Consider the following 57,514-nt stretch of genomic DNA (forward strand, 5'->3'; position numbering starts at 1 on the left):
CCCGGCTTCGGCGCCAGCGCCGAGGTGGCAGGCCGCACCATCCATGTCGGCGCAGACCGGCTGATGGCGCGACTGAAGCTCGACGTCTCTGTCTTTGCCGAGCAGGCGGCCCGTCTTGGCTCGGAAGGCAAGAGCCCGCTCTATGCGGCAGTCGACGGCAAATTGGCGGCGATCATCGCCGTTGCCGACCCGATCAAGGAGACCACGCCGCAGGCGATCCGCATGCTGCACGATCTCGGCCTGAAGGTCGCGATGATCACCGGCGACAACCGTCGCACGGCGGAAGCCATCGCCGCCAAGCTCGGCATCGATGAGGTCATCGCGGAAGTCCTGCCGGACGGCAAGGTCGCGGCGCTGAAGACCCTGAAGGCCAGCGGTCGCGCGGTTGCCTTCGTCGGCGACGGCATCAACGATGCACCGGCGCTGGCCGAAGCCGATGTCGGGCTTGCGATCGGCACGGGCACGGATGTCGCCATCGAAAGCGCCGATCTGGTGCTGATGTCCGGCGATCTCCTGGGTGTCCCGAATGCCATCGCACTGTCCAAGGCGACAATCCGCAACATCAAGGAGAACCTCTTCTGGGCCTTCGCCTACAATGCGGTGCTGATCCCGGTTGCCGCCGGGGCGCTCTATCCGGCCTATGAGCTCCTGCTGTCGCCGATCTTCGCAGCCGGCGCCATGGCGCTCTCCAGCGTCTTCGTGCTCGGCAACGCCTTGCGCCTCAGGGCATTTCGCCCGGTGGTCGCAGCACGCGCAGCATAAAAAGACATTCTCCCCGGTCTCCTGCCGCCGCGTGGCGGGAGCCGGGGAGAGCCCCTATATTCGAAGGGCCTTATATTCGAAGGGAATGGCCGCAAGGCGGTAGCAAGGATGAAATCATGAATATCGGTGAAGCCTCACGCGCCTCTGGCGTTTCGACGAAAATGATCCGCTATTACGAGACGATCGGTCTTATTCCACCGGCCGACCGCAGCGAGGCCGGCTACCGCAACTATGGCGAAAACGACATCCATACGCTGCGCTTCATCCGCCGCTCACGGGATCTCGGCTTCACCGTCGAGCAAATGGCCGACCTTCTGGCGCTTTGGCGCGACCGGTCGCGCGCCAGCGGCGAGGTCAAGAAGATTGCGCTCGAACATGTGGAGATCCTGGAGCGCAAGGCAGAGGAACTGAAGGCGATGAGCCGGACGCTGAAATATCTGGCCGCCCATTGCAACGGCGACGGACGCCCGGAATGTCCCATTCTCGATGACCTCGCCGACGCCGGAAATACGCCGGGCAAGGCGACGGAGCCCGCCCGCTTCGGCACGGCCGGCATCGATCCGGTTCGCAACCGGCGGCATGGATGACACGGATACATCTGGCCGGGTCTCACGCATTCGTGACGCGGCTGAGCGCCAGCAGCATTGACAGGAATCAACTGCGTTTCTACGGATCGATCATGGAAAAGGTGCGAATCATATATCTGCGTTTGCGGATTGCGCTGAAGCTGGCGATCGCTTTGTCGCTGGCCCTGCTGCCCTTTTCCACCGCTTCCGGCATGATGCATGTGGCCACGCATGGCTCGATGCAGATCGAGGCGTTCGCCAATCCGGCGCAAGTTGCGAGCGAGCACTGCCCGAGCCTCGACAAGGGCAAGGTGAAACCGAGCCAGGAAAACGGCAAGGCCGACAAGAAGGATTGCTGCAAGACCTTCTGCGCCGCCGTGGCGGTGCTTGGCGATGCTGACGAGAGCCATCCCGCCTTCCCACGCTCGGTCCGCAATTTCGGGCCGCACCCGCAGCTCACTCCGGGTGAGCTCGACGACCTTCATCGCCCCCCAAGAGCCTGACTTCGCGAATCCGTGACCGCGACTGCACGTTTCCCTTGATCCTGGCGGATTTAAGGGGCTGAACCTGCAGTAATTCAAAGTGTTACAGCGACCTTTGCGTGCCGAGTGAGGTGCACGGAGCTGTAGCGCGGTCCGCGACGAGGCCCGCCCGGTCTGCTTCCGGTCGTCGCCGATCTCTGCCCTTCACATTTCAGGTTTGACCATGAAACGTTTGTTTTCCATGGCGCTCCTGCCCATCATCCTGGGCGGATGCGCTGCCACTCTGCCTGCCGAGGTCTCAAGCCTTGGCGATCCTGCTGACAGCTCCAGCGGCATTCGAAGCACGCAGTATCGTAGCCCCATTTCGGGCTACACCCACCGCGAACCGACCGGCCCCAAGGCCTGGGGTCCGCTCAACGACGCGCAGTCGACCGCCAAGGGAGACGCGTCATGAGGCTCCGTCGTTTCAATCTCGCGGCAGCGATCGGAGTGCCGCTCGTGCTTGCCGGCTGCGCCACCAATGCCGAATACTCGGCGAAGGATGCCGGCTTTGCGACCGTGGATGCCAAGGTCTCCACGGCGGCAACCAAGAAAAGCGTCTGGATCCAGAACCGCGAGCAGGCCGACAAGGTCAATGCCGAGGTCAAGGCGCTCCTGAAGCGCAAGACGATCGACGCCGACACCGCCGTTCAGATCGCTCTACTCAACAACAAGGGGCTGCAGGCGGCCTATGCCGACTTGGGCGATGCCTCAGCGGATGCCTGGCAGGCGACGCTCTTCCTCAACCCCACCGTCTCGATCGGTACCACCGGCATCGGCACACCGGAGCTCCAAGCCTACGAAGCTATCGAGGGTCTCGTCACCACCAACATCCTGGCACTCCTGACCCGCGACAAGAATATCGCCGTCGCCGATGCGCGCTTTCGCCAGGCACAGCTCACCGCGGCACTCAGCACCTTGCAGCTTGCCGCCGAAACGCGCCGCGCCTGGATCGAAACAGTCGCCGCATGGGAAACCGTCGGGCAACTCAGCCAAGCACAGGCTGCGGCGGACGCCTCTTCCGAACTGGCGGCGAAACTCGGCGAGACCGGCGCCATGGGCAAGGGCAATCAGGCGCGTGAGCACGTCTTCAACGCGGAACTCGCCGGCCAGGCGGCCGAAGCCCGGCTTGCGGCGCGTCTTGCCAAGGAAAACCTCACACGACTGATGGGCCTCTGGGGCGCCGACGTTGACTACCAGGTCCCGAACCGCTTGCCGAACCTGCCGAAGACGCTCGCCCGCAGGGACAGCATCGAGGCGGAAGCGCTGAAGCGCCGTGTCGACCTGCAGATCGCGCGGCTCGATCTCGAAGCCGTGGCGAAGTCCTACCAGCTGACCGAAGCGACCCGCTACGTGACCGACCTTGAATTGGTCGCCGGCGCCGAAACCGAACGGGAGCGCGAGGATCACGACACCAAGGTTGAGACAACGGGACAATTCGAGCTCGAATTCGTCATCCCGATCTTCGACACCGGAAGCGCGCGCATGCGCAAGGCGGAGCTCGCTCATATGCGGGCGGCGAACTTGCTTGCGGAAAAGGCGGTCAACATCCGCTCCGAGGCGCGCTCGGCCTATGGGGCCTATCGCTCGCGCTACGAGATTGCCCGGCACTATCGCAACAATGTCGTGCCACTGCGAACGAAGATCGAGGAGGAAGCAACGCTCAGCTACAACGGCATGATCACCAGCACCTTCGAACTGCTTGCCGACGTCAGGGCCAAGGTCAATTCGACGGTGCTCGCCGTCAACGCGAAGCGCGATTTCTGGCTGGCCGATGCCGATCTGATGACGGCCATCCACGGCGGCGGATCAGGCGGATCGGCTGGAGCAGCAGCGGCGCCGGCAGCAGCCGAAGCCGGCGGCGCAGGACATTAAGAAGGATCGCATGATGTTCAACAGAAGGCACTTCCTCGGCGCCGGCGCGGCTCTCGTTTCGACCGCCGCCTGGGCGCAGACCTCCAACTCCGGCCTGCCGGAAGCGGCAAGCATGGACAATGCCACGACCCAGAAACCTCTCGTTCCGACGAGCGGACCCGACTATCAGCCGGTCGTCACCCTCAACGGCTGGACGCTGCCGCACCGCATGAACAACGGCGTCAAGGAGTTCCACCTCGTTGCCGAGCCGGTCGAGCGGGAAATGGCGGATGGCATGACCGCCTATCTCTGGGGCTATAACGGCCAGTCGCCGGGTCCGACGATCGAGGCGGTCGAAGGCGACCGCGTCAGGATCTTCGTCACCAACAAGCTGCCGGAGCACACCACTGTCCATTGGCACGGCATGATCCTGCCGTCGGGCATGGATGGCGTCGGCGGCCTGTCGCAGCCGCATATTCCGGCCGGCAAGACCTATGTCTACGAGTTCGACCTCGTGAAGTCCGGCACCTTCATGTACCACCCGCATGCCGACGAGATGGTGCAGATGGCCATGGGCATGATGGGCTTCTTCGTGGTGCACCCAAAGGATCCGCACTTCATGCGCGTCGACCGCGACTTCGTGTTCCTGCTCAACGCCTATGACATTGACCCCGGCACCTATGTTCCGCGCATCATGGAAATGACCGACTTCAACATGTGGTGCTGGAACAGCCGCATTTTCCCGGACATCGATCCGCTGGTCGTTTCCAAGAACGACCGGGTGCGCGTGCGGGTCGGAAACCTCACCATGACCAACCATCCGATCCACATGCACGGCTACGATTTCGAGGTGACCTGCACCGACGGCGGCTGGGTGCGGCCGGAAGCTCGCTGGCCGGAAGTGACGATCGACATTCCCGTCGGCGCCATGCGCGCCTACGAGTTCGACGCCAAGTACGAGGGCGACTGGGCGATCCACTGCCACAAGTCGCACCACACGATGAATGCGATGGGACACGACATCCCGACCTTCATCGGCGCCGACAAGAAATCCGTCGCGGCCAAGATCCGCAAGGTCAAGCCCGACTACATGCCCATGGGTACGGCCGGCATGGCCGATATGGGCGAAATGGAAATGCCGCTCCCCGACAACACGATCCCGATGATGACCGGCTGGGGTCCGCACGGCGCGCTGGAGATGGGCGGCATGTTCTCGGTGGTGAAGGTGCGCGAGGGCATCTCCGCCGGTGATTACAGCGACCCCGGCTGGTACGAAAACCCGCCGGGAACGCAGGCCTTCGAGTGGACCGGCGAACTGCCGGAAGCAACGCGGGCCAAGGATGCCAAGACCGTGATCACGCCGAAACCATGACGGAACGGCAGATCGCAACGAACTATCTCAAATCCACCAGGAAACATACGATGAAGAAGACAGCAACCGCTCTGGCATTCATTGCCGCCTCCGCCCTTTCCTCCCAGGCACTTGCCAGCGGCAGCCATGCCGGCGGCCACGGCGAGGTGTCCATCGGCGAAGCCGGCGACAAGAAAAAGGCGACCCAGACGATCCGCATCACCATGAAGGAAACCGACGACGGCAAGATGATTTTCACCCCGGCCACCATCAAGGTCCGACAGGGTCAGACGGTCCACTTCGCGATCAAGAACGCAGGCGAACTCGCTCACGAATTCGTCCTCGACGACAAGGCGACGATCCAGGAACACAAGGCCACCATGGAGAAGTTTCCCGACATGGAGCACGACGACCCGAACGCCATTCGCCTCGAGCCCGGCAAGTCCGGCGATATCTACTGGACCTTCGCCAATGACGGCACCTTCGAGTTCGCCTGCCTGGTGCCCGGCCACTACGACGCCGGCATGCACGGTCCGCTCGATGTCGTGAAGAAGTAACCAAGAGCAAAAGGAAAGGATGAAACCATGAAATCAGTAGGCACCCTCGTCGCAGCGTTCGCGCTCGCTGTCTCCGCAACGTTTGCCCTCCCCGCCCAGGCGGCGGAGTTCACCAAGGGCGTCGTCAAGAAGATCGACACCAAGACCAAGAAGGTGACGATCGACCACGAGGACCTGAAGAACCTCGACATGCCGGCCATGACCATGGTGTTCCGCGTCGGCGACGATGCCTTGCTGGCAAAACTCAAGGAAGGTGCTGCGATCGAATTCGTGGCCGACCGGGTCAACGGCAAGCTGACCGTGACCGAAATCAAGTAACTGCGACAATGAGCCCGGGTCGACTTCGCGCGGCCCGGGCGCCACAATCCTCTCATCAGGCAGAAACGGGAAAGGAGCGTCCGATGGATGTGTTACGCAGACATTTCGTGGCAGGCACGATTGCGGGCATCACCCTCTTTGCGACAGGCGCCGCGGCGGCAACCGGCACCATGGCCATCTACAAGGATCCGCAATGCGGCTGTTGCGAGCAATGGGCCGAAGCGATGGAGGCCGCCGGCTACAAGGTCGACATCCACGACGAAGCCGATATGTCGGTCATCAAGACGCGCTTCGCAGTGCCGGCCGACATGGAAGGTTGCCACACCGCCGTCATCGACGGCTATATCATCGAGGGGCACGTGCCGCTGGACGCAGTCCGCAAGCTCCTGTCTGAGCGGCCCGATATCGCCGGGCTCGCCGTCCCCGGCATGCCCTCAGGCTCGCTCGGCATGGGCAACGACCCGCAGGCCTCCTACGACGTCTATACGATTGCCAAGGCGGAGGGCGCGCAATCGACGGTCTACTATCAGGTAAGACCGGCGAAATAGGGCGTTGCGGCAGGGCGGCTGCCCAATACAGCATCCGAGGCGCTTGCGCGATGGTGGAGGCGCCTTGGACTTCAAACTGAACTCATTACTTCAATCTGAACTTCATTACATTGTACGCTTGGCCCCTCCATGGGAAATTGGGCAGTGGCAAGTGCGACTGGCCGACCGACGGGTTTCGAGCGAGGCGGAGCGGCTTCGCTGCACCGACGGGATTGCGAGCAAGACCGTTGCGAGCGCACTTGGCGTGCATGAACATAGGCCGCCGACATCAAGAAGCTCAGCGAGAACCACCAAAGGATAATTTATCAAGAACACGCGGGCGGGCTGACAGATCCGCGTTCTATGAGCTTGCAGGGCAACACCCATTGAGGCCGGTCGCTTTTGTTACCCTGTAAAAGCGTGTTCAAGCGTTCCGCACCCGTCAACCCGAGGTCATAGTATGGTAGTGCAGCCGTCGTCAGTTCAGGTTTCAAGGCCATCGAAACGGTCCGGAAATCGTCGAAGCCCACAATGCTGATATCTTCTGGAATCCGCAGCCCCAGAGACAAAGCTGCGATGTAAATTTGGATCGCCATTTCGTCATTGCCGCTCATTATCGCGGTAGGACGGTCCTTCTGCATGAGCATTTCAGTCGCTGCCGCAAAGACGTAGTTGTTTTCTGACCCGACGGGCCCTTCCATGCCAAGTTTGATAGCGAGGTCGCCCTCGGTGAGACCGAATTCCCTGGTTGTCTTGAGGAATGCTTCCAGACGCAGTTCCGCGCCCAGAAGAATTGGATTGAGCCGGATATAGCCGATCTTTCGATGCCCCTTGTCAAGCAGATAGCGGGTAAGATCTTGCGCACCCTGGTAGTCATCAGGCTCGATCGACGGTAACAGTTCGTTCGTCTGAGACCTGCAGTTGATCATCACCGTCGGAATCTGGACATCGCCTGCCTCAGGATCCACGGTGCGACGGTACATTGTGACATAAAGGACCCCATCAATCCGATGGGACTGAAACATTTTCCAGACTTCAGCCTCTCTCTCGATAGAGCCGCCTGTATTTGCCATGAGGATGGTCTTCCCGTTGGCATTTGCCCAATCCTGTATTCCCCGCACAATGTCGACCGAATAGGGTGTGGTAGACACATAGTCTGTGATGATGCCGAAGGTGTTGGAGCGGCTCGAACGAATGAGGCGCGCCGCCATGTTCGGAATATAGCCCAGGTCCCGGATAGCCTTTTCCACACGCTCCCGGGTTTCCTCAGTCACATAAGGCTCACCGTTGATAACTCGTGAAACTGTTTTGTTGGAAACCCCGGCCGCTTTCGCGACGCTGATAATGCTGACCATGTCCCACCAATCTCCTTGCTGGGCACCGTTTTAAACCAGCGACATGACAACGTCGACATATTTTTCTGACAACGTCGACAACGCGCGTTGACAACGTCGTCATAAGGCGACTATGTTCCGGCAAAGCAAGGGCACTAACACAAGCGCCCAGGCAAGCGAGGGAGGAATCGATGAAGAGACTGGTTGGTGCTAGCGCGCTCGCGCTTGTTCTCATGGCGGCCTCTGCCAAGGCCGAGACCATCAATATATTGGTGGAAGGCGGCGGCGAGATGCTGCAGAAGGCTGTCGCCGAAAAGTTCACCGCCGAGACCGGAATAAAGGTGAACTTCACCGTGGTTCCCTACCAGGGCGTCTTTGACAAGTTCTCAGCCGAAATCGCCTCCGGCTCTTCTGCGTTCGATGTCGTTACTATCGATGTCGTTTGGAATGCGAAATTCGCCAGCCACGTCGAAGACATTTCATCTCTTTTTACCGATGCAATTCGAGCGGACTTGCCGCCAGCCTTGCTGGCAGACGCGAAGGTCGGTGACAAAGTGATTGGCATGCCTGCTTGGGCAAATGCCGAGATCGTCTTCTATCGCAAAGATCTCTTCGATAAGCCGGAGGAGAAGGAAGCGTTTCAGGCGAAGTATGGCTACCCCCTCGCTCCTCCCAAGACATGGCAGCAGTGGCGTGAGATCGCGAAATTCTTCACGCGCGACACCGATGGCGATGGCAAGATTGACTTCTGGGGTACCGACACCATCGGCACCTTCTCTGAGGAGTGGATGGCCCATGTGCTGCAGGCGGGTTCACCCGGTGTGATTCTCGATAAGGATGGGCAGGTCATCATTGACAATGACGCGCATCAGAAGGCGCTCGAATTCTATATTGCGTCGCACTGCGTGGATCATTCGGTTCCAGAAAACGTCAACGAAATCGGCTGGGGCGAGGCACAGAACCTGTTCTACCAGGGCAAGACGGCCATGACGAAGTTCTGGGCACACGCCTATAAGATGACGCCTGCAGATTCAAAGGTCAGCGGCAAAGTCGGCGTCGTGCCGATGTTGGCCGGCGACGCCGGAATCGCCGCTATTCCTGGCCCTTGGTACAACGTTGTCCCCTCGACTTCCCAGCACAAGGACGCGGCGAAGAAATTCATCGCTTTCGCGATCGCCAACAATGCGTTGGGCATTGAGGCGCCGCTCGGCCTTGCCGCAACGAATTCCGCCTATCGCAGCTATTCGGGAAAATCGGGGTATGAACACTTCGCCCCACTTCTCGAGACGCTGAGCGCGCCCGCGACACAAGGCCGGCCGATCAACGAGAAATATCAGGAAATCGTCGACGAAGCTGTCTTGCCCGCTGTCCAGGAGGCACTGACTTGCAAGGCGGATGTCGCAGAAGTGCTGAAGGAAGCCAAGGAGACGATTGAGGACATCCTCAATTAATCCGACGTTTACCTCAATGTCGCGGGCGGATGAGATGCCGCCCGCAATATCATCTCTTGGAGACGGACATGTCGGGTGAAGACCGATTTGTGCTCTGCATGCTTGCGCCTGCGGTAGCGATCCTCGGATTGCTGGTCGCTTACCCGGTCGGGCTCCTGATATTCGATTCCTTTTTCAAGGTCGATACGATCACACCGAACATACGCGAGTGGGTCGGGCTGCAGAACTATGTCGACGCGTTAACGTCGAAACGCGTTGCGGAGAGCGCGCTGAGGACCGTTCAGTATTCGGTCTTTGCGTTGTTCTTTGAATTCACTTTCGGTTTCTGTGCTGCGTTATTGTTTTCGGCCATGGCTGGGGAGTCGCGTTGGCACCGTACGATCTTCGCTCTGCCGTTGATGGTCCCACCCATCGTCGCGGGCCTGCTGTGGCGGTTTCTCCTCGTCGGCAATATCGGCATCCTCAACTACGGGCTCGTTCGCTTGGGTCTGATCGACGATCCCAATGAAATTGCCTGGCTCTCCAGCGAGGACATTGTCATCTATTCTGTCTCCTTTGCCGACATCTGGTTGACGACCTCCTTTGTCGCTCTTGTGTCCTATGCCGGGTTGACGAATATCCCAAAGGACCTGCTGGAAGCAGCCCGGATCGACGGGGCGAATGCGCTCAAGCGCTTCTGGCACGTAACCCTGCCGCTCATGCGGCCGGTGATCGCAGTCGTCGTCATCGTACGCGGCGTGGACGCCGCCAAGACTTTCGACCTGATCTGGATACAGACCCAAGGTGGTCCCCGCCATGCCTCGGAAGTGTTCTCGATGAACATCTACCAACGCATGGTTCGTTTCGGCGACCTCGGGGAAGCATCCGCATCCGGTGCCCTCTTCCTTATCGTCATGATGCTCTTGGCTGCCCTCGCCTATTGGAAGATCTGGAGGCCGGTCCATGCATAAGGCTCGCCACCTCAATGTCAGTGGGATATTGATAAACGGGGCGGCTCTCGTGCTCGTGTTGTCGTACGCGCTGCCCTACATGTATCTGCTCATGACCTCCATCAAGCCGGCGGCCGATGTCCAGCAGATCCCGCCGAGCTTCTTTCCGGCCGTTCTATCGTTCGAAAATTTTCGCGAAGTCCTGCGATCGTCGACCCTACCGAGAGCCTTCGTCAACTCTCTCGCTGTGGCGGTGCTGACAACCGCGCTTTCACTGGCAGTGGCCGTTCCCGCCGCCTACGTCGCCACACAGTACCGGCGCAGGATCACGACCCTCTTCCTGCTCTTTGCACTGGTCACGCGCATGGTGCCGTCGGTGTCCTTGGGTGTGCCATTGTTCCAGCTTTTAAAGTCTCTGGGCTTGCTCGATACGGTCCCGGGCCTTGTTCTCGCCCACACCTCGGCCGCCGTGCCGCTGGCGCTATTGCTCATGTCCGCCTTCTTCGAAGGCATGCCGAGGGAGCTCGAAGAAGCAGCTCGCATGGATGGCTGCACGCGTTTCCAGGCCTTTCGAAAGATCGTCCTTCCGGTCATGACGGGTGGGATCGCGGTCACCGCCCTCTTCACCTTCATCACGAGCTGGAACGAGTTCCTCTACGCGTTGCTGCTGACATCAGAGGCTACGAAAACAGCCCCGATCGTCATCGCCGAATACAACTCGGTCTACGGGCTTGCCTGGGGCGCTATGTCCGCGGCCGCGGTGCTCTACTCGCTTCCGGTCATCGTCGTAACGCTCGCACTTCAAAAACAGATCGTCGGCGGCCTGACATTCGGCGCTGTAAAGGGATGAGGGAGACAGAAGCATGGCAGGCATAGAGTTGCGCAATATCAACAAGGTCTACGGCAACCGCTTTCACGCCCTTCACGACCTTAACTTCGATATCAGAGACGGCGAGTTCATGGTGTTTGTGGGCCCGTCGGGGTGTGGGAAGTCGACCGCGCTGCGTATGATCGCCGGCCTGGAGAGTATTTCCAGCGGCGAACTCAGGATCGGCGACAGGGTTGTCAACCATATCGATCCCAAGGATCGCGACATCGCAATGGTGTTTCAGTCCTACGCGCTTTATCCCCATAAGACGGTCCGCGAAAACATAGCCTTTCCTCTGCAGATGGCGAGACTGCCGACGACCGAAATCGACAGTCGCGTTAACGAGGCTGCACGCATTCTCGAGCTGACTGCTTTACTGGACCGCAAACCGGCGCTCCTTTCGGGCGGCCAGCGCCAGCGGGTCGCCATGGGACGGGCGATCGTTCGCAAGCCGGCAGCATTTCTGATGGACGAACCGCTTTCCAATCTCGATGCCAAGCTGCGCGTGCAGATGCGCGGCGAGATCGCCAGCCTGCAACGAAAACTGAATGTCACTACGATTTATGTGACCCACGATCAGGTCGAGGCGATGACGATGGGCGACCGCGTAGCTGTCATGAAAGGCGGCGTGCTCCAGCAAGTCGACACACCGCAAAACCTTTACAATCGCCCAGAAAATGTCTTTGTCGCCGCCTTTATCGGATCGCCCTCGATGAACTTGTACGAGGCCGTTCTGAATGGAAGGACGCTGACTCTGGGCAGCAATAGTTTCGAAATCCCAGACCGGGTTTTCGAATACCGCCCCTCCCTCAACGGTGCGTCTAACCGTCAGGTCATTGTTGGTTTCCGGCCCGAGCACATGAACGACGCCGCGATCCGGTCTTCTTCGGCCGAGATCTCGGCCCCGGTCGCTCTTGTTGAGGCGCTAGGTTCTGAATCCCTGGTGCATCTGAATATCGACGCAGCGTCGGTGAATGCTGGCGACCCGGATGCCGTCGCCGACATCGGCGACGAAAGAGCTGCTGTAGCCCGCTTTTCTCCGAAGAGCACAGTACGCGCAGGTGATATCGCGCGCATCGCCGTCGATGCCGAAGAACTTCACTTCTTTGAACCGGACACCCGCACCAGCATCTGGTGACGCGGAGAAAACCAAGAGTGACTAGCCCGGCTGTCAACACCAATCGCCTGCAACGATTGCGAGCAACAAGCCAATCGAAAACGCGCTGTGGAGCAAGAGATGTCCGCGCAGACATTAAAAATGGTTAGCGAAAACTGTTACGATGTAACGAAGTATCCCGTCGGTAATCCCCATGAGGATATCGGAGCGGTCATCAATAGTATCATTGAGGATATTAAAAGCAGGCAACCGGTTTCCGATCTAAATGATGGCGGAAAACCTGGGGCAGTGATCTATATACCGCCAGGCGATTATCGTCTTGTCACTCAAGTCGTTATAGACGTGAGTTATTTGAAAATCGTGGGCTCTGGACATGGTTTTACGTCTTCGAGCATCCGCTTCAACATACCCGCAAACGAAGTGGCGCACTGGCACGAAGTGTGGCCGGGCGGAAGTCGCATACTCGTGGACACTTCTCCAGAGGCCGCCGACGGCGAGGCTGCTGGAGCCGCGTTTTATGTTAAGCGCACCGGAAATCCTCGTATAAGCTCTGTGGAGTTTGCCGATTTTTGCATCGATGGCCTGCACTTCGTTGACGATAGCTCGGGGAAAAATGATGCAGAAAATACATACAAGAATGGCAAAACGGGAATCTATGTAGGCAGCCCGAATGACTCATTCCGAATAACGGGGATGGGTCTCATCTATCTGGAGCATGGAGTTACTGTTCATGATGCAGATGCGCTCGCGATAGATAACAATTTCATCGCAGAGTGCGGCAACTGCATCGAATTGAAAGGTATGGGACAGGCCTCAAGGATAGCGAATAACTTTGTCGGGGCCGGATATAATGGACATTCCATTTACGCTGAAAACTATGGGGGCATTCTAGTATCCTCAAACAACGTATTCCCTCGGGGAGCTAGCAGTGTCTATTTTTCCGGCGTGGTGCGTTCCTCGATCACAGGAAATAGATTTCATTCCTTTTATCCCGGCATGTTGGTTTTTGCCGCCAATTGTTGCGAGAACTTGGTCTCCTCAAATCACTTCTTGCGAGACCGCGAGCCATGGGCGCCCATGCAGAAGTACGATAACGGATTGGATGATCTGTTCGGGCTTTTGCGGATCGACGGCAGCAACAATTCAATCATCGCCAACCACATTTCGCAAACAATAGATATACAATATATCAAGCCAGCCTCAGCAAAGCCTGTGATAATTAATGTAGTTTCCGGTAACGGCAATTACATAGCCAATAATCACATTGTGGCCACAACCGAAATATCACAAATCAACGACGCACCAAACAGCGCCTGTTTTTCAACACAAGTGGGCGCGTTGCTTTCAACTGATAACTTGAAGGCGCTCGAAGTAACGGCAGTACGGGTGCAAAAAGAGGCGGCCCGGAATACTGTCCTAGATTCAGGCAATGACGAACAGGTTGAGATGGACAGAACGCTGAATGCATTCAGGGGCACTCCAGTTCCTGGGCAATAGTGGCCCGCGCGGCACTGGCCCGAACGTGGGCTTTCGAACAGCTAAACCTCCTCCTGGAAGTAACCGAGGTCGGTTTCAGGCCGGCCCCTTTCTCTAAATTGCGTGTCGATATATGGCTAAAGAGACTGTTTTCTTCGCCTCAGGCGAACGTCTGGAATTCTGGGCCTCCGGACCCGGTGCCGTTACAATCTCGCAGGATGACCAGATTCTGTGGCAAGCGTCAGCTCTTGAATCTCACCCAGCCTATTATTCCTATCACCATCGGGAAGCTGGCACGGTCATCGTCGAATGGGACAGACCAGAGTCGTTCCTCTGGGCCTATTCCTACGACCCGGCGAAGGTCGCTGAGGAAGGCATAAGGCTCTGGGAGTTCAGCGCTGACAAAATATCGCTCCGCGTCGGCAAAGATATCGACACGTGGCTGGAGAGCGATCCCGATCGCCCGCAAATCCATTTTTCTCCCTGCCGACATTGGATGAATGACCCCGTTGGTCTCTGCAAAGTCGGCGAGCTATGGCACCTGTTTTATCAATTCCATCCCATCGGCAGCGACTGGGGACCGATGCATTGGGGACATGCGACCAGCCACGACCTGATCAATTGGCTCCACATGCCGGTCTTTCTGCATCCAGAACAGAACTTATGGCGCCTCGGAGCCACCGGAGGCGCCTTCTCCGGCAACGCATTTCGCGATCGAGATGGAACCTTGATGTTCTTCTACACGGAGCGCCTTCCCGCCTATGACCTCTTCAAAGGCTATCGGGAAGTTCAGAAAATCGCTCGCCCAGATCGTCGGATCATCAAAGCAGAAAGCATCGTGACAGTCCTGGAGGAGCGTCCCAAGGCAGTGGAGCACGATTTTCGCGATCCCAAAGTTTGGTGGGATGAAGTCAACGGCGCCTATCGTATGGTACTCGGCGCCTCCATACACGGCGACCCGGCGGTTCTGCTTTATGGATCCGATAACTTGGTCGACTGGAGCTATTTGGGACCGCTTTTCCGCGCACCTCCATCTTTCCGTCTCGAGGGAGCAAGGGCAGTCGAATGCCCGGACTTCTTCACCGTCGGTGGCAAATGGGTACTGATTATGGGTTTTGTGGGCCATCGCGATCCTGAAAGCGGCCGGCACAACCTCCTTTACGGGCTTGTTGGAGATTTTTTCGACGATCGCTTTGTTCCTCACTCGGACACGCTTCAACTCCTCGACTTCGGGACGGACTTCTATGCAATGCAAAGCTTCTCGGCATCTGGTAGGCAGATAGCACTCGCGTGGCTGTTCAACTGGGAGTTCCGAAAACCAGATGGGTCACCCTATTCGGGGGAGATGTCCGTCCCTCGGGAGCTGTACTTAGATGAACTTAACCGCATATGTATGAGGCCCGCATCTGAGTTTGATGGCAAAGTTGACCGCATCGCTGTACAGCCCATTGAGCCGTTGCTTTTCCCCTTGCCCGATGCGCCGATCGAGGTTCGCCTTGACGGCCCTCTGGAGGGCACCTCAATTTCGGCTACTCAACAAGGTCGGCCTTCTTTCACAATTTGTGTGAAAGATGGAACCATATCTGTGAGCCTGCCCCAGGATGACGGTTCGATCCGATACGAGGGCACATTGCCTCAGGCGTCGGATTTGCGCGTCATCTACGACAGAGGGATTGTGGAGATTTTCGCAGACCACGGAGTGATCTGTGGCACGCGGCGCAGCTATTTGGATTCACAACCTGATAGGCTGGCTATCCGGTCAGGATCATGCGTTAGTGTATGCCGCCTAGCCTCAACCTAGTGCTGGCCCGAAACGCTTTGAAGCAAAGCTGGCGGCAAACTACAGGGCACCCAGCCCACACGGGGGAAGTGATTTCGATCAAAGCAATTCGAGGCGCAGAGATATTTGAGCTCAATCCAGCCCGAGGAAATCGGGCCGCCACCGGCTCGTAGCAGCAACAGGCAGCTGCGACTCGTTTGAGCAAAACCAGTGGCAGCCGGGGCGTCTCATGCCCAGTGCGAGGGTTGGGCGGGCATGCGGCTGGCTTTACATTTCTTTACATTCGCGCGGAACGCTCGAAACGTTCGCCCGCTAGATTTCCCTCACCGCAGCAACTGCTGCGGACTGAAAGGAGACTGGCAATGGAAAATGAGGACAAGACGCTGGCGACCCCGGCCGCGGGTGGACCCGCCCCGAAGCAATGGGGGCGACGCCTCCTGATCGGCGGCCTCGCAGCCGCCGCGGTTATCGGCGGGATCGGTTTTGCGGCCGCGCGCAGCGATTTCGGCTTCGGAATGGGCGGCCACATGATGCACGCATACATGGGAGGCGGCGGCTTTATGGAACACCGGATCGGTTCCGTGCTCGATGAACTTGATGCGACATCCGAGCAGGAAGACAAGCTTTGGAACATCATCGACACGGCGCGCGCTGAGATACGCCCGACTTTCCGAGACTTCCGCGAGACGCGTGACCAGGTTATCGAACTTCTCCGATCGCCGACGATCGACCGCGCCGCGGCTGAAAAACTGCGCAGTGAGCGCATAGCAGCCATCGACGCGGCCTCGCGCAAGATGACGACCGCGCTCATCGATGCCGCCGAGGTGCTGACACCTGAACAGCGCGCCAAGCTCGCCGAGCATTTGAAGGAGCGCGGAGGCCACGGTCGGTGGTAAGACCGGCTCGGCTGCTGCATCTTTCCTTGGAGCCGATTTAAGGACATGAACATGCAGCGATTTGAAGTGCTACGGTGCCACCGCGCCTCTCATGAGGTGCGCGCCTGAAGGCTACGAACGGAGCGAGAAGAGATGGTGGAACGGGTCCTGATCGTTGACGACGATACGCGCCTTTCCGCCATGCTCGCCGACTATCTTTCCGGAAACGGCTATACCGTGCACACGGTGGCGACCGCCACGGCTGCCCTTGCCGACCTCGCCCGCTGTGCACCGGACGTCGTCATTCTCGATGTCATGCTGCCGGACCTTGACGGCTTCGAGGCCTGTCGGCGCATTCGTTCGGTCTCTGACGTGCCTATCCTGATGCTCACCGCCAAAGGCGAAGAGACAGACCGTATCGTTGGGCTGGAGCTCGGCGCCGACGATTATCTGCCCAAACCCTTCAACCCGCGCGAATTGCTGGCGCGGCTGAAGGCGATCCTGCGTCGCCGCCACGGTCGTGCAGCCATTTCGCGGGCCTTTCGCTTCGGACGGCTGGAGATCGATCCGGGGTCCCGCTCGGTCAGGATCGACGGCCATGAATGTGCGTTGACCAGCTACCAGTTCGACTTGCTCGTGGCGCTTGCCGAGAATGCCGGCCGCATTCTGTCGCGCGAGCAATTGATGGACATGGTCAAAGGCGAGGAGCTCGATGCATTCGACCGCTCGATCGACGTCCATGTGTCGCGCATCAGGGCGGCCATCGAGACCGATCCCAAGCATCCAAGGCGCATCATCACGGTGCGCGGCGCCGGTTATGTTTTCGCCCGCTTTCAGGACGATGAGAGATAGGCGATGCGCAGCCGGCTGTTCCTGAAGATCTACCTGACACTGCTGGCGAGCCTTGCGGCGGTCGCCATCGCCAGTGCCGCGTTCGTGTGGCTGGGGCAGGACGAGGATGACTCCAGTTGGCAGAGCCAGCGCGCCCGTTTCGTGGCAACGCTTATCCCGCCCGACATGGACCGGCGGTCGGTCGAGGAGACGCTGGAGCGCTTTTCACGGGGCTTAGGCGCTGACATCGCCGTCTATGATCCGCAAGGCAAGCTGATCGCCAATGCCGGCCGGCCGCTACCACCTGACGCGGTAGACGGATCGTGGACTCATGGCAGAGGCCGGTTCCATGCCATGGTGACCACGTTGCCCGACGGACGCACGGTGGCCGTGCGCATGGCGCCGCCTTTCCGTCCGTCCGGCCGCAATCCGCTCGCCTATCTGGCCTTGATCGCCGGCGTCATCGGGCTTGCAGCCTATCCGGTTGTGCGCCACCTGACCCGTCGACTGGAGCGGCTGCGCGCAGGCGTGGATGCCTGGGGCACCGGCGATTTCGTGGCGCGCGTGCCCGACGATGGCAGCGACGAGGTTGCGGCGGTGGCGAAGAGCTTCAACAGGGCCGCCGATCATGTCGAGCGGCTGATCAAGTCACACCGCGCACTTCTCGCCAATGCCAGCCACGAACTGCGCTCACCGCTCGCGCGCCTGCGGATGGCGATCGACCTCTATGAACAGGCCCCGGACGACAACCGCAAGGAGGAGATCGTCCGCAACCTTGCAGAGCTCGACACCCTGGTCGAGGAGATCCTGCTGGCAAGCCGGCTTGACCACATAGAGAGGCTCGATGCGCTCGAACCCATCGATCTTCTGGCATTGGTCTCGGAAGAAGGCGCGCGCAACGGCGTCGACGTCACCGGCGCCGCCGCGATCGTCAGAGGCGATGCGCGCTTACTCGGCAGGCTCGTGCGCAATCTCATGCAGAACGCGCTGCGCCACGGTCGTCCTCCTGTCACGGCCACCGTTTCGCGGGCAGGCAGCACGGTTGAACTCAGGGTTCGCGATCACGGCCCGGGCATACCGGAGAACGAGAGCACTCGCGTTTTCGAGCCCTTCTACCGCCCCTCGGGACGCGGCGAGGCCTCAGGCGGCTGGGGATTGGGGCTGGCCCTGGTGCGCCAGATCGCCGAGCGCCACGGCGGCGCGGTCCGCTATCAGGCTCCGTCGGACGGGGGCGCCTGCTTCGTCGTATCGCTTCCGGCGCATCAATAACCTAAACGGCACGCCAGGTGCCATTCTCGTCGCGCTGAAGCATCGGCGTTTGGAACACCCCGACGACACGCTGAGGCCAATGGGGTGCAAGCTCGGCGAGCGGTTGGCGCCAGCGCTCGGTCTGCAGCATGGCAGCGCCGATCGCGACCGGTGCGATACCGCAGGCGTCCATCAGCGTGAGTCCTGCAACGATCGACGTGCCGCTGGAGATCACATCGTCGATCAGCGCCACGCGTTTCCCCTTCAGCAGCGGCAGCATGCGCGGATCGACATAGAGCCGCTTCTTCTGGTCGGGCGTGGTGATCGAGGACAGCGGCACCGACAGGTCATCCACGTACCAGAACTTCCGGGACGTCCCGAGCGGCACGTAGCGGCTATGGCCGAGCTTGCGTGCAACGGCGGAGGCAAGCGTCAGACCGAGCGTCGGCAGACCTGCGACGACGTCAGGCTCGAAGGCCGTAAGCTTCGCCGCGAGTTCCGTTGCCAGAGCATCTTCGACGGCAAAACTGGCCTGATTGACGATCAGCGAAGCGAGCGCGTGCTTGCCGTCGGCGAGCGGCCGGATCGGCAACAGGATTTGAGTGTTATCACCGAGTGTCGCCGGGAAGAAATCCCGATAACCCGCCTCAATGTCGAAGCTTTTCGGCGGATAGATATCCTGCCAGAAGTCGTGGGGCTGCATCGGTTTCGTCCTCGTCTGCATGCTTTCGCCCGGAATGAGAGGCGATCAAAAGGGGCCGGCTTGCTGTTCTGATCCCGGCGGTTTTCGTCTATACCGTTTGCGACTTCGATCAAACCGAAAGGGCACCGCGGGCCGAGCAAAGCGCGCGGAATTCACAAGCCCCTTCACCGGATGAAACATGGGAATGCCTGCCGATGCGCCTGCCAGACGGAATAGCCGACGACCTCACCTTCCTCACCGACCTCCGTCGCGATCTGCATGCCCATCCGGAATTGGGTTTCGAGGAGGTGCGCACCAGCGACCTCGTTGCCAAATGGCTTGAAGAGGCAGGCTTAAAGGTTCACCGGGGCCTGGGAAAAACCGGCGTCATCGGCACGCTGCAGGTGGGCAATGGAACGCGGTCGATTGGCCTTCGCGCCGACATGGACGCGCTCGCCATGCCGGAGATCGCCGATCGCCCCTACAAATCCCGGGAGCCCGGCAAGATGCATGCCTGCGGCCATGACGGCCACACGGCGATGCTGCTTGGCGCTGCCCGCCATCTGGCGAAGACGCGCAATTTCTCCGGTACCGTGCACTTCATCTTCCAGCCGGCTGAAGAGGGGCGAGGCGGCGCGAAGCGCATGGTCGAGGATGGGCTCTTCGAGCTCTTCCCCTGCGACGCCATTTACGGCCTGCACAATATGCCCGGCCTCGATCCGGACGAAATGGCCGTCGTCGCGGGCCCCCAGCTTGCCTCATCGGATAGCTGGCGGCTCACCTTCCGCGGCGTCGGCACCCACGGCGCCAAGCCGCATCTCGGTCGCGATCCGGTGACGGCTGCCGGCACCTTCCTCGCCTCGCTGCAATCGATCGTCGGCCGCGTCGTCGATCCGCTGCAGCCGGCCGTCGTCAGCGCCTGTTCCGTGCGCGCCGGCGACCCGAAGGCGCTGAATGTCATTCCCGATGTGGTGGAGATCGGCGGTACCGCGCGCGCTTACACGCCCGAAGTCCGCGACCAGCTCGAAACGGAGATCGGCCGGCTCGCACGCGGCACGGCCGAAATGTACGGAATTTCCGTCGACCATGAATTCGAGCGCCGCATTCCGCCTGTCGTCAACGACGCCGATGCCAGTGCGCGGGCGTTGAAGGCGGCCCAGACGATCTTCGGTGCGAAGACCCGCACGGCGTTCCCGCCCTCGACGGCAGGCGACGACTTCGCCTTCTTTGGGCTCGAAGCGCCCGGCTGCTACGTCTGGCTCGGCAACGGTCCCGCCGTCGATGGCGCGCTCCACCACAACACGGCCTATGATTTCAACGATGCGGCGATCGGGCCGGGCGTTGCCTTCTGGTCGACGCTGGTCGAGCAGGAACTCGCACGCGCCGGATAGCGCGTACCAGGCGAAGAGACGGAAGGCCGTCCGGAAGCGCCCGATCCCAGACGCTTAGATCGTTTTCCTGAAGCGTGAGGCGATCTGCTGCTACGGATTTGCTCCCCGCTTTCACGAGCCGCCCTGGCGGGCAGCTCATGCAGTTCACGCTTCAAGCACTTCCAGAACAGGGCTTTCCATCAGCTTGCCGGTGACGACATCGGCGATGCCGCGGTCGGTCTGGTGCGGTCCTGCGTTGCAAGCGAGCGTCGCACCGAAGCAGGCCTTGAAGACCAGATAAGGCGGTTGCCAGTCGACGATGCGGCCGACGGCCTCCCGGAGTTCGGCAAAGCTTGCGGCGACCTCTTCCAGTGGATCCTCCGAAACCAGTCCGGCGAGCGGCAAGGGCAGGAGCGCGTCGACCTTGCCGCCGGACGCCGCGGCCATGCCGCCGCCGGCAGTGATCACCGCGTTGGCGGCGACCGCCATATCCTCGGCATTGCCGCCGAAGACGGTGAGGTTATGGCTGTCATGCGAGACCGTGGTCGCAAAGGCGCCGCGCCAGTGGCCCCAGCCTGACAGGAGACCGACCCGCGGCCGGCTGTCGGCGCGCCCGTGCCGATGCGCCACTGCGATCATAGTCGTACCTTCGGGCGGAACGACGAAGCCGTCCTCGACTTCGGCAATGGCTTCGGCCCACTGGGTAAAGCGCGGGCGATCGATGATCGCGACGCGCACTTTCACGCCATCCGCGCCAATGCGGAAATCGTTCTCCGAAAGCGGGGCGATCTTCATCGTGCCGTGCAGCCTATCGGCAGCGAGACCGGTCAACGGCTCGATCATCCGGCCGGCACTGGCAATCGTTTTGCCGCTTGCGACGACCGTGCGTGCACGAAATTCGACGAGATCGTCGAAGAGCACGATATCCGCCCGACGCCCTGGCGCGATCACACCGAGGTCGTTTCGGCCCAGCCGAACCGCCCCATTCAGCGTCGCCGCCCGAAGCGCCCATTCAGCGGGCAGCCCATAGCGGGCCAGCCGGCGAACGACGTCGTCGAGGCCGCCGGCCTCGGCGAGATCGTCGGGGAAAACGTCGTCGGTGCAGAGCGTCACCGTTTGGGGAAGATTGCCCAAGTCATTGAGCACCTTGACGAATTCCGGCAGCAAGTGATCGTGCGAGCCGCGCAATTCGATCGACAGACCTGCCCTGAGCTTTTCCCTCAGATCATCGCCCGAAACGAGCTCATGGTCAGAGCTGACGCCTGCCGTGACGAAAGCCTGCAAATCGGCGCCCTCAAGGCCGCGCGCATGACCGTTGACCGGCTTGCGGGCTGCGAGCCCCGCCTGGACGATCGCGCTGATCCGCGCCTCGCCGTCGATGACGCCGCGCATGTTCATCATCTCGGCGATGCCGCCGATTTCCGGCCAGCTCAGGATGTCGGCGATCACGCCGGCATCGAAATCGGCGCCGGCCCGTTCCAGCCCGGGTGCAGACGGCACGCTGGAGGGCGCCAGCAAGACCGTGCGCAGTGGCAGCCCGGCAATGGCATCCGCGGCCCAGCGCACGCCGGCGACGCCGTTGACATTGCCGAACTCGTGCGGATCCCAGACGACGGTCGTGACGCCACGCGGCAGCACCGCGTTGGCGTAATTCGCCGGCGTCACCATCGAGCTTTCGACATGCATATGCGTATCGATCAGGCCCGGGGAAACGAAGGCGCCGCTCGCGTCGATGACGGTCGCCGCATCGCCGCGAGCGGCGGGCTCATGGACGCTCGCAATCAACGCTCCGACAATGCCGATATCGGCCGGGCGAAGCTCGCCCGTCACCACGTCCACCAGCGTCCCGCCCTGTATCAGGACCTCAAACGGTTCGTCGCCGCGCGCTGCTGCCACGGCTCGAGTGCGGAGCGCTGCATCCATCAGGTCTTGAGGCTGCTGTGCGGCACTCATTGCTGCGCCTCCTTCATCAGGGCGCCGAGGATCTGTACTCGGGTCGTTTCCACATGAGCATCGACCGCGTATTCAGCATTGAAGGTCCCATGGCTTTCGCGCGTTTCGACGACGGTGCGCCCGCGCGTGAGCGAGCCGCCGAGCTCGACATCGATACGCGCACTTCGGAAGGAGACAGCCCCCGGATTGACGAAGGCGACGGCGGCGCAAGGGTCATAGATCGCCATGCCCGGCCGGCCGCGGCTGGTGCCGATCGAGATGTATCCGGCAAGCAGATCGGCGATCAGCGCCGCATTGGCGCCGCCGGCCGAACGGATCGGTGCCACGTCGGCCGGGTAGGCGAAGACCTTGCGGCAAAGATCGAGATCGACCATGCGCAGCGGCAAGCCGTGCGCGATTACGATGGCCAGTGCCTCCGGATCGGCGAAGGCGTTGAATTCGGCGGAAGCCGTATGGTTGCCGCTCGTGACACCGCCGCCCATCCAGGTGAGATCGGTGATGCGCGCGGCAAGGTCCGGGCGGGCAAGGCAGAGTGCGGCGAGATTGGTGAGTGGCCCGAGCGCAAGCACCCGCCTCGGCCCAGCCTGCTCCAGCCAGGCGCAAAGCGCTGCGAAGGCGTCGCTCGATGGCAGCACATCGGCTTGCGGCAGCGTCAGCCCGGCGGTTGGCATGCCGGCTTCGCCGAGGATGCGCTCAGCGGTTTCGAGCTTGCCGAGCACCGGCAGGGCGCGCCCTTCATGGATGGGGAAGCTCCAGCCGAAGGCGAGAGTCGCGCTCGCAGCATTGCGCTTCACCTGATCCAGCGGCGTATTGCCGAAGACGAGCGACACGCCATCGATCTCTTCACCGGCATGGAGGACGACAAGCACTGCGGCAATGTCGTCGAAGCCCATGTCCGTATCGATCCAGACACCCATGGACGTCAACCGAACTTCTTGAGGCGGGCGGCCTTGTCGACCGGCAGGTCGAAGGCGATGGCAGTGCCGGTTTCACGCGCTGCGAGCGCGGCATCCTCTTCCGCTTTGATGGCGCCGAGCGGCGTATCGAGCAGATATTCGCGCGTGCTGCCGGAGAAAGAGGCTCCGCGCACGGTGCCCTGGAAAGGACCTGAGCCCAGGGTCACCATGCGCGGACGCCACGCAAGCCCTGCCGTGTCAGGCGGCAGGGATCCGGAAAGTTCGAGTGGGCCGTTGCCGGCCTTGAGCTTGCCGCCCTCTACGGCAAAGATGTTTTCGAAACCGACGAAATCGGCGACGAAACGCGAGATCGGGCGGTTGTAGATGTCCTCGGGCGTGCCGATCTGCTCGATCGCGCCGTTCAGCATGACGACGATGCGGTCCGCCAGCGACAGGGCCTCGCCCTGGTCATGGGTGACGAAGATCATCGTGACGCCGGTTTCCTTTTGCACACGCTGCAGTTCCGTACGCATTTCGAGGCGAAGGCGGGCATCGAGGTTCGACAGCGGCTCGTCGAGCAAGAGCACCTTCGGCTCCATCACCATCGAGCGCGCCAGCGCGACGCGCTGCTGCTGGCCGCCGGAAAGTTCGCCCGGTTTGCGGGCGGAGAATTTCGAAAGGCCGACCGATTTCAGCCCGGTCGTCACCTTGCTCTCGATCTCGTTCGCCGGCAGCTTCTTCAGCCGCAGGCCGAAGGCGACGTTCTCGAACACGGTCAGGTGCGGGAACAGCGCATAGGACTGGAAGACGAGGCCCACCGAGCGCTTGTTCGCGGAAACGCGGGTGATATCGGCGCCGTCGAGCCTGATCGCACCGGAGGCCGGCGAGAGAAGGCCTGCGATCGAGCGCATCGTCGTGGTCTTGCCGCAGCCCGAGGGGCCCAGGAATGCCACCAGCTCGCCCTTGCGGATCGAAAGGTCGAGATCCTTCACCGCAACGGTGTCGCCGTAGGCGAGCGTCAGTTTTTCAAGGCTGAGGAAGGCGGCGTCAGACATAGCGAGAGAATCCCAGGAAGCGTTCGGCAAGGAAGACGATGCCAATGGACATGAAGGCGAGCAGTGCGGAGAGGGCTGCGACCGACGGATCGTAGGTGATCTCCATATAGGAGAGCATGTCGATCGGCAGCGTGCGCACGCCCGGGCCGGAGAGGAAGAGCGACACCGGCACCTGGTTGAAGCTCGTGACGAAGCCGAGGATGAAGGCGGCGAGAATGCCGCTGCGGATATTCGGCATTACCACCCGGAAAAAGGCGCCCGCGCGAGAAGAGCCGAGCAGCACCGCCGCCTCCTCGATATCGGAGCGCAGGTTGTTGAGGCTCGCAGAGACGACACGCACAGCATAGGGCAGAACCAGCGCCGTGTGCGCCAGGAACAGCACGAGCGTGATGTTGAAGCCGAAGGGCACGACGATATAGCGCAGGAGCGCCAGGCCGACGATGATGCCGGGCACGATGATCGGCAGCGAGACGATGGTTCTGACCGTTTCGCCAAAGGGCAGCTTGTAGCGCGAAAGCGCGTAGGACGCGGGTACCCCGAGGACGAGGGCTGCGGCTGTGCCGCCGATCGCAAGCAGCATCGAGATCGCGAAGCTCTCGCGGAAGCTCTCGACCGTGAAGACCTTCGCGACCCATTGCAACGAGAAGCCCTGCGGCGGGAAAGCGAGCGTCTCGCCGCCGGAAAGCGAGGCGGCAACGATGATGAAGAACGGCCCGATCAGGAAGCCGATCACCAGGAAGAGAACGAGAGGCGTAAAGACGCGCGGTTTCATCGCTTGTTCCTCGCGGTGGCAAGCCGTTTCAGGAGAAGATTGGCGGCAAAGCTCATGACGATCAGGATGAAGGCGATGACGCTTGCCGAGACGAAGTCATTGGCGACGGTGACGCGCTGATAGAGCAGCGTTTCGAGCATCAGCACCTTGGAGCCGCCGAGGATCGCCGGCGTGATGTAGGCGGTAAGCGAGCCGGTGAAGACGAGCGTGCCGCCGATCACGAGGCCTTCCTTGGTCAGCGGCAGGATCACCTTGAAGAACACCTGGAACCAGTTGGCGCCGAGAACACGGGCCGCCGGGATTGCATCCTTCGGCATGTTTTCGAGCGCGCTGATCAGCGACAGGATCATCAGCGGCAGGAAGAGCTGCAAGAGGCCGATGAACACGGCGGTCTCTGTAAAGAGGAAACGGATCGGCTCGTCCGAGAGACCGACGAGCTGGAGCGCCTGGTTGACGATGCCGGTGCGGCCGAGGATGACGATCCAGGCATAGGTACGGGCGACCGACGAGATCATCAGCGGCAGCACGACGAGGCCGATCATCTGTCCCTTGCTGCGCGGCGTCAGATTGACGATCGCAAAGGCCGCAGCATAGCCGATGACGGCCGAAACGGCGGTGACCACCAGGCCGAGGCGGAAGGTGCGCAGGAAGACTGTGCGGTTCAATGGATCGGAGAAGAAGTTCGTATAGGCGACAAGCGACCAGCTATCGGCATTGCGAAAGCCTTCCGCCAGCAGGATCACCACCGGTGCGAGAAAGACGATCGCCGCAAAGACCGCCGCCGGCAGAGCGAGCGCCAGGGCTTCGGCGCGGTTCTGGAACATCCTTCTTCCTTTCACGGCATTCTAGGGCGTGTATCCTTACGCCCGTCGCATGAGGTCTCGACCGGCGGTCAGTGCCCGCCGGCGGAGGTAGCATTTTGTCTGGGCTTACTGGCCGACCTGTGCGTTCCATTCCGAGAGCCACGCCTCGCGATTGTCGAGGGCGACGGCGGACGGGATGAGCTTCAGGTTCTTCACGGTCTCTTCGCCGTAAGTGAGGTTTTCAGCGATCTCGGGCGAAACCTTCACGTCCTTGTTGGCCGGGCTGTCGACCAGCTTTTCGGCAAGCGCGGTCTGGATTTCGGTCGAGAGCCAGAAGTCCATGAACTGCAGCGCGAGCTCCTGGTTCTTGCCGCCCTTGGTCAGGACCATCACGTTCATGCCGCCGGTCTGTCCTTCCTTCGGCGTTGCCCACTTGATCGGCAGATCGAGCTTGGTGAAGCCTTCCCAGGAGAAGCGGCCGATCGGTGCCGCCCAGATTTCCTCCTGCTGCATCAGTTGCACGAGCTGCGAGGACTTGACGTAGAAGGTGACGATTTCGTCCTTTTTGGCGCCGACGGCAGCGATCGCATCCTTGAGATCAGGCGTGTTCTTGCCAAGCGCTTCGCCGACCATGTAGAGCGCCGGCGGGCCCTGGTTGGTGGTGACGTTCGGGAAGGCAACGTGGCTGGCATTCTTCTCGTCGAGAAGATCAGCCCAGGAGTTCACCTCCATCTTGTCCGAGCGATAGACGATCGAGGTCGCATAGAAGGTGTAGCCGACGCTCATACCGTCGCCGTTCGGGTCCTTGGCGAGGTCATAGAGCTTGTTGAAGTTCTGGAGCTTCGAGGTGTCGATCTTTTCGATCAGGCCGGCGCGGGAGGCCGAAAGCGCATCGGCCATCGAGACCACCGCCATGTCGACGACCGGGCTTGCCTTGTTGGCTTCCATCTTCGCCAGGCGCTCGACGCTGTTGCCGGTCTCGACGACGAGCTTGCAGCCGCATTTCTGTTCGAACGGCGTATAGACCAGTTCCTTGAAGGCATCCTGGGCAAAGCCATAGACGGAAATGGTCAGCGTCTTTTCCTGAGCAGACGCGGCAGGGGCGGCGACGAGCAAGAGCGCGCTCGAGGCAAGCAGAAACTTTTTCATGGCTGGTGTCCTCCTTCGGTGACGGATGGGGCTGCGGTGGCAGTGGCTTGGATCAGTTGAGGTGGTGCGGCAGCCGATTGTCGGATGACAAGGTGCATCGGCACCTTGGCCTTCTCGGCAGTGACCGGCGCGCCGATTTCAGGATCCGATGGGTCGCGATCGCGGATCGCCTTGACGAGCGCTGCGACGGCGATGGCCGCGATCTCGGTCATGTCCATGCGTGCAGTCGTCAGTGCCGGCGTGATGACCGGCGACCAGATGAGGTCGTCGAAGCCGGTAACGCTCGCCTTCTCCGGCACGTTGATGCCCGCACGCTGCAGTTCGGTCAGCGCCCGAAGCGCATGGAGATCGGAGATGCAGGCAAAGGCGGTGTAGCCTTCCGCCACCTTTTTGGCGAGCCCGAGCGGACAGCCCTTGCCAGCCAGTTTCTCCAGCGGCTCGATCCAGAGCGTATCGGTGTGGAACCCCTCGCCGAAGACCGATCGGATACCGCCGGCGCGGTCGTTCTGCACGTTCGAGGCGGGATTGTTGCCGATGATCAGTACGCGACGGTGCCCAAGCGCCTTCAGGTGCTCGGCAATCTGCTGGCCGCCGCCCCAATGGTCGGCGGCTACCGTGTTGCCCGGCGTCGACGGCGTATCGATGACGGCAACCGGACAACCGACATCGGCGATGCGGGTGCCCCGCCGGGGCACGATGACCAGGCCATCGACGTCGCGATCGATCAACCGCTCGATCGCCTTGGTCTGCGTCGAGACGTCACCGCGCGAGTCCGCGATCAGCACGCCATAGCCGGATGAAGAAGCGGCGAGTTCGATCGCCTGGGCGATCTGCGGGAAGAGCGGATTGGCGATATCGGGGAGAACGAGGCCGATGACGCCGGTGCGGCCGGTGCGCAGCGCCCTGCCCGCCTGGCTCGGCACATAACCGAGCTCGGCAGCCGTCGCGCGGATCTTTTCCACCATTTCGGCGGAGACGCGTCCCTTGCCCGAGAGCGCGTTCGAAACCGTGGCCGCGGACACGCCGAGCGCTCTGGCAATCCTCGTCAGTTTTGGTCCGGAACGCGCCAAGTCAGTGGTTTCCGCCATCGCGTGATTAAACGATTAATCACGCGATATATCAGAATCCCGGAACTGTCGAATCCTTTTGTCGACTCGTTGCATTTTGCAATTTTCGAGGGAATTTCACGTGGACGACAATCCGCCTGCCCTTGTCAGGCAGGCATGCGCGGAATGCTGGCAAGCAGCCGCTGAGAATCCCCTTTCTCCCCAAGCACTTGGTGATTCGCGACTGCATTGATCCAGGACAACTCCTGAGACACCCGTCTTGAGCATAGTGCCGCCGGCCGCAGGGGTGCTGCGGCCGAACGCCCTGACCGGCGATGTTCAACTTCTTCTGGGGGTCCGGAAATCATGCCTACTCGCGCCATTTTGCCATCTGCCGTCTTCTTCGCCGCGCTTGCGGCGCCGCTCGCAATCGCGACGGCGGCAGATCTCTCCGAACCGAGCGCGGTCGCGGCACCGGAACTGCCCCTCGCCAGCGAGCCGAGCCCTTGGATGATCCGCGCCCGCGCACTGGCCGTCCTGCCGGATGACAAAGCCTCGCTCTCGCTGAACGGCACGGCACTTGACGGCGAAAAGGTCGGGGTCAGCAATTCCGTGGTGCCCGAGCTCGACATCACCTATTTCTTCACCGACAACATCGCGGCCGAACTGATCCTCGGCACGACGCCGCACACGGCGCGCGGCAGTGGCTCGATCGCCAGTCTCGGCGAAATCGGCAAGGCGTGGCTGCTGCCGCCGACCCTGACGCTGCAATACCATTTCAACGCAACGGAAACGATCAAGCCCTACATCGGCGCCGGCGTGAACTACACGGTGTTCTACAGCGAAGAGCCGCGCGGCGACTTCTCGAGCTTCAACATGAAGAACACCTTCGGCGTGGCGCTGCAGGCCGGCGTCGACATCAAGCTCGACGAACATTGGGGGCTGAACTTCGACGTCAAGAAACTGTTCCTGGAGCCCGAAGTCAACGCAACACTGCCCGGCGCAGGCGCGGTGAGCGGCAAGGTCAAGCTCGACCCCTGGCTGATCGGCACGGGCATCAGTTACCGCTTCTGATCCTCTCCGGACCGATCAAACAAATCGTTTGCGGCGCCGAGGACGGCGCCGCAGTCATTATGGCGGATCTCAGAGGTGATGGGCCGAAACTGCCCGGGCGAGTTCGCCTGTCAGCCGCCTGCTGCTCGCATGCGATATGTCGCCGAGCGACAGCATGCCGACCATGCGCTTGTTCTGATCGATCACGGGAAGGCGCCGGACCTGTTTCGCCTCCATCAGATGGACGGCGTGCTCGATCGTTTCGCTCGTACGACAATAGACGATATCCCTGGTCATGACGTCGCGCGCCGTCATCGAAGCGGGATCGCGCCCGTTGGCGAAGGCGCGCAAGGCGATGTCGCGGTCCGTGACCATGCCGATCAGGCGGTCGTTTTCGCCGACGGGCAAGGCGCCGATATCCTCATCCCTCATGATGCGCGCGATCGTCTTGAGATCGGTGTCGGGAGAGATCCAGCGAGCCCCGGGATGCATGGCTTCCGATATTCTCATTGTAACCTCCATTGCATGAAAACAGCGGAGCGTAGGCCGACATCGTGGCCATTCATTGATCCAGGGCGATGGGGAATCCCTATTGCAGCTCGAGAAGGAAATAGGTCGTCGGGCCGGAGGGAACATCGTTTGAAAGACGGAAGGTGACGGCGCCCTTCCCGTTCACGACCGGCGGATACACGGTGCCATCGAGACCGATCGGCGAAACGCTCCAGCTCTCGGCACTTCGCGCGAGCGAAAGGTCGGCGTAGCCTGCGCGGATCCGGACCGGCAATCGTCCGAAGTCCTCGATCACCTTCTCCTCGGCGTCGCGAAACGTCATATCGGTGTTCTGGGCATCGGTCGCCAGGATCACGAGGAAACGACGGCCCGCTGCCAGCGACGCGTCCGCGCCGAGCGCCGAGAGCGCGACGAGCCCGTTGCCATCCGCCCTTTCGATGCGCAGCACGCCGAGATCGATCGGCTCGCGCAGTGACGAATAGGCTGCGGCTTCGGTTGCCGCCGTTACCACGCGCAATTGTCCGGCAAAACGGTTCAACAGGATCTCGCCGGTGCTGCTCTGGTAGATGCCGGCATCGATGTTCGTGCCGTTGTCGCGCGGAAGCGCGCCGCTTTGGCGCAGCTTGTCGAGGAGCCCCTCGCTGCTTTGCTGGCGTGGTTGCAGCACGGCAGGCGCTTCGCCGAGGCGCTCCAGGTCTTCCAGACCGATCCGGCCGATCAGCGCGAGGTCCGTCAGGTATTCCGGTTCGCGCGCCTGCATGTCGTCGGAAAGATCCTCTTCGCCACGCATGGCAAACGGGACAGTCAGGTCCGATGTCGCAACGTCACCACGGCGGTAAAGCAGCGCCGCCAGCGTCTCGCCGGCCCGCGCGACCGGATCGAGCGCGATGGCGTAGGGAAGCATCGCCTTCTTGTGGGCGAAAGGTTCGCCATAGGCGAGAACGATCGGGCCGTGACCATGACGGCAGAGCGCGTCCCAGCCTTGCAGTGCCGCGTAGGCCGGCATCGCCAGCCCCGCCTCGTAGCGGTAGCGGTTCCAGAAGAGGTGATCATACTCGCTGATCACGAAGGGCCTGCCGAGCCAGCGCGCCGCCGCGATCATCCTAATATAGTTCACCCCATCGGCGATCGAACTTACCTGTGTGGTTTTGCTGCCCGGCGCATAGCCGCTGACCCAGTCGTGATACGTGTTCATGGTCACGGCATCGAGGCTGCGCCGGCTGAGCGACGCCTGGACCGACGGCCAATTGTTGTAGTTGCTGATCAGACCGCGGTAGCCAAGCCCGCGCAGAACCTCGCTCATGCGCGCGGCCGCTGCCCGTTCCGTTTCGACGAAGAAGGCCTGCAGATCGCGCAGCCGCGGGCTGTGGACATAGCGATCGGCGGGGAGCGCGATCGATCTCGCCTCGATCGTCTCGTCGGAGCGAAGGTTGGGCCACGCCTTGGCCAAGGCGTCGGTGGAGCCATAGCGTTTCGCAAGCCAGTTATTGAACGGCTTCTTGAGCAGCGGATCGTAGGGCGCTTTTCCGGGCCGATCGTGAACGACGGTGTCGAACTCCATCCCGTTCTCGTTGGCGAGGATCACGACCGCCAGGGCATCGTCGCGGATTGGCGCGACGCCCGTATAGGGGTTCACACGCCCAAGGATCGTCTCCTGCATGCGCTTCCAGTGAGCGAACGCCCCGTCATCGACGAACAGTTCGAGCTTGAGGTTTCCTCCATCGTCCCAACGATCGTCAAAGCCGCCATAGGCGCCGCGCAGCGACGAGAGGCCGTCGATCATCCAGTAGATGCCGTTCTTCTTCAGCGCCGCCAGCAGATAGTGGATGCGGTCGAGCGTCTCGGGGTCGTAGTCGAAATCCTTGTCGCGGCCGAACATCAGGCTGGCATCGACGAAATGCAGGCGGGCAAGATTGTAGCCGTGCATCGCCAGTTGTCGGGCGTAGCGGTCGGCCGTGTCGTGATCGGGAAATCCGCCGGAGGCCGGGCTCCAGGCGAGCGAAGCGCAAAGCATCCTTTCGGGTTTATCGGGCGAGCGCGCGAATGCGAGCCCGCCATTGGCGCCGGCGACGAGACGATGCTCGGCGTCGATCATGGTATTCGGCAGGAAAGAGGCGAAATCGAGCGGGCTGCCTTTGCGAACCTCGAGCGAAACTTCGCGCACCGGAAGCCACTGATCGGATGCGTGTACGCACGGGCCGAATGCCAGAAGCATCGCTGCCGCGGCGAACAGGCTTCGCCCGCTCACGCCGGGGCTCCGAGCAACTTGCTCTCGATCGGCGCATCGGGCTTGCGGCGCGCCCTGAAGAAGCCGACGGGCAGCGCCGCCGCATGGAAGAACCAGGCAACGACCGTATAAAGTCCCATGCTAAGTCCCCCCTTGCGCAGGCTCATGAGCCCGACGACGCCGGCAAGGATCGCAAGGACGATGCCGAGAGCGAGGGCCTTGCTGGGCATGACCAGCAGCAGACCAAGCGATGCTGCCCACCAGAGATAGACGAGAGCCCAGAGCTTGAGTTCCGGCAATTCCCGCATGAGCTGCAAGAAATAGGGCTGGCCGATCGAAGCGCGCAGCAACTCGCCGATGCCGAACAAATACTTGCTCTTCCAGCGGCGAACCAGCAGCCGGTAGGAATTCTCCGTATGGCCGAAATGCCGAACGAAGCGCCGGTCGAGGCGATGCAGCTTCCAGCCGGCACTGCGCAACCGGATGCCAAGGTCGAACTCCTCGTAGCCATGGAGATTGCGGTCCGAGAGATAGCCGACCGCCTCGATCGCCGCGCGCCGATAGAGGCCACCGCCGTTCATGCGGTCGATCGCGCCGATGCGGTTCTCCGGCGCATTGCGTGTGACGCGCCGGGCAAATTCGAGATTGGACGTCAGCATCTCCTGCACGTGACCGGTGACGCCTGCGACCTCGGGGTCATCGGCCAGGAACGCCTCCGCCACCTCGAGAAAATCGTCGTCCAGCAGCATGTCGCCATCGAGCAGGCAGATGTGCTCGTGACGGGAATACTGGAAGCCGAGCTGGGGACCGATGCCGCAGCTTGGCCGCGCCGGCGGACTGATCTGGGCGATCACCACAGGGTAGCGCGAGGCGATCTCGATGGTCCGGTCCGAGGAGCCGCTATCGGCGACGATGACCTCGCCGCCAACGGTTTCGAGCGCCTTGAGCGCGCTCTCGATGGTGGCAGCAATGCGCTTTTCTTCATTCAGCGTCTTGATGATGACGGATACTGCCAACTGATCCCCCAATATCAGCAGTGCGTTCGCAACGCGTTCAGGTTGTCGTCGATCCTAGCTGCGATATTTTGCGTTTTGGTTTATCCGCCCCAGCAAAGCGAACAGGTGCGGCCGATAGCGGACGACGAGCCACCCGGACAAGACGCCGCAGGCACCGCCGAGAAGCTTGACGGCAACATCCGTCACGCGCGCGTGGCGATCCGCGGAAATCATCTGCAGGAGTTCAAAGCCGATCGCGGTGGCGAGTACGAGAACCAGCACGCGCCCGATCTGTCTCGGATAGGCGATCGCGAACAACAGTCCCAGCAGGCCGAAAGCGCCGAACCGCTCGAGATGGACGAGATGTCCGATGCGCGGTCGCAATTCGAGCGGCGATATCGTCGAATAGGCGATCACGGTAAAGAGGAGCCATGCGAAAAGGCCGGCAGCGCGTTTGATGTTCATTGTCAGCTTGTCTTCCAGGCGGCGTGCAAAGCACGGCAATCGTCGAACGGTCCACGACGGCGCCCACCTGCTCGTTCGAAAGGCCGGGCGCTGTCGCACTTAATTGGCAGGGATCCGGCGAACGCGAAGGTCGGCCTACCTTGCCAGCAATGCGCTATACACTGCCGCAGTCTTTTGCGCCACGTTTGTCCAACTGTAGGTAGCTTCCGCATGAGTCGCGCGCTCGCGCACGTCGTCGTCGCTGAGCGGTGCGGCAAGCTTTGCGGCGATGCCGGCTGCAAGAGCATCGATGTCGCCCAGCGGAAAATACTCGTCGGGCGCAAGATCCAGTTCCCGGTTGGGAACGATATCGCTTGCCAGCAAGGGAAGGCCGTAGGCCATTGCCTCCAGCAGCGCGATCGGCATCCCCTCATGGCTTGAAGGCAGCACGAACAGGGCGGCATTGGCGAAGAGCTCGGCCAGCCGGTCGCCGGACTGGAAGCCCGTAAGCACCACCCCCGGCACCCCATCGGCGAGGGTCCTCACCTCCCGGACATAGGGTGTCTCAAACTCCGCGCCGCCGGCGATAACGAGCCGGACATCCGTCAATCCACATTTCGCGAAAGCTCTGATGAGATCGAGCTGCCGCTTCTCCGGGACCAATCGTGCGGCAAGCAGGATGTAGCGCCGAGGCGCCAGGCCAAATTCGTGGAGGATGCCGGCATTGCCGGACGGCGGCGTAATCGCGACGCCATTCGGAACCAGCGCCATCGATACACGATGACGCACACGCATCGTCTGAACGATATCCTGTGATATCGCCACGCGCCCATTCGAGAACCGCATGCCGAGGAACTCGCCGAGCTTCAGCGTCCGCCTGGCGAAGGCGCCCCATTTCTGCCGGTCATAGTCGTAACCATGGTGGGTGACGACAACCTTCAGTCCGAAAATGCGCGCAAGCGGCGTCATCAAAGCCGGGCCGATGGCGTGGATATGCAATACGTCCGGCCGCCGCCAGGCGGCAAGACATACGCCGAGAAACGTGTGAACGAGCGCCTCGAGAGCCATGCGGCGTGGCGACCAAAGAGGGATCACCTCCACCCCGTTCCAGGCGTAGCCGCCGCCGTCCTGAAGATAGCGCCGACGCCCGACGACCTCGACATCCCAACCGTGGCCCAGAAGTTTGTCGGCGAGCATTTCGACATGCTTTTCGACACCCCCCTGTACGTTCGGAATACCGCGCAATCCCAACATCATCACGCGCTTGCGCTCGCCTCTGGCGGCAGCGGCTCCATTCTGGGCAGCGATGCCCCGTCGCATTCCAGAGTGAGCCGCGCCGCGCCGCGGCTTCTGCCCGCGTCCCTCGGACAACCCGGATTGTGCGATCTCCTGTGCAATCACCGGCTGCTGGTGATGACATCGCGAGACATCAGAGTTACTGCTCATGCGTCGCCTCGAAGGTTGTCCGCACTCGATTTCACGGCGAAATACTTATCAACCAAGTAAATACTTCATTCACCACTCATATAACTGACTGAAAACCATACGGCGAGCCCACATTACTACAAATTGTGCGCGACGGTTAACGGCGCCGCCCCTCCCCCGCCCCGAGCGATGCATAGAGGTCAAGGGTTCTGTCGCGATAGGCGGCGGCCGAGAATTCGCTGGCGATCCAACGCCGCCCCGCGGCCCCCATGGCAGTACGGTCGGAGACCGTGAGCGCCGCCATGCACGTCAGCACCCGCGCCAGATCGTCAGCGTCACCGGATAGGGCAGTCATCCCGGTCTCTCCTTCGCGGATCATTTCGGGGATGCCGCCGATCGACGCGCCAATTACGGGTCTTCCCAGCGCATAGGCTTCAAGCACGCTGATCGGCGCGTTCTCGTACCATTCGGACGGCAGGACCAGGGCACGTGATTCCCCAATCAGGCGATGCAAGGCCTCGCCGGAGAGATAGCCGGCAAAGGTGACATTGGCTCCGGTCTGTTCGACGAGCCGGCGAAGCATTGCTTCCTCGGGGCCGGTTCCGGCGATCACCACCCGCTGGCGCGACGATGCGGCAGCTCTTATCAAGGTCGCCAACCCCTTCTCTGGTGCCAGGCGTCCGGCGAAGACGAAATAGTCGCTCTCCGTCCATTGGTCGGAGTAGTCGTCGACATCGACAAAATTTGGAATGTGGACCATGCGCTCGCGCGGCCATCCCCACTCGACCAACTTCTCGACGTAGAACTCGCTTGGCACGACGATGCGATCCACCTGGTTGCTGTAGAGGCCGAGCGCGCGGTGGACCAGCGTTTCCGCGAGTACCACGGCACTCAGCGTCAGTTCCCCCTTGATGCAGCGGTGGCGCAGGACGTTGTAGACGTGTCCGCCGCGACAGTCCTCGCAGACGGTGCCGTCGCGCAGCATCTTGTAGGAGGGGCAGGCAAGTTTCAGGTCGTGCGCTGTCATGACGACGGGGATGCCGGCCTGCTTCAGCGTCGAGAAGATCGCCGGCGACAGATGATGGTAGACGTTATGGGCGTGGGCAATCGAGGGCCGGACACTGTGTATCAGCCGGTCGATGTTGCGCTGGGCCTCGCGCGAGTAGATGACGCTTGCGGCCTGCACGACCTTGCGCAACAGATTGGTGCGCCGGCCGTATTCGATCTCGGAGACGAAGTGGTCGGACCAAGGCGAAGGCTCGTTGTCCTCATGCTGCATGGCAAAGGGCACCACGTCCCAGCCAATCTCGCCAAACATCTTCATATGGTCGAAAAACACCGCTTCGGCGCCGCCGCGGCGATAGAAGTAGTTGTTGATAGCGAGCAGCCTGCTATCGCCGTTTCCCTGGCCAGACATGCCGCTCTCCTACCAGCCGAGCCTGTCGAGCGCCTGCTCGACCGGCAGGACCACGCATCCCCTGGAGACCGCGTGCTGAACGAGGTGCTCGAAGGTCTCCGGCGTGCAGCCATAGGGAGTGGGACGCGCGGCGATGTCGTGGGTAAAGAACACGAGCCAGCCCGGCCGAGCGGCCACATCGTCGATCCATCCGGTGAGCGCCCGTGCATCCGCCTCCGGCTGACGGATCTCCACGGCCTTGAGCATCAGGGGGTCGACGGCCGTGCGATTGACGCTTTCGCCGGCCGCGCGGCAGGTGCGATAGCGCCGCCCCAACTCACGGCGCGCCATCGGCCAGGCGGCATTGTAGGGAAACGCGAAGTTCGTCGCAGTCGCCTTGACCCCGCTGCGCTTCAGATAATCGGCATTACGGTCGAGGTCGCGGGCAAGGCCGTCACCGCTCAAGCGCCTGATCTTGGCGTGAGAATAGGTATGGCAGCCGACTTCGTGGCCCCGACCGGCGAGATCGGCGCATCCCTCCGACGAGATCAGCGTGCGATCAACTTCGACACGCCCGGCCAGCCCGCCAGCGATGTAGAACGTACCTCGCACGCCGTGTCGTTCGAGGATCGTCGCCCCGTTATGAAGTGCGCTGTCCGGCACGTCATCGAAGGTGAAGGAAACGAGCGGCACATCGGTCACGACATCGCACGGCTTGGCCGCGAAGCGCCAGATCAACCGGTTGGCGACGCGATCGACAAGGCCGCCGACGGTTTGCAGGAGATCAGACATAGACGGCTCCGGATTTTACCTGCTGCGGGGCCACCGAAAGAACCGCGCGCGACTGGAGGTGCAGGCCGTAGAGGGAAAAGAGGAAAGTGAACCACAGGAGGTTGCCGCCCTCGAAGAACAGGCTCTCGAGACCGGCGTTGAAGATCGTATAGAGCCAGACGCGGATATAAAGCCGGGTGAGATGGGAATGCTCCTCAGCCGGTGCCAGACGCGCGATGTTGCGCAGAGGCAGGACCAGCAGCCAGATCACCGTCAGCAACAGTCCGGGAAAACCCGTCGTCAGAGCGATGTCGAGATAGGAGTTGTGACCGTTTGCGGCCGCCACCGCCCAGGTTTCGATCGAGCCACCGCTATTGACGAGTTCCGACGTCTGCCAGAAACCCTTGAAACCGTAGCCGGTGATCGGTTGCTCGGCGAGCGCCGTAAAGGCGAAGCGCCAGATGTCGGCACGATTGGTGAAGGTTGCATCGATGCCAAGCTCGGTGACGAAATCGCTAAGTGGCTTGAACACCGCGGAGCCGACCGCGAAGAGATTGAACAGGCCGACCCCACCGATGACGATCGGGATGCGCAGGAAGCGGAATCGCTCGAAAATCCAGGCAAGCAGCACGATCGCCGGCAGCATGGCGGTCGAGGTCTTGCCGCCCGTATGGAGCAGGAAGTTGAACGACAGGGCAACGATGGCAAGGCCGGCCAATCGCGACCAGACGTTCATGACGAAGAGGCCGAAGAAAGCCGCAATCACCATGGCCGCGGCGGCGCTGTTCTTGTGGGGGAAATGGCCGCGCCAAAGGCCGGCGTTCATTGGCTCGCGCAGTTCGGAGGCCTGGTGGATCGCAAGCGTCGGCTTGAAGAGAATGCCGTAATAGGCGACCGCCAGCATGAACAGGGTGCCGATGCCGAGCATTTTGGCGAAATGTCGCTCCGAAGCCGGCAGCAGCAAATAGACGCTGGCGGTGATCGTCACCATCACCGCGAGCACGGTTCCCTTGATGCCGAACATCGGATAGGCCGAAATCGCCGAGACGAACAGAAACCAGCAGTAGAGCACCGCCAGCAACGGCCGCGGCTGCAGAATGATACCGCGTAGTGGGTGCGCCAGCCCGTAGGCGAACATGCCCGCGAAGAGTGAAAGCGATACGATCTGGTTCAAGCGATTGGAATTGCCAGCCGAAGGATCCAGCACCCCCGCCCCAGTCAGATCGATGAAGGGCGTGGTCGATATCCAGAAAAACAGGAACGTCGCCATGAAGAGCACGGTCCCGATGCGTGCGCGGAGCAGGTCCGCCGGGCTCTTGTCGCGATAGACGGCGCTCGTCATGCCGTCCCTCTCTCAGGCCGCTGCGGGCCGGCGTCCGCGCAGGAAGCGCCAGAGCCCCCGCGTCAGGGCCAGGCCGATGCCAAGTGCGAGGCCGAAGATTGCGCCGCCCGCGAGCAGGATCAACGTACGCGGCGGCCAGCTCCGCGCGTTCGGCGGCAAGGCGCGCGAGATTACGCGGACATTGGTCGTGTCGATCTGCTGGCGCTCGGTAATCTGCTGAGCCCGCGCCAGATGGGTCTCGTAGATCGCAGCCTTGGCCCGAGCATCTCTCTCGAGATCCCGAAGCTGCACCTGGGCCTCGTTGTCGGAGAAAACATTCGATTTCTCGTCGCTTGCCTTGGCACGCAAGGCGGCAAAAGCCTGCTGCTCGCGATCCATGTCCGCCTTGGCGCGATCGAGGATGCGGCGCGCCTCGTCGGCCAAGGCCCCTTCCAGGGTCGTGCGCTCGGAGCGGGCATTGACGAGGCGCGGATGCCGCTCGCCATAGGTGCGCTGCATCGAGGCGATCTGCTGCTGCAGCACGTTATACTGCTCGCGCAGGTTCGTCATGTTGACCGATTCGAACTCCGAAGCGCTCGCGGTGCGACCCTGCGCAATCGCATCATTCATCTGCCGGTAGCGTGTCTCCGCCTGAATGAAGCGCTGTTGAGCATCGAGAACCTGTGTGTTCAGCTCGTTTGAAAGCTGATTGCTGACGAGTTGGCCGTCGTTGGTGGACTGGAGGCCATTCTTGCGGCGAAAATCCTCGACGGCCCTCTCAGCCTCGGTCACGTTGCGGCGCAATTCGTCGAGACGCGCATTGAGGTTCTGGGCAACGCGACCGGCGCTTTCGGCGGCAGACTGAAACAGCTCCCGCTCAAAGGCTGCGACGATCGCATTGGACAGCGTCACCGCCTTCGCCGCCTCTTCGCTCCAGACCTTCATCACCACGACGAAGGAGCGCTCTTCGCGCCGCGCTTCGACCCGCTCCGATAGCGCCCGCATCGCGGCAAGCTCATTGCCGGCCTGTTGTTCCGCCTTCGTCGAGAAGAGGCCCTTCAGCGAGCCGAAGACTGAGGGTTTCACGAACTCCGGATCCTCGGAGAGGCGCAGTTGGTCGATCACGCGCGACAGCACGTTGCGCGATGTCAGAATGCGAAGCTTGCTTTCCACCTCCAGCAACTGCGCGTCGCGCTGCGGGTTGGAAGTGAAAACGTCGTCGCTGACGACATTCAGGTTGGAGGGATCGACAACGATGTCGGTATAGACGTTGTAGCGCGGCGTCGCCGTCACCGCATAGGCGAGCGCGGCGGCCACACAGAGCATCACGGCGATGACGATCCAGAGGAACCCTTCTCGCAGCCAGCCGATGATATCGTCGACGCCGAGGTTGCCGAGTTCGTTCAGTCCGGGAAGATAACTGTCGCGACGCACCTTCGGCGTTGGCACGACGGCCCTGACCTGGCGCCGCGATGCTTCCGGGGGCTCGTCGGTTAGCGGTCGGGCGCTTGCCGACTCCCCCCGTCCCTGCTCCCTTTCCGGCAAATCAGGCGAGAGCAGATCGAGCAACGAGCCTCTCACGACCGGAGCACCCTGATCGTGCGCCGGACGGCTGAGCCTCCGTTTTTCGGCCTCGTCCGGCCTATACATAAGCATCCCTCACGCACGCCCATCAAAGACGCGAAGATCGTGACCCCGCGAGCCGCCTTCCATCGCAGATTTAGAGTTGTAGGGTGAATATTCCGTTAAACGGCGGGATCGCCGCTTAACGCCGGGAGTCAGAAGTCGGTCAGCAACCGGCTCCAGCTTTCCGACGCCAGTCCGCCGACATAGATATCGTTCCGCTGGGCGGCATCCTCGAGATCCGCGTGTCGCGTCACCATGCAGAAGTAGCCGCGATGGTGGAAGGAGAGCCATCTCTGGCGCGAAATAGCATTCATCAGGAATGGCTGCGCACTGCCGACGGCAAGAGCGTAACCCTCCGCATCAAGCGAATGGAACATTTGTGCAGTGACGTCTAACTCACGGCCCGCCTCGCAGACGATGTTGAGCACCGTCGCCGTCTCACCGGCCCTGCCGAAATAGAGATAGGCGCCGATCACGTACCCGCTCTCGTTCAGGACCTCCCGGCAGAGGAGTTGGCCCAAGGTACTGTTCAGACCGGCGACCGCCATCAGCCAGTCGAATTCGCTCCTCGACCAGACGGGTCTGACGGCAAAGCGCTGGAGCATCGGCTCGGCGCATTCGACAAAGGCCGCGGGATCGATGGCGCGCGTTACGCACCCGGCGACGGCATCCGGCTTCGTCCTGGGTCGGCGCCGGCGCAGAATTCGATCGGCAGCCGCGAGCGGCCCCAAGACAACGCTCGATCGGAGAAGCGGAACCTGTCGGCCGACCGTCAGAGCCCAGGCTTTGAGCGGCCGAAAAGAGCGACGCCAATCGAGGCTCTGTATCGGCAGCACGATCCCCCCGCCGGCCACCCAATGATCCGCACTGACCGGTGACGAATTGTCCGAAAAGCACATATCCTGTTTGGCGGCGCGCATGGCGCGGGCAAGGCAGGCCGCGCCGACTGCGCCAGCCTTGCCTTCGGACATGAAGGCGCACAACAGCTTCGCTACTGTCCGCCGACCGTTGACCGCAAACTCCATCGGAAGCGCCAGGATGGCGCTGCCGATACCGCCGGTCCCATCGTCATAGACGATGCTGCCGTTTTCCGGGGTATAGAGCGGGCTGCCGAAGAAGATCGTCTCGATATACTGCCGAAGCTCTTCGCTTGCTGCTCCTTCGCGCTTGCGAAAGATCCGGGTGAACATGCTGCTGACGACGGGGATATCCCGGGGCTCCATCGCCCGCACGTTGCCCAGGCGGGCCATTTCCCGTGCGAGCGGCCTCGCGGCTTGGATGTTCCCGGCTTCAAGCTTCATGGGCCATCCTCGCCGCCAGGGGCGCGCCGCCGGCCTGTTCCCTATCGCGCCGCACGAAGCGCAGGAAAACGGCCCAGGAAACGATGACCATCGCGATTTCGATGACGTAGAAGGAGATGAACGTTCCGGCCGGCGGTGCGTACCAGGTAGCCCAGGCCGTGAGCGCGGCGCCGAATATGCTGCCGAGCCCCATGACCGAGGCGCGCGCCGGATGGTGGCCAGACGCACCGAGCGCCTCCATCGCCACCGACCACATGGCAAGCGGCACCACGACCCAGCAGAGGATGCGGACGAAGGAAACGAGAGAGACGTAATCCTTGCCGAAGAGATAGGGCAGAACCGGCGCGAGCACGAAGACCGCAATGGCGGCGGCTATGCTGATCGAGGTGGCGGCAAGAAGCACCTTGCGCACGCGCTCGAACGCGTGATGTAGCCCGGCTGCAGTCGCCTTCGCGGAACCCGGATAAATCAACCGGTTCAGTGCCTCGACCGAAAGATAGCTGCTCTCCAGCATGCGCCGCGCGACGCTGTAGCTCGACATCACCTCGGCGCTCGCCATGAGGCTCAGCACCAGAAGGTCGGCATTCTGCCTGACGGCGCGCAGGATGAACGGGATGCTGAAATAAAGCCCCAGCGGCAGTTCTTCGCGCACGATGCCGTAGGTCGGACGCCCCAGCCCCTTGACGGCGCGCCAACATCCGACAGCCACGAGTACATGGCAGATGAACTGCCACACCGCCCAGGCGGCGACCGTGGCCACCCCGAAGACGATGCAGGCGAGCGCCGCGGCAATGGTGCGCGCCACGGCAAAGCCGACGACGACCTTGTTTGCCGAGGCAAAATTAGAATGGGCGAGGAAGATCTGCTCCGCCAGCACGATGATGCGGACGAACACTATGTTGGTGATGAGCATCAGCGTGATGACGGCGACATTGGTTGCCGGATCCGGTGACAAGGTGAAGAAGAATGGCAGCACGGCCGCGCCGAGCAGAACCAGGACCACGCCGCTCACGGCAGTCAGCAGAATGTTGTGCCCGAGCATGCGCGAGTACATGTCGCGATCGCGTGCCACGCGGCGCACCAAGCACTCCATCGCGCCAAGGCCGCACAGATGCACCGCAATGTTGGCAACAGCGGTAATTGCGACGAAAACGCTGAACTCATGTACGCCGAGCCAGCGCGCCAGAATTGCAAACGTCAAGAGCTGGGCGGCGGATCCGATGACGAGACTGCCGCCGGATGCAGCATAGGACATGATCATCGAGAGGAACGGTTTGTGCGCGCGTTCCTTCACACCTTCCGAAGCCATTCCGAACTGCCTTTGACACCAACCCGTCGTTCATTGCGCAAACGCGCACTCAATGACAACGAGCAATCCCCTTTGATCGCTGCGCAAGGTAGCAGGCAGAGATGATTGCGCGGTTAACGCACGCGCCGCGATTGCATTTGAGCTTCGTTTACCCGATTACAATAGTCTGCAGCACTGCGCGTCCATAGATTTATCCAGGAACAATTCGACCGAGGACGCGAGGGGGTGGCCGTGCCGCACAACGACAACCATATCCGACTGCATCGCTTCATGGGCGTGGACCTCGAACTCGCACCCGATGTTCTGGTTCCCCGCGAGGAAACGGAGCTCCTCGGACGAAAAGCAGTGTCTATCCTCGCCGATGGCCCGGCGGCACCGACCGTGATCGACATGTGCTGCGGCTCCGGTAATCTCGCGCTTGGCATCGCCAACGATATCCCCTCTGCCCGCATCTGGGGCGCTGACCTCACGGACAGCACCGTCGCATTGGCGCGCCGCAACGTTGACCGGCTCGCGACAGGTGCACGCGTCTCCATCCGGCAGGGCGATCTCTTCGCCGCCTTCGAGGGCGATAATCTCGAAGGCACTGTCGACATGATCGTCTGCAACCCGCCCTACATCTCGACCGGACGCCTTGAGGGAGACCGGGCGCACCTGCTCGAAAACGAGCCGCGCGAGGCCTTTGACGGCGGCCCCTACGGCATATCCATTCATCAGCGGCTGGTCCGTGACGCCGTTGCCTTTCTGAAGCCGGGCGGCTGGCTGCTGTTCGAGTTCGGCGAGGGCCAGGATCGTCAGGCGGCAGCACTTCTGGCGCGCATCAAGACCTATGAACCGGTGACATTTGCGACCGATCGCGACGGCAAGCCGCGCGTCGCCATCGTCAGGAAAATCGACGACCAGGCCGGAAGCTTACCCAAATGAGCGAAATCCGTTCGCTCGAACGCGCGGACATCCCAGCGATTGCGGGCATGTTCCAGCGGGTGTTCCGCAACGACCAGAGCACACCGCCGCCGGCACTTGCCGATTACATGCAGCAGCTCTACCTCGATGCGCCCGGCTGCGATCCGGAGATACGCCCGCTCGTCCATGTGAACGACAAGGGCGTCATTTCCGGATTTGTCGGCGTCAACGTCCTGCCGATGGTGCTGAACGGCCGCCGGCTGCGCGCGGCAATCTGCGGCTCGCTGATGGTCGAGGAACGCGAGAACGATCCGCTCGCCGGCGCGCGCATTCTCAAGGCCTTTCTGGCCGGCCCGCAGGATCTCTCTTTCAGCGAAACCGCAAGCGACGTCTCGACACAGATGTGGACGCGCCTGCGTGGCGTCGTCCTGCCGCAATACAGTCTCGATTGGGTGCGCGTCATTCAACCCGCTTCCTTCAGCCTGAGTGTCGCGTCAAACCGCATCAAGCCGGCGCGCATTGCGGCACCCTTCGCGCGGGCCGTTGACAACGCCTATCGCAAGCGGATGGCGCCCGGCGAGCAACGCTGGTCCGCCGTGTCTGCCGGTGGCACCAGCCAGGCCGGCTTCACGACTGAGGAAACCGATCGCAACGGCTTTGCCGCCGTGGTCGATCGCTTCATTGCGTCGTTTCCGCTTCGCCCCGAATGGGCCGAAGGGCAGCTCGACCATATTCTCGGCGATGCGGAACAAAAGCCCGAGCAGGGCGAACTCATCTATGCGCTTGTCGCCGCGCGCAGCGGCACGCTCGTTGGCGCGTTCGCCTATTACGCCAGGGCGGGCGAGATCGGGCGGGTACTACAGGTGCTGGCGCTGCCGGGCCAGGCCGGTCCGGTTATCGACTGCCTCGTCGACCACGCCTCCAAGCGCGGGCTTCCGGGCCTCAGGGGGCGGACGCAGCCGGTGCTCATGGAAGCGATGCTCGGACGTCGGATTGCCTTCGTCCACGTCGCCTCGACGGTGCTTCACTCCCGTGACCCGGCAATCGTCCAGGCCTGCCGGGATGGGCAAGGCTTCTTCAACGGCATCGCCGGAGAACACTGGTGCCGGCTGATCGCGGGGCAGTTCGACTGATTACCGCATGTCTCCTTAAATCGACATCGATTTAAGGACGAAGACATGCAGAAGGTCAAAGTTCTACAGCGACCTTTGCGCGTCTGAAAAGACGCGCGGCGTTGTCGGCCCTCGGCTATTGCGATCTTCCGCGAAGCCATCGCAATAACCCGCCCGCGCAATGAGGGTTGCGATCAGCTTTTGATCTCCTCCACCGGCCGCACCAGCTGTGGCCCCAGATGCAGGTAGCGTGTGGCCTTGCGCTTCGCGGCGATATCCGCCCAGACCCGCTCCACCTGCGTGGTCGTCAGGTCTGCCGCCTTGGCGACGGCGTCGATCTCGATGCCGTTGTTGAGCCCGTAAAGGCAGAGATCCATGCGGTCGTATGGCAGTGAGAAATAGAATTCCTCCTGCGTCTGCTCCAGCGAGTAGGTATCGGTCGTCGGCGGCCTGCGTCGGATCTCCTCGGGAATGCCGAGATAGGCCGCAAGCGCGTAAACCTGCGACTTGTAGAGATGGGCGATCGGCTTGACATCGGCTGCCCCGTCACCGTTCTTGACGAAGAACCCCTGGTCGTATTCCAACCGGTTCGGCGTGCCGAGCACGGCGAAATTCAGCCGGTCGGCATGATAATATTCCACCTGCTTGCGCGTGCGCTGCTTCATGTTGGTAGCGGCGACGATGCCGAGGTAGACCGACGGCGGCATGCGGTGCTTCGAGCGCGTGCCGTCGGGGCTTTGCACCACGAGGGAGGAGATGTTGTAGCCTTCGCCTTCGAGCGCATTGGCGATGACGATCTTCGAGGCCCATCCGTCGCCATAGTCCGGGACCAGTTCACGAATAAAGGCATCGCGACGCTCGTAGCAACCCATCGCCTTCAGGGTCGGACCGATATCCTCGATGATCGCTTCGACGCCGAACGTCTCGGCCACGAGGCGACCAAAGCGCAGGCTCTCGGGATCGGAATCGTTTTCCGGCATGAACAGACAGAAGACATTCTTGGCACCGACGGCACGCACGGCGAGCGCCACCGAAACGCTCGAGTCGATTCCACCGGAGAGCCCGAGCACCAGACCGCGCTTCTTCATCGCCCGCAACTGCTCGCGCAGCCCGGCGACGATCTGGTCGGTTTCGGCCGCATGGTCAATTGTCAGCGTCTCCGCCGAAAACGGGCGCGTGCCCTCAGTCGTCAGAATGTTCATTGGGCGGGCTCCATCGTCTCGGCCGCAAGGCGGCGGCTGACCTTACCAGTATCTGTCTTCGGAAGTTCGGTGCGGAATTCGACAATCTTCGGCACCATGAAGTCTTCGAGATGACGGGCGCAATGGCGAATAATGTCCTTGTCCGTCAGGCCGGGATCGGAAAGCACCACCAGTGCCGCAATTGCGTGGCCGAGCACCGGGTCGGCGACACCGACCACCACGGCTTCGGCAATACCGGGATGCGCGTGCAGCACGGTCTCGACTTCCTTGGGCGCGACCTTCTCGCCGCGCGTCTTGATGATGTCGTCCTTGCGGCCGACGAAATAGAGGAAGCCCTCCTCATCGGTCTGGAAGAGGTCGCCGGTGTAGAGCACCTTTTCCCACGGGTTCGGCCCCGGCCGCAGCATGCGCTCGGTCGCTGCATCGTTGCGCCAGTAGCCCTGCATGACGTGGGGACCGCGAATTACGAGTTCACCGGGAACACCAGGCGGTACGCGCTTGCCCTCATCATCGACCACGAAGGCTTCGGTATTCGGTATCGCGATGCCGACCGAGCCCGGCCGGCGGTCGAGTTCCTCCGGCGGCAGGTAGGTGCACCGCTTGCACTCCGTCAGCCCGTACATTGAATAGAGCCGGGCGCTCGGGAAGAGCTCGCGCAGCCGCGCGATATGCGGCGGCGGCAAGGCGGCGGCGGTGTTGGAGAGATAGCGCAGGCTTGGCAGGAAGCCAGGCTCCAGATCACGCATCTGCAGGATCATCGCCGCCATCGTCGGAACCAGCGGGAAGCCGGTAACGCCCTCCTCGCGGATCCGCTCGAAGATCGCATGCGGGAACGCGAAGGATTTTTCGAGCACCAGTGTCGCACCGATGCGGATCGCCATCAGCAACTGGTAGAGGCCGTAGTCGAAGGCAAGCGGCAATACGTTGAGGATGATATCGTCGGGCTCGTTGCGCAGGTAGGTGGTGATCGATTCAGACGCCGCATCGATGTTGCGATGGGTCATCATCACGCCCTTCGGACGGCCGGTCGAGCCCGAGGTGTAGATCAACATCGCGAGGTCCACATCGATGCCGCGATGCGGGACAGGCGTCGCTCCTTCCGTGAGGCAGGTCTCGAAGGAGATCGCGTCAAGCGGCGTCTGACCGTTGGCCGCAGCCGTCGAGGCAACGAAGATGTCCGATTTACCGCTCAGCGCTTGCGCCTCCGCGACGATCGGCATCAGCTTTGCCTGCGTCAGGATTGCGGCCGCCTCACAGTCGGTGATGATATAGGCGAGCTTGTCCGCCTTGGTCGAGGCGTTGATCGGGCTAAATGTCGCGCCGGCCTTCAGGATCGCGAAGATCGAGACAGCCGCTTCCCAGCAATTGTCCATGAAGACCAGCACGCGGTCGTTGCGTTTGACGCCGGCCCGCGCGAGCGCGGCAGCCAGCCTGCCCGACAGATCGTCGAATTCGCCGTAGTTGAGGCGACGGCGATCGGTGACCAGCGCCGTTTTCGCCGCGTGCCTGGCGGCATTGCCAATAAGGAATTGCTCGAACCGCATGGACGCCCCCTCGCGCCTTGATTATGCCGTAGCCGGCGCCCCGACCCGGGCCTCGATGAAGGCCGAAATGCGCGCAACAGAATCGAGGTTCGCGGGCACGATATCGGCGTCGCCCATGGCAATGCCGAACTGGTCCTCGATAAAGGCTACGAGTTCGAGAACGCCGGTCGAATCGATGATGTCATTCTCGATGAGCGACGCTGTATCGGCGAGATCGTAGGATGTGTCGCCGAACAGGAAGTTTTCGATGACGAAGGCTTTAACCTTGTCCTTGATCGTTTCCGTCATGTGGTTTCCTTTCCTAAATATTTCAGGCTGCTTCCGCCGCGCGGACGCTGGTGCCGGTGAAGGTCTGCAGCCAGAGCTGTGTCGAAAGGACTCCGACGAAAGCCGCATTGTCGCGGAAGCCGGACACCGGCTGCGACTGGCATTTTTCGTAGAGCTTCGTCACGGCTTTGGCATTGAAAAGTCCGCTGTCGCTGATGCGCGTCTCGCTCATGGCGTCGCGAACGTAGTCGAGCTCGCCCGCCCCGGTGAAGGAATGGCTGTCGGGCGCGCGATAGGGCTGCTTGGTCCGCTGGCCGATGGATGGGGGCAGCAGATCCTTCGTCGCTTCGCGCAGGATATGCTTCTCCACCAGTCCCTTCAGCTTCATCCTGGGCGGCAGGCGGGTCGCGAATTCGACGAGGCGATGGTCGAGGAACGGGAAGCGCCCCTCGACCCCATGGGCCATGGCCATCCGATCGCCCTGGCTGGAGAGAATATAGCCGGGCAACAGGAAACGGCTTTCGAGATATTGCGCCTGGTGTAAGGGGTGCCAGCCTCCGAAGGCGGCCGGAAGCCGGCTCGCCAGGTCCTCCGCAGCATCGTAGTTGCTCAGCCGCGTACGCAGGTCGCCCGAGAAGAAGATCTTGGTTGCCGCCGTACTCTTGAAGCGTGGCCGGTGCGAGAAGAGCGGATCGTTGAGCGGCACATCGCCGGCACCGAAGAACGCTGCAAGATACTCAGCCGATTGCTGCTGCAGGCCCGGGATATAGGGATAGAGCTTGCGGAACAGGTGCGGGCGTATGCGCGATCCAGGCTGGCGGCCACAGAACCGACGAACCCTCGCCTCCTTGAAGATGTCGTAGCCGGCAAAGACCTCGTCGGCCCCTTCGCCGGTCAGAACGACTTTCAACCCCTCGTCGCGGACGAGGCGCGAAAGCTGGTAGAGAGGCGCCGGTGCCGTTCGGATGATCGGCCGCTCCGCAAAGCGGACGACTTCCGGAAAGGACCTGGCAATGTCGCCCGCCCGGCAGGCAACGGCGCTGTGATGCGTGCCGAGCGCCGTCGCCATTTCCATTTGGAAGGCGCTCTCGTCGTGTTCCACGCTCTCGAAGGTGACGGAGAAGGTCCTGAGCCCCTGTGGCGCCATGCCGGTGGCCATCGCCGCGACGATGGAGGAGTCGAGCCCACCTGAAAGATAGGAGCCGACAGGAACATCGGCGCGCATCCGGATCCGGGTAGCATCCGTGAGCAGCGCTCGCAGTTCTTCGGCAGCTCTGCGCTCGTCCGTCAACAGCGGCGATGCCTCGCGTTCGGGATAGTCCAGTTGCCAATAGGGGCGGATCGTGACCTTGCCCCTTTCTGCAATCATGAGATGTGCTGGCTCGAGCTCATGAATGTCGCGAAAACCGGTGCGTGGCGCGATCGGAGCCCAAAGCGTGAAGATCTGGTCGAGCGCGATCGGATCGAGCTCGGCAGAGACGCCCGGCACCTGCAGCAGGGCCTTGATCTCGGAAGCGAAATAGAGCGTGCCTCCATGGGTCATGTAGAACAACGGGCGTACGCCCATCCGATCGCGCGCCAACATCATCCGCTGGCGGCGGCGATCCCAGATGGCGAAGGAAAAGTCGCCGTTCAGGCGGGCCAGACATTCCTCCCCCATGACATCGTAAAGATGCAGGATCACTTCGGTGTCACTCGAGGTGCGGAAGCGCCGGCCCTTGGCGCGCAGTTCCTTGCGCAATTCAACATAATTGAAGATCTCGCCGTTGAAGGCGATCGTCAGTTCACCGGTCTCGTCGGACATCGGCTGCTGTCCGTCGCCAAGTCCGACGATCGACAGGCGTGCATGAGCAAGACCGGCCCCCTCGTCGACGAAAACGCCGTTCTCGTCAGGGCCGCGATGCGCAATTGCGGCAACCATTCTCTCGAGGAGGATCTTTGCCTCTGGAACTGCGCCGAAATAGCCACCAAATCCGCACATTTTCAAATACTTTCACACCGGTCGATCACCGCCGAAGCATAGTTCGCGTGAGGGACTCATGGGTTAAACTTCCGGCATTTTCTGGTTGTATGGTAAATGCCATGGTTCAGGCGTCAAAACCCGACATTGGGGCAGGAAAATTCTAACCTTAGCGCTCCGAAATTCTTGTTTTCGATATCATTTTAAACATCAGATAGAGAAACAGGACCGGCCAAAGAATGCAGACCAGCAGTCCGGCAAGACGATACATGTTCCAAGGCGCACGCGCCTGCAAACCTTCAAGATAAGTCATCGCCACGAGGAACAAGGCGGTCAGGCAATAGGCGGCAATCGCAAAATACATCAATGACATGCGGTCGTCCTCACGACACAATATCAATTCTAAGGCGTGTCGCGCAAAAGTGCGCAGTGGCTTTGCGTGACATGCGAAATATCAATAACTTAAAGCGAAAGGAACGGATCTGAACGATCGCGACGCCTTTGGGCAATACGCCGCGAAATATATACCACCGAAAATCGTGTCTTTAAACGAAGAATTAACTTTGTCTAAAGAATGGTTAACCGCGCCGGCCCCGCCACCGTTGTCGGCGAGTGTCTGCCGCGCCTCGCAAAATGATCCGACGGGACAGCGTTGAACGCCTGTCGCGAACCGCGTCTGCGCGAAGCCGGAACCGCCGCTTGAAGCACGGGAAGATGGAGAACGCCCCTACAGCGCTGCGGGTCTTATCAGACGAGCAAAGGTCGCTGTAGGACTTTGATTTTCTGCATGTCTCCTCAAATCGAGATCGATTCAAGGAGACATGCAGTAGCGTTCTTGGGATCGCTTAGCGATCACTCTGCCTGGAAACGAACAAGAGGTCGAAGCCTCGAAATTCTCGGCGGGCAATCGATTTGCGCAGCGCCGCCCAGATCGCCTTGGGATTGTCGAGACGAAAGCCGCTCAGGCTGCGGATCAGGTGCATCGTGGCTGCGATGGTGCGAATGGCACGCAGCAGCGAAGGTCCAGTCAGTGAGGCAAAGAGGATTTGCGGGTGCACGGCGAGCAGGACGCCGGCGGTCCGCTGCGGATCGATAGCCCGGAACTGGTCCATGGCACGATACTCATATCCCTCAATGTCGATCTTGAAACAGAGCCGCTCGGTCCGGGCCATGGTCTGAAGCTCACCGATCGTAACCGTCTGCGCACGGATCGCCTCACCGTCATCGTCGGCAATCAGTGCGGACGTTTCTGAACTGCCGAAGCCGCCACCGACGGAATGTAGCACCAGCACCTCGTCCTCGGAGAGTGCCGCGTTGATCACACGCACCTCGCCGCTGTTTTCCGGCTGCATCTCCTTGAGGATGCCGAAGCAGACGGGGTCAGGCTCGACGGTGATGACGTTGTCGGCGATCTGCGCCGCCCAATAGGGCGTCACTCCGATCCATCCGCCGATGTCTATGAAGGTCGTCTTGCGATCGACGAGGCGTTCAATGTTCTGAAACGTACAAGGCTCCCAGTCACCATTCTGCAACCGCGCGAAGAAACGCTTCTTCTCCGGCTTGTCGGGAAACTGGACGGTTTTGCGGAAATAGGTGATCGAACGCATGTCGCCTGTCTAGCCGATATCCCCGCAAAGCGGAATCGCTTTTGCGAAAGGCTCACATGCCCGAAGGGAATGTCTCCACATGAAACAATTCGGGCCGTGGGTTAGGCGTCAGGCCTCCACCCGTTCGATCTGGTTACGGGCTTCGCTAAGCTCGGCCGTGGTCTGGGTCAGGCGGTCAGCCAACACACGCATGATCTCCACCGCCATCTCCGGAAAATCGGCCAGTAGCTTGAGGAAATCATCCTTGCGAATACGCAAGGCTTCGAGCGGCGTGGTGGTCCGCACGGTCGCCGTGCGTGGGGTGTTACAGAGGATGGCGATTTCGCCGACGATCGAATTTTGCTCGAACTCGGCAATCTTGAAGGGCCCGCCGGCAGTATTGATGAGAACCTCTGCCTTACCGGAGAGGATGACATAGGCTGCATCGCCGATGTCGCCCTGATAAAACAGCGCCTCGCCGGCACCGTACATGACCCTGTCGGACGTGAAGGCAAGAAGCTTCAACTTCGCCGGCGGCAGCCCCGAAAACAGGGTAATCCGGCGCAGCATTTCAACTTCATCCTTGAGCAACATCACAATCCGTGTCTCCGATTTCCCGTCGGGAGCAGTCTGCCTCCCGCATCGCGGCGGGACCATAGGCTCGTGCCCTGACATTAATATTACATCAAGATGCCATTTCCTTGTAGTCGCGTCCGTCATCCACCGCTGCGTCGACACCGGTGTCATGAATCAGGCGTCCGTTCTCGAACTGCACAACGCGGTCGAAGAGATCCAGTAACGAGGGATTGGCAAGGACCCAGACGATCGCCGGATCACGCCCTGCGCGGTCAAGCAGCGAGAAGACATTGCGCACGACCTGCTCCTGGACGCGTTGATCAAGCGCAAGCAGCGGCTGATTGAAGATGTAGAAATCGCAGGCGCGGACGAGCGCGCGCGCAAGATCGAGCTTCTGCCGCTGCGCCGCCGTCAGACGCTTGCCGCCGGCGCCCACATTGTAGTCGAAGCCGAAGGCCAGCACTTCGTTATAGAGGCCGCCGGCCTCGAAGAGATCGCGAACGATCGCCCGGATTTTTTCCGACCCGTCGGCATGCTTGTGGCCGATGCGGCCGAAGAGCACGTTGTCGATGATGCTGCCCGAGGCGATGTAGCGGTTCGGGCGATAGTGCTCGATCATCCCGGCGAGGTCGGCCGGGAGGCCCTCATCGAATTCACGGCGTGCCGCAACGACCTTCGCCATGACCTCTTCCGTCAGCAAACCGAAGCGATGCCGCGGCTCGATGTAATCGAAGCACAGCCGGATGATCTTGATCTGATCGTCTTCCGAAACCTCGCTCTTGCCGCGGCTGCGCACCTTCTGCAGGATGGTCTCGTAGACAGGTATTTCCTCGGCGGTCATGAAGGTCAGCTGCTGGAAGAACGGATGGTCCGGCGGCAAGTCGCGGAACAGTTCGACCACGTTCTCGGCAATCTCGATGCCCATCTCGTAGAACGTGTCGCGCAAACCGACGCGCCGCAGGATGGTCTTGAAGAACGGATGGTTCTCAAGCGCATTCGCCCACATCACCTGATCGGTGATGGTACCGAACAGCATGTTTTCACCGATGGTGGCCTCTACATTGTAGGTCCCCGGTTCGAAGAAGACGACGAGATCGCTGAGTTTTTCCTTTTCGAGACGCTGCCTCAGAGCACTGCGCATTTCGACGATACCGGCCGCAAAGGCCGCGTGCCGGTTCGGGTCGATCGTCGAGCGGACGGCAAGCGCCATCACGTCATTGGTCAACAGGACGGCATCGAGAACCGGGCGGATCTGCACGAGCAGATCATCCGGACCGCTGGCCCCGGCCGAGCCGTAGTCGATCCAATCGCTGTTGATATCAAGTTGCGGATTGCCGGCCAGGCGCGCCTCGGTCACTTCCCACTTCCGGTGCGAGGCCCGCTCTCCCTCATAAGTTACGTCCGTCAGCGGGGCGTGCTTCAACCCGTAGAGGATATTGTCGCCGAGGCTGCCCTGGAACACGTAGACGTCGGACGACGCATAAGCGATGCGACGCCCGGTAACCGATTCCGGTATCTCCAGAATATCCTGTCCACCGATAACAACCTTGCCGCTCGCCGGCCAGACCAACCGACCGAAGGCCTCGGCCAGTACCTCGCCGCCACCGGTCAGGGCGACCTTCTCGCCCTGCTGCACCTGAAGCGACACGTGCTCGAGCACGGTGGAGCCGCCGTCGTCGATCACCGTCAGGTTCACGGCCGCCAGTGGACCGCTCAACGATTCGGTGGCCCCTGCAGCAACGGCCTGAACCTTCGGATCGAGCAACGGCTCGATGCTGAATTGCTCGACGACCTGCGCATACTTGACCTGAACGTCCTGGCGGGCCTGGTCCCAGTCGATGAGCTCCTTCAGCGGACCTGGCAGGTCCTTATAGGCGCCGATGACCGCGACGAGCTGACCGATATCGAGGCGACCCTGCAGGGCGAAGTAACCGCCGATCGCGTAGAAAAGGAAAGGTGTGACCTGCGCCAGGAAGTTGTTGATGAACTTGACGAGGAATTTCCACTGGTAAAGGTCGTAGCGGATCTTGAAGATCCTGCCGAGACGCGACGCGATGTCGGCACGCTCGTAGTTGGAGGTATCGTGGCCGCGGATGGCTCCGATACCGTCGACAATTTCACTGACGCGGCCGGAGAGTTCTCGCGCCGTCAGCTGCCGTTCACGCCCAAGCACCAGAAGCCGCTTGCGCATGCGCGGGATGATGATCGCCTGAACCGCCACGATCAGCGTCGCGACCAGACCAAGCCAGAAGCTCTGCAGCAGGATGAACACCAGCGCCGTCAGCGCCTGGCCGCCGAGCAGTGCCGGCGAGACGAAGGCGTCACCGGTAAAGCCGCCGAGCGGCTCGACCTCATCCTTGATCATCGTCGCGATTTCGGCCGGCTTTACCCTCTTGAAGTGGCTGGGCGGGAACCGAAGCACGCGATCGACGAGTTCGAAGCGAATGCGCCGCAGGAGGCGCTCGCCGAGCCGGCCCTTGAAAGTGTTGATGTAGAACTTGAAGAGGCCGTTGACGACCACCAGCAGCAGGAACACCAGGCTGAGCGCGAGCAACATGCCTTCTCGACCGAGATGGAAGCCGTCAAAGACATTGATCGTTCCAAGATACGGTAAGTCGAACGAAATCGGCAGGAAGGCCTGCGTCGCCTCTGGACTGTCGAATCCGTCACCCTGGATGGGTCCGTTGACGATCTGCTTCGGCAGGTCGAAGGACAGGAAATAGGGGATCATCGACAGCGCGACGACCACCAGAATCCAAAGCTGATCCTTGCGCGTGTGGGTCCAGATGTAGCGGGAAAGGCGTGGTTCCATGTGTCTGGCAATAGGACCTTATTGAACACGATAGCTGCTGGCGTGGCGGGCTGCCGATTGCCCCACCACGCATCATTCCTCGGCGGAGCTCCGGATGGGTGCCTATCGGCGCTCGATCGCGAAGTGGATGTCTGCATATTCCGCCCGGCGCCGAATCCGGTTCCATTGATTATGCAGGTGCGGGGGAAATCTGCAATGGACGCGGCTTCGTCTCCACTGCCGCGAAGGCAACCACAGAGACTGTCATTCTCCGAAGCACACGCCGTTATTGCACTCGCCCGACACCCAGCTTACAACGAGCACATGAAACACACCAGCCACCCGCCTTCCCAAACCAGCGATTGGTATGAGCATGCCTTTGATTTGGCACGCGGCATCGCCGCCTATACGCAGAGCCCTCTCATCGAAGGCATCGCGAAGGTAATCGCCAGACACCCCGAAGCCCACATCGCCAACGCCTTCAATCACAAGCAGGTTGCCTGCAAGATCTGGGCGCGCGATACGCTCCTCAACGTGGCTGGTTCGTCCTACGCCAGGATTGCGATCCTCGGCGGGTGGTACGGCATCCTGGGCGCGATGCTGCTGGAGGACGCGCGCTTCAACGTGGCCGCGGTCGACAGCTTCGACATCGACCCGGACGTCGAAGCGGTTGCGCGAACCCTGAATGCCGCCTTCCCGGAGAAATTCCGCGCCGTGACGGCCGACATGTACGCCATCGACTATGTGACACTAGGGGCCGACCTCATCATAAACACGAGTTGCGAACACATCGCCGACCTGAAATCGTGGCTCGACCGCATTCCCGCCGGTACGCGCGTTCTGCTGCAATCCAACGACTATTTCAGCGAGCCGACCCACATCAATTGCGTTGCTTCCGTCGAGGATTTCGTCAAGCAGGCGGCACTGACGACAGTGGAATTTACCGGCGCCCTGCCGACGAAAAAATATACCCGCTTCATGCTGATCGGAACGGTCTGAGTGCTGCAACTGCCGTCGCTCGATCCTGGCATTTCAGGATAAACCTCGCCGGGCACACGCCAGCAAGACGCGGGCCCGATACAGCGCCCGCGATGAGGCCGATCAAAGGGCGATGCGGCGCTCCAGGATTTCGGCGGTCTTCATCGCGCCGTCAAGATCCAGCGGCGGTATGTTCGGCTTCCGTCTCGCCAGCATCGCTTCGACATCGCGCGCCAACCTTACGGGCGTCACTTCGGCCTCCGGCAGCACGCCGGCAAGGCCGAGCTTTTCGAGTCGCTCCGCCCGGGTCGACTGCTCGGTTTCGCCGCCGGCGACGAAGGGGATCAGCAAGGATCCGCAACCGGCACGGATGATGTCGCAGACCGTGTTGTAGCCGGCCTGAGAAACCGATAGCCGCGTGCCCGAAAGCAGACTGGCGAAATCCTTGCGGAAGCGGAAGAGCCGTACGTTGCCCGGCGCGGCGGCCGCGAAGGCGTCGTAGTCCTGCTGCGGCAGGTTCGGCCCCGTGACCAGACACCATTGCAGCGCGGGCGGCAGCAAGCTCGCCGCCTGCAGTGCCGCACCGATCAGTTCCTTGCCGACCGCACCACCACCGGCCGAAACGAGCACGTCGAACGTTTCCGACGGAGCTTCGGGTGCCGGCCCAGCCACGAGGCCGGTATAGGCGATCTTGTCGGCGATCTCGGCCGCGTAAGGGTAGGTCTCTTCGAGCCGCGCGAAGGCAGGATCCCCGTGCACGAGCACGAGATCGAAATGTGCCTTTACGACGTCGAGGGTCTCCTCGGCACGCCCTGGCTTCGTCCGCTCTTGCAGGATATCCCGAAGCGAAGCCGCAACCAGGGGCCGCGGGTTCTGCTTTTCGATGACCTCGAGCAAGGGCATCAGCTCGAAACGCATCTGGCGGCGGCCGAAGGGGAAAGCTTCGAAGATGACGATATCGGGATCGCAGGCAAGGTACGCCTCGATCAGCAGGTCCCGGCGCCTGTCCTTGAACGCATCGCTCACCGGATTTCCCTCGCTGTCGGCAAGGCCGGAAAACCCCGTGTCGCCGGCGAGCACCGGCGGAAGGGCCACGTGCTTTACGTCATTTCCCGGGAAGCCCGACACCGGATTGCCGCCGGTCACGACGGTTACCTCGAAACCTCTGGCGGCAAGAGCGCTCGCGATCCGGCTCGCCCGCGCCAGATGGCCGATGCCGAGCAGATGCTGCACGTAGAAAAAGACGCGGCGCGCACGCATCACGCGGCTCTCCATTCGCTGGCAAACAGCCCGGCAAGCTGATCGATACTTGTGTGGTGGTCGAATTGCGCGCGGACTTTCCGCTCCGCCGCATCGCCCAGCCTGTGACGAAGCGCGGGATCGCGGATGAGTGCTTCGAGGGCCGCCGCAAGCGCCTGTGGGTCTTCCGACGGGACGACCCGGCCATTCTCGCCGTCGACGAGAAGTTCCGGTACGCCGGAAATCGCCGTCGAAACGCAAGCCAGGCGTTGGCTCGAGGCTTCGACGAGCACATTGGGCAACCCGTCGCGATCGCCGTCGGCCGAGATCCGGCAGGCAAGCGCGAAGATGTCGCTCGTCCGGTAATGCGCAAGCACGTCCGTCTGGTCAAGCGCGCCCTTCCAGGCGATCCGGTCGGAAACGCCAAGCTCGGCGGCCTGTGTCTTGAGCGAGGCCGTCAGCTCGCCGGCGCCGATGTGTTCGAACCGCCAATGGAGATCTGTCGGCAGCAGCGAGAGTGCCTTCAGCAGCACGTCGTAGCCTTTCTTGCCGACAGCGCGGCCGACGCTGACGATGCGGACGGAATCCGAAGGGTCGGAACCATTGCGGCCAGAATGCGCGCCCTCGAAATGAGGGAACCGATCGAGATCAAGGCCATGGTAGCTCAGATGTACCCTGGCCTTTTCGGTCGCCAGGCTCTTCAGATGCTCATAGCCCATGCGCGTGCAGGTGACCGTCCAGCGCGCCCGACCAAGCTTTTCGGAGAGCTCCCAGTCCGGCGATGTCCAGATGTCCTTGGCATGCGCCGAGCAGGACCAGGGCGTGCCGGCGATCACGCTGGCATAGGCCGTCACCGACGCCGGTGTATGGATGAAATGCGCGTGCAG

The 57,514-nt window shown here is 61.6% G+C and carries 53 protein-coding genes (2 of these 53 cut by a window edge); 23 read left to right on the forward strand and 30 right to left on the reverse strand.

Annotated elements, in window-relative coordinates; translation table 11 throughout:
• The 9 genes from AC0C6X_RS06745 to AC0C6X_RS06785 all read left to right on the forward strand — a co-directional run.
• Positions 1-762, forward strand: partial view of a heavy metal translocating P-type ATPase gene (locus AC0C6X_RS06745; RefSeq protein WP_247959728.1) — the 3' end only. Its footprint begins 1,671 nt before the window's first position; 762 of the gene's 2,433 nt are visible here — the last part of the coding sequence; its start codon lies beyond the left edge, outside the window; the stop codon is at positions 760-762.
• Positions 763-878: 116 nt separating this feature from the next.
• Positions 879-1,349, forward strand: coding sequence for a Cu(I)-responsive transcriptional regulator (cueR, locus tag AC0C6X_RS06750; RefSeq protein WP_173518691.1), 471 nt, complete (start codon positions 879-881; stop codon positions 1,347-1,349).
• A gap of 92 nt (positions 1,350-1,441) precedes the next feature.
• Positions 1,442-1,831 (forward strand): hypothetical protein, encoded by a 390-nt coding sequence (locus AC0C6X_RS06755; protein WP_247959567.1) that lies wholly within the window; start codon positions 1,442-1,444, stop codon positions 1,829-1,831.
• 202 nt (positions 1,832-2,033) lie between these two features.
• Positions 2,034-2,264 (forward strand): hypothetical protein, encoded by a 231-nt coding sequence (locus tag AC0C6X_RS06760; protein WP_173518693.1) that lies wholly within the window; start codon positions 2,034-2,036, stop codon positions 2,262-2,264.
• Complete coding sequence (locus tag AC0C6X_RS06765) at positions 2,261-3,724, forward strand: TolC family protein (protein WP_472952288.1); 1,464 nt, start codon at positions 2,261-2,263, stop codon at positions 3,722-3,724. The genes AC0C6X_RS06760 and AC0C6X_RS06765 overlap by 4 nt, the downstream gene beginning before the upstream one ends.
• Before the next feature lie 13 nt (positions 3,725-3,737).
• Positions 3,738-5,075, forward strand: a complete 1,338-nt coding sequence (locus tag AC0C6X_RS06770) for a multicopper oxidase family protein (protein WP_173520115.1) — start codon at positions 3,738-3,740, stop codon at positions 5,073-5,075.
• 50 nt (positions 5,076-5,125) lie between these two features.
• Positions 5,126-5,611, forward strand: coding sequence for a cupredoxin domain-containing protein (locus tag AC0C6X_RS06775; protein WP_173518695.1), 486 nt, complete (start codon positions 5,126-5,128; stop codon positions 5,609-5,611).
• 27 nt (positions 5,612-5,638) lie between these two features.
• A complete protein-coding gene (locus AC0C6X_RS06780; RefSeq protein ID WP_173518696.1) occupies positions 5,639-5,929 on the forward strand; it encodes a copper-binding protein in 291 nt (96 codons plus the stop codon).
• Positions 5,930-6,012: 83 nt separating this feature from the next.
• The gene (locus AC0C6X_RS06785) at positions 6,013-6,477 is read left to right on the forward strand and encodes a DUF411 domain-containing protein (protein WP_472952289.1); all 465 of its coding nucleotides are present in this window, start codon (positions 6,013-6,015) and stop codon (positions 6,475-6,477) included.
• A gap of 305 nt (positions 6,478-6,782) precedes the next feature.
• Here the strand turns inward: AC0C6X_RS06785 and AC0C6X_RS06790 are convergent, their stop codons facing one another.
• The gene (locus tag AC0C6X_RS06790) at positions 6,783-7,811 is read right to left on the reverse strand and encodes a LacI family DNA-binding transcriptional regulator (RefSeq protein WP_247959564.1); all 1,029 of its coding nucleotides are present in this window, start codon (positions 7,809-7,811) and stop codon (positions 6,783-6,785) included.
• A 170-nt stretch (positions 7,812-7,981) separates the two neighbouring features.
• Between AC0C6X_RS06790 and AC0C6X_RS06795 the strand changes: the two genes are divergently transcribed.
• The 9 genes from AC0C6X_RS06795 to AC0C6X_RS06835 all read left to right on the forward strand — a co-directional run bounded on the left by AC0C6X_RS06795 (position 7,982) and on the right by AC0C6X_RS06835 (position 18,386).
• Entirely contained in the window at positions 7,982-9,241 is a 1,260-nt protein-coding gene (locus AC0C6X_RS06795; protein WP_247959563.1) for an ABC transporter substrate-binding protein, read from the forward strand.
• Positions 9,242-9,309: 68 nt separating this feature from the next.
• Complete coding sequence (locus tag AC0C6X_RS06800) at positions 9,310-10,191, forward strand: carbohydrate ABC transporter permease (RefSeq protein WP_173518700.1); 882 nt, start codon at positions 9,310-9,312, stop codon at positions 10,189-10,191.
• A complete protein-coding gene (locus tag AC0C6X_RS06805; protein ID WP_247959562.1) occupies positions 10,184-11,020 on the forward strand; it encodes a carbohydrate ABC transporter permease in 837 nt (278 codons plus the stop codon). The genes AC0C6X_RS06800 and AC0C6X_RS06805 overlap by 8 nt, the downstream gene beginning before the upstream one ends.
• Positions 11,021-11,033: 13 nt before the next feature.
• Positions 11,034-12,176, forward strand: a complete 1,143-nt coding sequence (locus AC0C6X_RS06810) for an ABC transporter ATP-binding protein (protein WP_247959561.1) — start codon at positions 11,034-11,036, stop codon at positions 12,174-12,176.
• 120 nt (positions 12,177-12,296) lie between these two features.
• Positions 12,297-13,652 carry a NosD domain-containing protein gene (locus tag AC0C6X_RS06815; RefSeq protein ID WP_247959727.1) on the forward strand — a complete coding sequence of 452 codons (1,356 nt, stop codon included), beginning with the start codon at positions 12,297-12,299 and terminating at the stop codon, positions 13,650-13,652.
• Between the two features lie 112 nt (positions 13,653-13,764).
• Positions 13,765-15,432, forward strand: coding sequence for a GH32 C-terminal domain-containing protein (locus tag AC0C6X_RS06820; RefSeq protein ID WP_173518703.1), 1,668 nt, complete (start codon positions 13,765-13,767; stop codon positions 15,430-15,432).
• 341 nt (positions 15,433-15,773) lie between these two features.
• The gene (locus AC0C6X_RS06825; protein ID WP_472952336.1) at positions 15,774-16,307 is read left to right on the forward strand and encodes a Spy/CpxP family protein refolding chaperone; all 534 of its coding nucleotides are present in this window, start codon (positions 15,774-15,776) and stop codon (positions 16,305-16,307) included.
• 132 nt (positions 16,308-16,439) lie between these two features.
• Positions 16,440-17,138, forward strand: a complete 699-nt coding sequence (locus tag AC0C6X_RS06830; RefSeq protein ID WP_247959559.1) for a response regulator — start codon at positions 16,440-16,442, stop codon at positions 17,136-17,138.
• 3 nt (positions 17,139-17,141) lie between these two features.
• Positions 17,142-18,386: a sensor histidine kinase gene (locus AC0C6X_RS06835; RefSeq protein ID WP_247959558.1), complete on the forward strand. Its 1,245-nt coding sequence runs from the start codon at positions 17,142-17,144 to the stop codon at positions 18,384-18,386.
• A 1-nt stretch (position 18,387) separates the two neighbouring features.
• On the opposite strand, the gene AC0C6X_RS06840 is transcribed toward AC0C6X_RS06835, so the two are convergent.
• A complete protein-coding gene (locus tag AC0C6X_RS06840) occupies positions 18,388-19,089 on the reverse strand; it encodes a phosphoribosyltransferase (protein WP_349508034.1) in 702 nt (233 codons plus the stop codon).
• Between the two features lie 173 nt (positions 19,090-19,262).
• Here AC0C6X_RS06840 and AC0C6X_RS06845 point away from each other — a divergent pair, with 173 nt between their 5' ends.
• Positions 19,263-20,438 (forward strand): M20 aminoacylase family protein, encoded by a 1,176-nt coding sequence (locus AC0C6X_RS06845; protein ID WP_472952291.1) that lies wholly within the window; start codon positions 19,263-19,265, stop codon positions 20,436-20,438.
• 144 nt (positions 20,439-20,582) lie between these two features.
• Here AC0C6X_RS06845 and AC0C6X_RS06850 read toward each other — a convergent pair whose 3' ends face one another.
• The 7 genes from AC0C6X_RS06850 to AC0C6X_RS06880 all read right to left on the reverse strand — a co-directional run bounded on the left by AC0C6X_RS06850 (position 20,583) and on the right by AC0C6X_RS06880 (position 28,115).
• Positions 20,583-22,370, reverse strand: a complete 1,788-nt coding sequence (locus tag AC0C6X_RS06850) for an adenine deaminase (RefSeq protein ID WP_247959555.1) — start codon at positions 22,368-22,370, stop codon at positions 20,583-20,585.
• Positions 22,367-23,287: a nucleoside hydrolase gene (locus tag AC0C6X_RS06855; protein ID WP_247959725.1), complete on the reverse strand. Its 921-nt coding sequence runs from the start codon at positions 23,285-23,287 to the stop codon at positions 22,367-22,369. The genes AC0C6X_RS06850 and AC0C6X_RS06855 overlap by 4 nt, the downstream gene beginning before the upstream one ends.
• A gap of 5 nt (positions 23,288-23,292) precedes the next feature.
• Positions 23,293-24,321 carry an ABC transporter ATP-binding protein gene (locus tag AC0C6X_RS06860; RefSeq protein ID WP_247959554.1) on the reverse strand — a complete coding sequence of 343 codons (1,029 nt, stop codon included), beginning with the start codon at positions 24,319-24,321 and terminating at the stop codon, positions 23,293-23,295.
• Positions 24,314-25,093 carry an ABC transporter permease gene (locus AC0C6X_RS06865; RefSeq protein ID WP_173518710.1) on the reverse strand — a complete coding sequence of 260 codons (780 nt, stop codon included), beginning with the start codon at positions 25,091-25,093 and terminating at the stop codon, positions 24,314-24,316. Before AC0C6X_RS06865 ends, AC0C6X_RS06860 begins: the two co-directional genes overlap by 8 nt.
• A complete protein-coding gene (locus AC0C6X_RS06870) occupies positions 25,090-25,917 on the reverse strand; it encodes an ABC transporter permease (RefSeq protein ID WP_173518711.1) in 828 nt (275 codons plus the stop codon). The genes AC0C6X_RS06865 and AC0C6X_RS06870 overlap by 4 nt, the downstream gene beginning before the upstream one ends.
• A 105-nt stretch (positions 25,918-26,022) precedes the next feature.
• Positions 26,023-27,045, reverse strand: coding sequence for an ABC transporter substrate-binding protein (locus AC0C6X_RS06875; protein ID WP_247959553.1), 1,023 nt, complete (start codon positions 27,043-27,045; stop codon positions 26,023-26,025).
• The gene (locus AC0C6X_RS06880; RefSeq protein WP_247959552.1) at positions 27,042-28,115 is read right to left on the reverse strand and encodes a LacI family DNA-binding transcriptional regulator; all 1,074 of its coding nucleotides are present in this window, start codon (positions 28,113-28,115) and stop codon (positions 27,042-27,044) included. Before AC0C6X_RS06880 ends, AC0C6X_RS06875 begins: the two co-directional genes overlap by 4 nt.
• Before the next feature lie 342 nt (positions 28,116-28,457).
• Here AC0C6X_RS06880 and AC0C6X_RS06885 point away from each other — a divergent pair, with 342 nt between their 5' ends.
• Entirely contained in the window at positions 28,458-29,165 is a 708-nt protein-coding gene (locus AC0C6X_RS06885; RefSeq protein ID WP_173518714.1) for an OmpW/AlkL family protein, read from the forward strand.
• 69 nt (positions 29,166-29,234) lie between these two features.
• Here AC0C6X_RS06885 and AC0C6X_RS06890 read toward each other — a convergent pair whose 3' ends face one another.
• The 11 genes from AC0C6X_RS06890 to AC0C6X_RS06940 form a co-directional block, all read right to left on the reverse strand.
• Positions 29,235-29,654, reverse strand: a complete 420-nt coding sequence (locus AC0C6X_RS06890) for a CBS domain-containing protein (protein WP_173518715.1) — start codon at positions 29,652-29,654, stop codon at positions 29,235-29,237.
• 79 nt (positions 29,655-29,733) lie between these two features.
• The gene (locus AC0C6X_RS06895; protein WP_247959724.1) at positions 29,734-31,869 is read right to left on the reverse strand and encodes a glycoside hydrolase; all 2,136 of its coding nucleotides are present in this window, start codon (positions 31,867-31,869) and stop codon (positions 29,734-29,736) included.
• A gap of 29 nt (positions 31,870-31,898) precedes the next feature.
• A complete protein-coding gene (locus AC0C6X_RS06900; RefSeq protein WP_247959551.1) occupies positions 31,899-32,897 on the reverse strand; it encodes a glycosyltransferase family 2 protein in 999 nt (332 codons plus the stop codon).
• Positions 32,898-32,951: 54 nt separating this feature from the next.
• Positions 32,952-33,341 carry a VanZ family protein gene (locus AC0C6X_RS06905; RefSeq protein WP_247959550.1) on the reverse strand — a complete coding sequence of 130 codons (390 nt, stop codon included), beginning with the start codon at positions 33,339-33,341 and terminating at the stop codon, positions 32,952-32,954.
• 135 nt (positions 33,342-33,476) lie between these two features.
• Positions 33,477-34,640 carry a glycosyltransferase family 4 protein gene (locus AC0C6X_RS06910; protein WP_247959723.1) on the reverse strand — a complete coding sequence of 388 codons (1,164 nt, stop codon included), beginning with the start codon at positions 34,638-34,640 and terminating at the stop codon, positions 33,477-33,479.
• Between the two features lie 262 nt (positions 34,641-34,902).
• The gene (locus AC0C6X_RS06915; protein ID WP_173518719.1) at positions 34,903-36,162 is read right to left on the reverse strand and encodes a glycosyltransferase family 4 protein; all 1,260 of its coding nucleotides are present in this window, start codon (positions 36,160-36,162) and stop codon (positions 34,903-34,905) included.
• 9 nt (positions 36,163-36,171) lie between these two features.
• A complete protein-coding gene (locus tag AC0C6X_RS06920; protein ID WP_173518720.1) occupies positions 36,172-36,933 on the reverse strand; it encodes a polysaccharide deacetylase family protein in 762 nt (253 codons plus the stop codon).
• Positions 36,926-38,254 (reverse strand): O-antigen ligase family protein, encoded by a 1,329-nt coding sequence (locus tag AC0C6X_RS06925; RefSeq protein WP_472952293.1) that lies wholly within the window; start codon positions 38,252-38,254, stop codon positions 36,926-36,928. Before AC0C6X_RS06925 ends, AC0C6X_RS06920 begins: the two co-directional genes overlap by 8 nt.
• A 12-nt stretch (positions 38,255-38,266) precedes the next feature.
• Positions 38,267-39,802, reverse strand: coding sequence for a GumC family protein (locus tag AC0C6X_RS06930; protein WP_432704707.1), 1,536 nt, complete (start codon positions 39,800-39,802; stop codon positions 38,267-38,269).
• Between the two features lie 209 nt (positions 39,803-40,011).
• Complete coding sequence (locus AC0C6X_RS06935) at positions 40,012-41,160, reverse strand: GNAT family N-acetyltransferase (RefSeq protein ID WP_432704703.1); 1,149 nt, start codon at positions 41,158-41,160, stop codon at positions 40,012-40,014.
• Positions 41,150-42,469 (reverse strand): lipopolysaccharide biosynthesis protein, encoded by a 1,320-nt coding sequence (locus AC0C6X_RS06940; RefSeq protein ID WP_247959548.1) that lies wholly within the window; start codon positions 42,467-42,469, stop codon positions 41,150-41,152. The genes AC0C6X_RS06935 and AC0C6X_RS06940 overlap by 11 nt, the downstream gene beginning before the upstream one ends.
• 225 nt (positions 42,470-42,694) lie before the next feature.
• On the opposite strand from AC0C6X_RS06940, the gene AC0C6X_RS06945 reads away from it, so the two are divergent.
• Positions 42,695-43,393: a N5-glutamine methyltransferase family protein gene (locus tag AC0C6X_RS06945; protein ID WP_376741674.1), complete on the forward strand. Its 699-nt coding sequence runs from the start codon at positions 42,695-42,697 to the stop codon at positions 43,391-43,393.
• The gene (locus tag AC0C6X_RS06950) at positions 43,390-44,505 is read left to right on the forward strand and encodes a hypothetical protein (RefSeq protein ID WP_173518724.1); all 1,116 of its coding nucleotides are present in this window, start codon (positions 43,390-43,392) and stop codon (positions 44,503-44,505) included. Before AC0C6X_RS06945 ends, AC0C6X_RS06950 begins: the two co-directional genes overlap by 4 nt.
• 173 nt (positions 44,506-44,678) lie before the next feature.
• Here the strand turns inward: AC0C6X_RS06950 and nadE are convergent, their stop codons facing one another.
• From nadE to AC0C6X_RS06990, 8 genes are all read right to left on the reverse strand, one after another.
• Positions 44,679-45,686 carry an NAD(+) synthase gene (nadE, locus tag AC0C6X_RS06955; protein WP_173518725.1) on the reverse strand — a complete coding sequence of 336 codons (1,008 nt, stop codon included), beginning with the start codon at positions 45,684-45,686 and terminating at the stop codon, positions 44,679-44,681.
• Positions 45,683-47,230 (reverse strand): class I adenylate-forming enzyme family protein, encoded by a 1,548-nt coding sequence (locus AC0C6X_RS06960; RefSeq protein WP_173518726.1) that lies wholly within the window; start codon positions 47,228-47,230, stop codon positions 45,683-45,685. Before AC0C6X_RS06960 ends, nadE begins: the two co-directional genes overlap by 4 nt.
• A 21-nt stretch (positions 47,231-47,251) precedes the next feature.
• Positions 47,252-47,518 carry an acyl carrier protein gene (locus AC0C6X_RS06965; protein WP_173518727.1) on the reverse strand — a complete coding sequence of 89 codons (267 nt, stop codon included), beginning with the start codon at positions 47,516-47,518 and terminating at the stop codon, positions 47,252-47,254.
• Between the two features lie 22 nt (positions 47,519-47,540).
• Positions 47,541-49,478, reverse strand: a complete 1,938-nt coding sequence (gene asnB, locus AC0C6X_RS06970; RefSeq protein WP_173518728.1) for an asparagine synthase (glutamine-hydrolyzing) — start codon at positions 49,476-49,478, stop codon at positions 47,541-47,543.
• A gap of 148 nt (positions 49,479-49,626) precedes the next feature.
• Positions 49,627-49,830: a hypothetical protein gene (locus AC0C6X_RS06975; protein WP_173518729.1), complete on the reverse strand. Its 204-nt coding sequence runs from the start codon at positions 49,828-49,830 to the stop codon at positions 49,627-49,629.
• A gap of 472 nt (positions 49,831-50,302) precedes the next feature.
• Positions 50,303-51,064: an FkbM family methyltransferase gene (locus AC0C6X_RS06980; protein ID WP_173518730.1), complete on the reverse strand. Its 762-nt coding sequence runs from the start codon at positions 51,062-51,064 to the stop codon at positions 50,303-50,305.
• Between the two features lie 108 nt (positions 51,065-51,172).
• Entirely contained in the window at positions 51,173-51,637 is a 465-nt protein-coding gene (locus AC0C6X_RS06985) for a cyclic nucleotide-binding domain-containing protein (protein ID WP_173520122.1), read from the reverse strand.
• A gap of 91 nt (positions 51,638-51,728) precedes the next feature.
• A complete protein-coding gene (locus tag AC0C6X_RS06990; RefSeq protein WP_472952296.1) occupies positions 51,729-54,431 on the reverse strand; it encodes an ABC transporter transmembrane domain-containing protein in 2,703 nt (900 codons plus the stop codon).
• 303 nt (positions 54,432-54,734) lie between these two features.
• Here AC0C6X_RS06990 and AC0C6X_RS06995 point away from each other — a divergent pair, with 303 nt between their 5' ends.
• Positions 54,735-55,409: a methyltransferase domain-containing protein gene (locus AC0C6X_RS06995; RefSeq protein ID WP_472952338.1), complete on the forward strand. Its 675-nt coding sequence runs from the start codon at positions 54,735-54,737 to the stop codon at positions 55,407-55,409.
• 102 nt (positions 55,410-55,511) lie between these two features.
• On the opposite strand, the gene AC0C6X_RS07000 is transcribed toward AC0C6X_RS06995, so the two are convergent.
• Complete coding sequence (locus tag AC0C6X_RS07000; protein ID WP_247959546.1) at positions 55,512-56,648, reverse strand: glycosyltransferase family protein; 1,137 nt, start codon at positions 56,646-56,648, stop codon at positions 55,512-55,514.
• Positions 56,648-57,514 carry the 3' portion of a glycosyltransferase family 4 protein gene (locus AC0C6X_RS07005; RefSeq protein ID WP_472952297.1) on the reverse strand. Its footprint extends 378 nt past the window's final position, so the window shows 867 of its 1,245 coding nt (coding positions 379-1,245); the start codon falls outside the window, past its right edge; its stop codon occupies positions 56,648-56,650. Before AC0C6X_RS07005 ends, AC0C6X_RS07000 begins: the two co-directional genes overlap by 1 nt.

Source organism: Ensifer sp. VA4 (assembly GCF_055710065.1).

Coding starts and splice junctions, on each gene's coding strand:
- AC0C6X_RS06795 (WP_247959563.1), top strand. CDS start 7,982: ATGAAGAGACTGGTTGGTGCTAGCGCGCTCGCGCTTGTTCTCATGGCG.
- AC0C6X_RS06905 (WP_247959550.1), bottom strand. CDS start 33,341: ATGAACATCAAACGCGCTGCCGGCCTTTTCGCATGGCTCCTCTTTACC.
- AC0C6X_RS07000 (WP_247959546.1), bottom strand. CDS start 56,648: ATGCGTGCGCGCCGCGTCTTTTTCTACGTGCAGCATCTGCTCGGCATC.
- AC0C6X_RS06830 (WP_247959559.1), top strand. CDS start 16,440: ATGGTGGAACGGGTCCTGATCGTTGACGACGATACGCGCCTTTCCGCC.
- AC0C6X_RS06920 (WP_173518720.1), bottom strand. CDS start 36,933: ATGTCTGATCTCCTGCAAACCGTCGGCGGCCTTGTCGATCGCGTCGCC.
- AC0C6X_RS06760 (WP_173518693.1), top strand. CDS start 2,034: ATGAAACGTTTGTTTTCCATGGCGCTCCTGCCCATCATCCTGGGCGGA.
- AC0C6X_RS06865 (WP_173518710.1), bottom strand. CDS start 25,093: ATGAAACCGCGCGTCTTTACGCCTCTCGTTCTCTTCCTGGTGATCGGC.
- AC0C6X_RS06805 (WP_247959562.1), top strand. CDS start 10,184: ATGCATAAGGCTCGCCACCTCAATGTCAGTGGGATATTGATAAACGGG.
- AC0C6X_RS06985 (WP_173520122.1), bottom strand. CDS start 51,637: ATGTTGCTCAAGGATGAAGTTGAAATGCTGCGCCGGATTACCCTGTTT.
- AC0C6X_RS06780 (WP_173518696.1), top strand. CDS start 5,639: ATGAAATCAGTAGGCACCCTCGTCGCAGCGTTCGCGCTCGCTGTCTCC.
- AC0C6X_RS06940 (WP_247959548.1), bottom strand. CDS start 42,469: ATGGCTTCGGAAGGTGTGAAGGAACGCGCGCACAAACCGTTCCTCTCG.
- AC0C6X_RS06765 (WP_472952288.1), top strand. CDS start 2,261: ATGAGGCTCCGTCGTTTCAATCTCGCGGCAGCGATCGGAGTGCCGCTC.
- AC0C6X_RS06860 (WP_247959554.1), bottom strand. CDS start 24,321: ATGTCTGACGCCGCCTTCCTCAGCCTTGAAAAACTGACGCTCGCCTAC.
- AC0C6X_RS06870 (WP_173518711.1), bottom strand. CDS start 25,917: ATGTTCCAGAACCGCGCCGAAGCCCTGGCGCTCGCTCTGCCGGCGGCG.
- AC0C6X_RS06875 (WP_247959553.1), bottom strand. CDS start 27,045: ATGAAAAAGTTTCTGCTTGCCTCGAGCGCGCTCTTGCTCGTCGCCGCC.
- AC0C6X_RS06925 (WP_472952293.1), bottom strand. CDS start 38,254: ATGACGAGCGCCGTCTATCGCGACAAGAGCCCGGCGGACCTGCTCCGC.
- AC0C6X_RS06810 (WP_247959561.1), top strand. CDS start 11,034: ATGGCAGGCATAGAGTTGCGCAATATCAACAAGGTCTACGGCAACCGC.
- AC0C6X_RS06790 (WP_247959564.1), bottom strand. CDS start 7,811: ATGGTCAGCATTATCAGCGTCGCGAAAGCGGCCGGGGTTTCCAACAAA.
- AC0C6X_RS06840 (WP_349508034.1), bottom strand. CDS start 19,089: ATGCAGACGAGGACGAAACCGATGCAGCCCCACGACTTCTGGCAGGAT.
- AC0C6X_RS06855 (WP_247959725.1), bottom strand. CDS start 23,287: ATGGGTGTCTGGATCGATACGGACATGGGCTTCGACGACATTGCCGCA.
- AC0C6X_RS06895 (WP_247959724.1), bottom strand. CDS start 31,869: ATGCTTCTGGCATTCGGCCCGTGCGTACACGCATCCGATCAGTGGCTT.
- AC0C6X_RS06975 (WP_173518729.1), bottom strand. CDS start 49,830: ATGTCATTGATGTATTTTGCGATTGCCGCCTATTGCCTGACCGCCTTG.
- AC0C6X_RS06775 (WP_173518695.1), top strand. CDS start 5,126: ATGAAGAAGACAGCAACCGCTCTGGCATTCATTGCCGCCTCCGCCCTT.
- cueR (WP_173518691.1), top strand. CDS start 879: ATGAATATCGGTGAAGCCTCACGCGCCTCTGGCGTTTCGACGAAAATG.
- nadE (WP_173518725.1), bottom strand. CDS start 45,686: ATGAACATTCTGACGACTGAGGGCACGCGCCCGTTTTCGGCGGAGACG.
- AC0C6X_RS06915 (WP_173518719.1), bottom strand. CDS start 36,162: ATGTCTGGCCAGGGAAACGGCGATAGCAGGCTGCTCGCTATCAACAAC.
- AC0C6X_RS06825 (WP_472952336.1), top strand. CDS start 15,774: ATGGAAAATGAGGACAAGACGCTGGCGACCCCGGCCGCGGGTGGACCC.
- AC0C6X_RS06835 (WP_247959558.1), top strand. CDS start 17,142: ATGCGCAGCCGGCTGTTCCTGAAGATCTACCTGACACTGCTGGCGAGC.
- AC0C6X_RS06850 (WP_247959555.1), bottom strand. CDS start 22,370: ATGAGTGCCGCACAGCAGCCTCAAGACCTGATGGATGCAGCGCTCCGC.
- AC0C6X_RS06890 (WP_173518715.1), bottom strand. CDS start 29,654: ATGAGAATATCGGAAGCCATGCATCCCGGGGCTCGCTGGATCTCTCCC.
- AC0C6X_RS06770 (WP_173520115.1), top strand. CDS start 3,738: ATGTTCAACAGAAGGCACTTCCTCGGCGCCGGCGCGGCTCTCGTTTCG.
- AC0C6X_RS06935 (WP_432704703.1), bottom strand. CDS start 41,160: ATGAAGCTTGAAGCCGGGAACATCCAAGCCGCGAGGCCGCTCGCACGG.
- AC0C6X_RS06785 (WP_472952289.1), top strand. CDS start 6,013: ATGGATGTGTTACGCAGACATTTCGTGGCAGGCACGATTGCGGGCATC.
- AC0C6X_RS06980 (WP_173518730.1), bottom strand. CDS start 51,064: ATGCGTTCGATCACCTATTTCCGCAAAACCGTCCAGTTTCCCGACAAG.
- AC0C6X_RS06820 (WP_173518703.1), top strand. CDS start 13,765: ATGGCTAAAGAGACTGTTTTCTTCGCCTCAGGCGAACGTCTGGAATTC.
- AC0C6X_RS06960 (WP_173518726.1), bottom strand. CDS start 47,230: ATGCGGTTCGAGCAATTCCTTATTGGCAATGCCGCCAGGCACGCGGCG.
- AC0C6X_RS06990 (WP_472952296.1), bottom strand. CDS start 54,431: ATGGAACCACGCCTTTCCCGCTACATCTGGACCCACACGCGCAAGGAT.
- AC0C6X_RS06755 (WP_247959567.1), top strand. CDS start 1,442: ATGGAAAAGGTGCGAATCATATATCTGCGTTTGCGGATTGCGCTGAAG.
- AC0C6X_RS06800 (WP_173518700.1), top strand. CDS start 9,310: ATGTCGGGTGAAGACCGATTTGTGCTCTGCATGCTTGCGCCTGCGGTA.
- AC0C6X_RS06815 (WP_247959727.1), top strand. CDS start 12,297: ATGGTTAGCGAAAACTGTTACGATGTAACGAAGTATCCCGTCGGTAAT.
- AC0C6X_RS06995 (WP_472952338.1), top strand. CDS start 54,735: ATGAAACACACCAGCCACCCGCCTTCCCAAACCAGCGATTGGTATGAG.
- asnB (WP_173518728.1), bottom strand. CDS start 49,478: ATGTGCGGATTTGGTGGCTATTTCGGCGCAGTTCCAGAGGCAAAGATC.
- AC0C6X_RS06950 (WP_173518724.1), top strand. CDS start 43,390: ATGAGCGAAATCCGTTCGCTCGAACGCGCGGACATCCCAGCGATTGCG.
- AC0C6X_RS06965 (WP_173518727.1), bottom strand. CDS start 47,518: ATGACGGAAACGATCAAGGACAAGGTTAAAGCCTTCGTCATCGAAAAC.
- AC0C6X_RS06910 (WP_247959723.1), bottom strand. CDS start 34,640: ATGCGACGGGGCATCGCTGCCCAGAATGGAGCCGCTGCCGCCAGAGGC.
- AC0C6X_RS06885 (WP_173518714.1), top strand. CDS start 28,458: ATGCCTACTCGCGCCATTTTGCCATCTGCCGTCTTCTTCGCCGCGCTT.
- AC0C6X_RS06845 (WP_472952291.1), top strand. CDS start 19,263: ATGCGCCTGCCAGACGGAATAGCCGACGACCTCACCTTCCTCACCGAC.